Origin of the sequence: Clostridium sp. HBUAS56017 (genome assembly GCF_007115085.1) — a bacterium.
In the GTDB taxonomy this organism is placed as follows: Bacteria; Bacillota; Clostridia; order Clostridiales; family Clostridiaceae; genus Clostridium; species Clostridium cibarium.
This window is the reverse complement of the sequence record NZ_SULK01000005.1, coordinates 61,760-119,430: the sequence shown is the minus strand read 5'-3', so window position 1 is coordinate 119,430 and position 57,671 is coordinate 61,760. Positions and strand designations below refer to the sequence as shown.

52 protein-coding genes and 1 riboswitch (1 of these 53 cut by a window edge) are annotated in these 57,671 nt (G+C 30.5%); of the genes, 41 read left to right on the top strand and 11 right to left on the bottom strand.

Going from position 1 to position 57,671, the window contains the following annotated elements:
* From FAY47_RS06735 to FAY47_RS06640, 20 genes are all read left to right on the top strand, one after another.
* Positions 1-318, top strand: partial view of a P-II family nitrogen regulator gene (locus FAY47_RS06735; RefSeq protein ID WP_143315929.1) — the 3' portion only. The gene continues 39 nt to the left of window position 1, outside the view; only the last 318 of its 357 coding nucleotides appear in the window; its start codon lies off the left edge, out of view; the stop codon is at positions 316-318.
* A gap of 27 nt (positions 319-345) precedes the next feature.
* Positions 346-1,476, top strand: a complete 1,131-nt coding sequence (locus FAY47_RS06730; RefSeq protein ID WP_143315928.1) for an iron-containing alcohol dehydrogenase — start codon at positions 346-348, stop codon at positions 1,474-1,476.
* A gap of 183 nt (positions 1,477-1,659) precedes the next feature.
* Complete coding sequence (locus FAY47_RS06725; protein WP_143315927.1) at positions 1,660-2,385, top strand: amino acid ABC transporter ATP-binding protein; 726 nt, start codon at positions 1,660-1,662, stop codon at positions 2,383-2,385.
* A 57-nt stretch (positions 2,386-2,442) separates the two neighbouring features.
* A complete protein-coding gene (locus FAY47_RS06720; protein ID WP_143315926.1) occupies positions 2,443-3,309 on the top strand; it encodes an ABC transporter substrate-binding protein in 867 nt (288 codons plus the stop codon).
* A 23-nt stretch (positions 3,310-3,332) separates the two neighbouring features.
* On the top strand, positions 3,333-4,040 hold the full coding sequence (locus FAY47_RS06715; protein WP_143315925.1) for an amino acid ABC transporter permease: 708 nt from the start codon (positions 3,333-3,335) through the stop codon (positions 4,038-4,040).
* A gap of 94 nt (positions 4,041-4,134) precedes the next feature.
* Entirely contained in the window at positions 4,135-5,346 is a 1,212-nt protein-coding gene (locus tag FAY47_RS06710) for a PucR family transcriptional regulator (RefSeq protein WP_143315924.1), read from the top strand.
* A 221-nt stretch (positions 5,347-5,567) separates the two neighbouring features.
* The gene (locus tag FAY47_RS06705) at positions 5,568-6,830 is read left to right on the top strand and encodes a CapA family protein (RefSeq protein WP_143315923.1); all 1,263 of its coding nucleotides are present in this window, start codon (positions 5,568-5,570) and stop codon (positions 6,828-6,830) included.
* A gap of 192 nt (positions 6,831-7,022) precedes the next feature.
* A complete protein-coding gene (gene gabT / locus FAY47_RS06700) occupies positions 7,023-8,363 on the top strand; it encodes a 4-aminobutyrate--2-oxoglutarate transaminase (RefSeq protein ID WP_143315922.1) in 1,341 nt (446 codons plus the stop codon).
* Positions 8,364-8,514: 151 nt separating this feature from the next.
* Positions 8,515-10,305, top strand: coding sequence for a WG repeat-containing protein (locus tag FAY47_RS06695; RefSeq protein ID WP_143315921.1), 1,791 nt, complete (start codon positions 8,515-8,517; stop codon positions 10,303-10,305).
* Positions 10,306-10,385: 80 nt separating this feature from the next.
* Entirely contained in the window at positions 10,386-11,408 is a 1,023-nt protein-coding gene (gene splB / locus FAY47_RS06690) for a spore photoproduct lyase (protein ID WP_143315920.1), read from the top strand.
* Between the two features lie 105 nt (positions 11,409-11,513).
* A complete protein-coding gene (locus FAY47_RS06685; RefSeq protein WP_143315919.1) occupies positions 11,514-12,077 on the top strand; it encodes a DUF6143 family protein in 564 nt (187 codons plus the stop codon).
* Between the two features lie 193 nt (positions 12,078-12,270).
* Positions 12,271-13,074: a TrmB family transcriptional regulator gene (locus FAY47_RS06680; protein ID WP_143315918.1), complete on the top strand. Its 804-nt coding sequence runs from the start codon at positions 12,271-12,273 to the stop codon at positions 13,072-13,074.
* Positions 13,075-13,157: 83 nt separating this feature from the next.
* Positions 13,158-14,036, top strand: coding sequence for an ABC-2 family transporter protein (locus FAY47_RS06675; protein WP_143315917.1), 879 nt, complete (start codon positions 13,158-13,160; stop codon positions 14,034-14,036).
* Positions 14,037-14,043: 7 nt separating this feature from the next.
* Complete coding sequence (locus FAY47_RS06670; RefSeq protein WP_143315916.1) at positions 14,044-14,871, top strand: ABC-2 family transporter protein; 828 nt, start codon at positions 14,044-14,046, stop codon at positions 14,869-14,871.
* Between the two features lie 29 nt (positions 14,872-14,900).
* Complete coding sequence (locus tag FAY47_RS06665; RefSeq protein ID WP_143315915.1) at positions 14,901-15,908, top strand: ATP-binding cassette domain-containing protein; 1,008 nt, start codon at positions 14,901-14,903, stop codon at positions 15,906-15,908.
* On the top strand, positions 15,905-18,106 hold the full coding sequence (locus FAY47_RS06660; RefSeq protein WP_143315914.1) for a hypothetical protein: 2,202 nt from the start codon (positions 15,905-15,907) through the stop codon (positions 18,104-18,106). Before FAY47_RS06665 ends, FAY47_RS06660 begins: the two co-directional genes overlap by 4 nt.
* Positions 18,107-18,190: 84 nt before the next feature.
* Positions 18,191-19,090: a carbohydrate kinase family protein gene (locus tag FAY47_RS06655; RefSeq protein ID WP_143315913.1), complete on the top strand. Its 900-nt coding sequence runs from the start codon at positions 18,191-18,193 to the stop codon at positions 19,088-19,090.
* A 103-nt stretch (positions 19,091-19,193) separates the two neighbouring features.
* Positions 19,194-20,324 carry an extracellular solute-binding protein gene (locus tag FAY47_RS06650; RefSeq protein WP_185966752.1) on the top strand — a complete coding sequence of 377 codons (1,131 nt, stop codon included), beginning with the start codon at positions 19,194-19,196 and terminating at the stop codon, positions 20,322-20,324.
* A gap of 17 nt (positions 20,325-20,341) precedes the next feature.
* The gene (locus tag FAY47_RS06645; protein ID WP_143315911.1) at positions 20,342-21,301 is read left to right on the top strand and encodes an NAD-dependent epimerase/dehydratase family protein; all 960 of its coding nucleotides are present in this window, start codon (positions 20,342-20,344) and stop codon (positions 21,299-21,301) included.
* A 23-nt stretch (positions 21,302-21,324) separates the two neighbouring features.
* Positions 21,325-22,311 (top strand): radical SAM protein, encoded by a 987-nt coding sequence (locus tag FAY47_RS06640; RefSeq protein ID WP_143315910.1) that lies wholly within the window; start codon positions 21,325-21,327, stop codon positions 22,309-22,311.
* 96 nt (positions 22,312-22,407) lie between these two features.
* Here FAY47_RS06640 and FAY47_RS06635 read toward each other — a convergent pair whose 3' ends face one another.
* Positions 22,408-22,845 carry a GNAT family N-acetyltransferase gene (locus FAY47_RS06635; protein ID WP_143315909.1) on the bottom strand — a complete coding sequence of 146 codons (438 nt, stop codon included), beginning with the start codon at positions 22,843-22,845 and terminating at the stop codon, positions 22,408-22,410.
* 20 nt (positions 22,846-22,865) lie between these two features.
* Positions 22,866-23,723: a diaminopimelate epimerase gene (dapF, locus tag FAY47_RS06630; RefSeq protein ID WP_143315908.1), complete on the bottom strand. Its 858-nt coding sequence runs from the start codon at positions 23,721-23,723 to the stop codon at positions 22,866-22,868.
* Between the two features lie 278 nt (positions 23,724-24,001).
* Between dapF and FAY47_RS06625 the strand changes: the two genes are divergently transcribed.
* Positions 24,002-25,753 carry a methyl-accepting chemotaxis protein gene (locus tag FAY47_RS06625; protein WP_143315907.1) on the top strand — a complete coding sequence of 584 codons (1,752 nt, stop codon included), beginning with the start codon at positions 24,002-24,004 and terminating at the stop codon, positions 25,751-25,753.
* A 62-nt stretch (positions 25,754-25,815) separates the two neighbouring features.
* On the opposite strand, the gene FAY47_RS06620 is transcribed toward FAY47_RS06625, so the two are convergent.
* The 6 genes from FAY47_RS06620 to FAY47_RS06595 are packed head-to-tail and all read right to left on the bottom strand — an operon-like array spanning position 25,816 to position 28,993.
* Positions 25,816-26,022, bottom strand: coding sequence for a DUF1657 domain-containing protein (locus FAY47_RS06620; protein WP_143315906.1), 207 nt, complete (start codon positions 26,020-26,022; stop codon positions 25,816-25,818).
* A 22-nt stretch (positions 26,023-26,044) separates the two neighbouring features.
* The gene (gene spoVAE, locus FAY47_RS06615; RefSeq protein WP_143315905.1) at positions 26,045-26,398 is read right to left on the bottom strand and encodes a stage V sporulation protein AE; all 354 of its coding nucleotides are present in this window, start codon (positions 26,396-26,398) and stop codon (positions 26,045-26,047) included.
* Between the two features lie 19 nt (positions 26,399-26,417).
* Positions 26,418-27,419, bottom strand: coding sequence for a stage V sporulation protein AD (gene spoVAD, locus FAY47_RS06610; RefSeq protein ID WP_143315904.1), 1,002 nt, complete (start codon positions 27,417-27,419; stop codon positions 26,418-26,420).
* Positions 27,420-27,899: a stage V sporulation protein AC gene (spoVAC, locus tag FAY47_RS06605; protein WP_143315903.1), complete on the bottom strand. Its 480-nt coding sequence runs from the start codon at positions 27,897-27,899 to the stop codon at positions 27,420-27,422.
* A gap of 12 nt (positions 27,900-27,911) precedes the next feature.
* Entirely contained in the window at positions 27,912-28,772 is an 861-nt protein-coding gene (locus FAY47_RS06600; protein WP_143315902.1) for a DUF421 domain-containing protein, read from the bottom strand.
* A 14-nt stretch (positions 28,773-28,786) separates the two neighbouring features.
* Positions 28,787-28,993 (bottom strand): DUF1657 domain-containing protein, encoded by a 207-nt coding sequence (locus FAY47_RS06595; protein ID WP_143315898.1) that lies wholly within the window; start codon positions 28,991-28,993, stop codon positions 28,787-28,789.
* 267 nt (positions 28,994-29,260) lie between these two features.
* On the opposite strand from FAY47_RS06595, the gene FAY47_RS06590 reads away from it, so the two are divergent.
* Entirely contained in the window at positions 29,261-29,980 is a 720-nt protein-coding gene (locus tag FAY47_RS06590) for a DUF421 domain-containing protein (protein ID WP_143315890.1), read from the top strand.
* Between the two features lie 44 nt (positions 29,981-30,024).
* On the opposite strand, the gene FAY47_RS06585 is transcribed toward FAY47_RS06590, so the two are convergent.
* The 3 genes from FAY47_RS06585 to FAY47_RS06575 all read right to left on the bottom strand — a co-directional run bounded on the left by FAY47_RS06585 (position 30,025) and on the right by FAY47_RS06575 (position 34,812).
* On the bottom strand, positions 30,025-31,662 hold the full coding sequence (locus FAY47_RS06585) for an MFS transporter (protein WP_143315888.1): 1,638 nt from the start codon (positions 31,660-31,662) through the stop codon (positions 30,025-30,027).
* Between the two features lie 128 nt (positions 31,663-31,790).
* The gene (locus FAY47_RS06580; protein WP_143315887.1) at positions 31,791-32,342 is read right to left on the bottom strand and encodes a TetR/AcrR family transcriptional regulator; all 552 of its coding nucleotides are present in this window, start codon (positions 32,340-32,342) and stop codon (positions 31,791-31,793) included.
* Positions 32,343-32,559: 217 nt separating this feature from the next.
* Positions 32,560-34,812, bottom strand: coding sequence for an Ig-like domain-containing protein (locus FAY47_RS06575; RefSeq protein ID WP_143315885.1), 2,253 nt, complete (start codon positions 34,810-34,812; stop codon positions 32,560-32,562).
* A 319-nt stretch (positions 34,813-35,131) separates the two neighbouring features.
* Here FAY47_RS06575 and FAY47_RS06570 point away from each other — a divergent pair, with 319 nt between their 5' ends.
* The 19 genes from FAY47_RS06570 to FAY47_RS06480 form a co-directional block, all read left to right on the top strand.
* Entirely contained in the window at positions 35,132-35,866 is a 735-nt protein-coding gene (locus FAY47_RS06570; protein ID WP_143315883.1) for a YoaK family protein, read from the top strand.
* A gap of 136 nt (positions 35,867-36,002) precedes the next feature.
* On the top strand, positions 36,003-36,398 hold the full coding sequence (locus tag FAY47_RS06565) for a hemerythrin family protein (protein WP_143315882.1): 396 nt from the start codon (positions 36,003-36,005) through the stop codon (positions 36,396-36,398).
* 83 nt (positions 36,399-36,481) lie between these two features.
* Positions 36,482-36,973 (top strand): HD domain-containing protein, encoded by a 492-nt coding sequence (locus FAY47_RS06560; RefSeq protein ID WP_143315880.1) that lies wholly within the window; start codon positions 36,482-36,484, stop codon positions 36,971-36,973.
* Between the two features lie 158 nt (positions 36,974-37,131).
* A complete protein-coding gene (locus FAY47_RS06555) occupies positions 37,132-38,415 on the top strand; it encodes a homocysteine synthase (protein ID WP_143315878.1) in 1,284 nt (427 codons plus the stop codon).
* 89 nt (positions 38,416-38,504) lie between these two features.
* Positions 38,505-38,619: riboswitch (FMN riboswitch) on the top strand.
* A 189-nt stretch (positions 38,620-38,808) separates the two neighbouring features.
* Complete coding sequence (ribD, locus tag FAY47_RS06550) at positions 38,809-39,903, top strand: bifunctional diaminohydroxyphosphoribosylaminopyrimidine deaminase/5-amino-6-(5-phosphoribosylamino)uracil reductase RibD (RefSeq protein ID WP_143315876.1); 1,095 nt, start codon at positions 38,809-38,811, stop codon at positions 39,901-39,903.
* Between the two features lie 2 nt (positions 39,904-39,905).
* Positions 39,906-40,553 (top strand): riboflavin synthase, encoded by a 648-nt coding sequence (locus tag FAY47_RS06545; RefSeq protein ID WP_143315874.1) that lies wholly within the window; start codon positions 39,906-39,908, stop codon positions 40,551-40,553.
* 12 nt (positions 40,554-40,565) lie between these two features.
* On the top strand, positions 40,566-41,765 hold the full coding sequence (locus tag FAY47_RS06540; protein WP_143315872.1) for a bifunctional 3,4-dihydroxy-2-butanone-4-phosphate synthase/GTP cyclohydrolase II: 1,200 nt from the start codon (positions 40,566-40,568) through the stop codon (positions 41,763-41,765).
* A gap of 18 nt (positions 41,766-41,783) precedes the next feature.
* A complete protein-coding gene (gene ribE, locus FAY47_RS06535; RefSeq protein ID WP_143315870.1) occupies positions 41,784-42,248 on the top strand; it encodes a 6,7-dimethyl-8-ribityllumazine synthase in 465 nt (154 codons plus the stop codon).
* 177 nt (positions 42,249-42,425) lie between these two features.
* Complete coding sequence (malQ, locus tag FAY47_RS06530) at positions 42,426-43,922, top strand: 4-alpha-glucanotransferase (protein ID WP_143315868.1); 1,497 nt, start codon at positions 42,426-42,428, stop codon at positions 43,920-43,922.
* A gap of 130 nt (positions 43,923-44,052) precedes the next feature.
* Positions 44,053-45,162: a sn-glycerol-3-phosphate ABC transporter ATP-binding protein UgpC gene (gene ugpC / locus FAY47_RS06525; RefSeq protein ID WP_143315867.1), complete on the top strand. Its 1,110-nt coding sequence runs from the start codon at positions 44,053-44,055 to the stop codon at positions 45,160-45,162.
* A 23-nt stretch (positions 45,163-45,185) separates the two neighbouring features.
* A complete protein-coding gene (locus FAY47_RS06520) occupies positions 45,186-46,136 on the top strand; it encodes a helix-turn-helix domain-containing protein (RefSeq protein ID WP_143315865.1) in 951 nt (316 codons plus the stop codon).
* Between the two features lie 208 nt (positions 46,137-46,344).
* A complete protein-coding gene (locus tag FAY47_RS06515) occupies positions 46,345-47,547 on the top strand; it encodes a maltose ABC transporter substrate-binding protein (RefSeq protein ID WP_143315863.1) in 1,203 nt (400 codons plus the stop codon).
* Between the two features lie 61 nt (positions 47,548-47,608).
* Positions 47,609-48,538, top strand: a complete 930-nt coding sequence (locus FAY47_RS06510) for a sugar ABC transporter permease (protein ID WP_143315861.1) — start codon at positions 47,609-47,611, stop codon at positions 48,536-48,538.
* The gene (locus tag FAY47_RS06505; RefSeq protein WP_143315859.1) at positions 48,539-49,423 is read left to right on the top strand and encodes an ABC transporter permease subunit; all 885 of its coding nucleotides are present in this window, start codon (positions 48,539-48,541) and stop codon (positions 49,421-49,423) included. It begins immediately after the preceding gene.
* Positions 49,424-49,580: 157 nt separating this feature from the next.
* Positions 49,581-50,594 (top strand): LacI family DNA-binding transcriptional regulator, encoded by a 1,014-nt coding sequence (locus FAY47_RS06500; RefSeq protein ID WP_143315857.1) that lies wholly within the window; start codon positions 49,581-49,583, stop codon positions 50,592-50,594.
* 7 nt (positions 50,595-50,601) lie between these two features.
* A complete protein-coding gene (locus tag FAY47_RS06495; protein WP_143315855.1) occupies positions 50,602-52,755 on the top strand; it encodes a TIM-barrel domain-containing protein in 2,154 nt (717 codons plus the stop codon).
* A gap of 18 nt (positions 52,756-52,773) precedes the next feature.
* On the top strand, positions 52,774-54,282 hold the full coding sequence (gene malQ / locus FAY47_RS06490; RefSeq protein ID WP_143315853.1) for a 4-alpha-glucanotransferase: 1,509 nt from the start codon (positions 52,774-52,776) through the stop codon (positions 54,280-54,282).
* Entirely contained in the window at positions 54,275-56,632 is a 2,358-nt protein-coding gene (locus FAY47_RS06485) for a glycogen/starch/alpha-glucan phosphorylase (RefSeq protein WP_143315851.1), read from the top strand. The genes malQ (FAY47_RS06490) and FAY47_RS06485 overlap by 8 nt, the downstream gene beginning before the upstream one ends.
* Before the next feature lie 316 nt (positions 56,633-56,948).
* Positions 56,949-57,671 (top strand): cation transporter (locus tag FAY47_RS06480; protein WP_243129563.1); only part of this gene is annotated, 723 nt, incomplete at its 3' end.

Genomic DNA, 57,671 nt, shown 5'->3' with positions numbered 1-57,671 from the left:
ACTAATTTTGAAGAATTAAAAACTGCACTTGCTGAAATAGGAGTTATGGGAATGACAGTAACTCAAGTAGTAGGTTGTGGAACTCAACAAGGTGACATAAAATATTATAGAGGAGTTCCCATGGAAGTGAAGTTGCTACCTAAAATTAAAATTGAAATAGTAGTTTATGAAGTACCTGTAGAGAAAGTAGTAGAGACAGCAATAAAGGTTTTAAGAACTGGTGAAATTGGAGATGGGAAAATTTTTGTTTATGATGTGCAGCAAGTAATTAAAGTTAGAACGGGTGCAACTGGAAGAGAAGCACTGATTAATGAATAAAATAAGAATATTTTGGAGGAATTATTTATGAATTTTAATTATTGTTTACCTGTGAATCTTTTGTTTGGAAGAGGAGAAATAAGCAAAGTAGGAAAAGAAGTCGCTAGATATGGAAAAAAGGTTCTTATAGTAACTGGTAAAAATAGTACAAAGAAAACAGGCTTACTTGATAGAACTGTAAACTTATTAGAAGAAGAAAAAGTAAAATATGAAGTTTTTGATAAGGTAGAACAAAATCCTCTTACTACAACAGTATATGAAGGTGTTCACATTATTAAAGAAACAGGATGTGATGTAGTTTTAGGACTTGGAGGAGGAAGTATTATGGATGCTGCTAAGAGCATAGCTTTCTCTGCAAAAAATGATGGAGATATATCTGAATATATATTTGGAATAAAGCAAGGAAATGAAGCGCTTCCAATAGTTTTAGTTCCAACAACTTGCGGAACAGGTAGTGAAGGAAATTGCTTTTCAGTACTCACTAATCCTGAGACTAAGGATAAGAAATCTTTAAGAACTAATGTGATTATTGCCAAGACATCTATCATAGATCCAGAGCTTATGACTACGATGCCTAGAAATATACTTGCATCTGTTGGTTTTGATGCTCTAGCACATAATATGGAGGCGTATGTTTCTAAAATAGGACAGCCATTAAGCGATATGCAAGCACTTTATGGAATAAAGTTATTGGCTGAACATTTACCTAAAATATATAATAATCCAGAGAATTTAGAATCATGGGAAAAAGTAAGTCTTGCTAGTACCCTTGGAGGAATGGTGATAGGAGTAGCAGGAGTAACAGCACCTCATGGTATGGAGCACCCTGCAAGTGGATTATATGATATTGTTCATGGAAAAGGACTCGCAGCACTAACTCCTATAATAGTAGAAGATTCATGGAGGTTTTCTAGTGAGAAATATAAGGATATATCAAAAATACTTGGAGGTAGTGGCGCTGAAGATTGTTCAGAAGCTATAATTGAATTTCTTAAAAAGATTGATTTGAAGGTAACTTTAGGTGAACTTGGAGTTAAAGAAAAGGATGTTGAATGGATGGCAGAAAATTGTATGAAAGTCTCAAGGCCAAGTATTATAAATCATCCAAGAAAATTTAATTTTGAAGAAGTTAAGGAAATTTATTATAGAGCATTATAGTTATCTGAGTTTTAAGATTATAAAATATGCATGATGCACAAAAAAAATGTTCTTAATGGGTATAGGATTTATGAGAATATTATGATAATATAAATCAATAGAATAATTTAAAATTGGATGCAAAGGCGCACTGAAATAAAAACAGTGCGTCTTTTTGTATTAAAAAAATGGGGGGCTAATAGGATGTATAAGGTATATGAGTTATCTAAAAAATTTGGGGATTTAGAAGTTTTAAAGAATATAAGTTTAGATGTTCAAGAAGGGGAAGTTGTATGTATTATTGGACCTTCAGGTTCAGGCAAAAGTACTTTTTTGAGGTGTCTAAATTTATTTGAAATCCCCACAGGTGGAAAGATGTATTATAGTGGCACCAATATTCTTGATAAGACGGTGGATAGTAGATGGCTTAGAGAAGAAGTAGGGATGGTATTTCAAAAGTATAATCTATTTCCTTTATATACAGTGTTAGAAAATGTCATGCTTGCACCGGTACTTACAAAAAAGAAGAATAAAAAAGAAGCAAAGGAGATAGCGCTTGAACTACTTGATAAAGTAGGGCTAAAAGATAAGGCAGCTGTTTATCCAAGAACTTTATCTGGTGGGCAGCAACAGAGAGTTGCTATAGCAAGAGCATTAGCGATGGAACCTAGAATGCTTTTATTTGATGAGCCAACTTCTGCTTTGGATCCAGAACTTGTTGGAGATGTACTAGACGTTATGAAGCAACTAGCAAAGGATGGAATGACTATGGTAGTTGTTACTCATGAGATGGGTTTTGCTAGAGATGTATCAGATCGAGTTATATTTATGGATAAAGGATACATAGTTGAAGAGGGAAGGCCAGAAGATATTTTTACCAATCCCCAAAATGGAAGAACAAAGGAGTTTTTATCAAGGGTACTAAATTAATTGCTGTACTAAAGTGAAGTTATGTAAAAATAATTGTGAAAAGGAGAAAATTAAATTATGAAAAAAATATATAGAAGACTATTATTATTTATTGTTATTGTTGTAAATTGTGTTGGATTAATGGCTGGATGTGGTTCTTCCACGTCAACGACGGGAAGCAAAGGAAAAGGTACATTAGAGACAATAAAGGAAAAGGGTGTGTTAACAGTTGCTTCATCAAATGATGCTCCATTTGCTTTTGTTGATTCTAAGACAAATGAATTTACTGGAATTGATGCAGAAATTATAAAAGAAGTAGCAAAGAGACTTGGTATAGAAAAGGTTGAAATGAAGCAAGTTCCTTTTGAAAACTTATTAGTAGAGTTAAATAACAACAGTGTTGATATGGTAACTGATGGAATGTACATTAAAGACGAGCGCAAGAAAAAAGCACTATTCACAAATATATGGTACAAGGAAGGGGAAGCAATTGTTATACCTAAAAGTTCAAATATTACAAAAAAAGAGGATTTGAAAAATGCATCATTAGGAGGACAAAAGGGGACTGCATTTTTAGAAATAGCTCAAAAATGGGAAAATGATGGGGCAATAAAAGAAGTTAAGGTATTTGGAAGTCAATCAGAATTAATGCTAGCTGCCAATACGGGAAAGATAGATGCATGTATAACAGATGGTATGGTAGCAGGTTATACATTATCTCAAGACAGTAGTCTTAACCTTAAAATGCTATCACCATATAAGGTTGAAGCCTCAGGCATGGTAGCAGCAGCTGTTAGAAAAGATGATAGAGAATTGGCAGATGCAGTAAATGGAAAAATTGATGAGATGAAAAATGATGGAACAATTCTAAATATACTAAAAAAATATGGGATGAATGAGGATTATTTTGTTTCAGCTGAAGAGGGACATACTTCGGACAAATAAACATTAAAAAGGAGACAGACAATATGGAGATTTTATCTAATTTAGATTTTAAAACAGCAATTCAATATTTGTTACCTTCATTAATTCAAGGGTTATGGATTGTATTAGAGGCAACAGTATTTGGATTTTTATTAGCAATTGTATTAGGACTTTTAATAGCAATTGGTCGTATCAGCAAAGTTAAAATATTAAGAGGAGTTTTAGTAGTTTTTTTGGAATTTATCAGGGGAACTCCATTATTAGTTCAACTAGTATATATGTATTATGTAGTTCCTCTTTTAATATCAATAATTATTCAAATTTGGAGTCCAGGGTATCAACTTAAGATTAGTTCCTTAGTTGCAGGTACGCTGGGCCTTGGAATAAATTATGGATGTTACATTTCAGAAGTTATACGTTCTTCAATAGTGTCAATAGATAGTGGACAAACAGAAGCAGCACTAGCACTTGGATTAACAAATAAACAAGTTTTATCAAGAATTATAATACCTCAAGCATTACGCAATGTTGTACCTGTTTTTGGGAATTACCTTGTAATGATGTTAAAGGATACTTCACTTTTGGCATATGTTTCAGTTAGTGAATTGTTATTACGGACACAAAGTTATGCATCACAATCTTTCCTAACAATTGAGTCATATACACTTTTAGCAGTGTTTTATTTAATATTAAGTTTACCACTTGCACAAGTAATTAAATTAGTTGAAAAGAGGATGCAAAAATTTAGTTAATTTATATTTAGAATAAATCTCTCTTTATTTATGAGAAAATATATGGTAAAAATATAATTAATAAAATAGATTTTCATAAATAAGGATGGATGCTATGTCAATTTCGGTGAGAGATATATTTAAATTAGATTCATTAAAAAAAATTAATCTTGTTGCAGGTGAGACAGGATTAGAAAAGAGCATAGAGTGGATATATGTAGCTGAATGTTTTGAGAACCCATTAGATGGTATCAAGTGGCTACAAGGTGGAGAAATTATAATTATTACTGGTGTTGGAATTAAAGATAATGTAGAAATACTATTGAATCTTATTAAGGGTATCAGTGAAAAAAATGGAGCAGGACTAATTATAAATATAGGACCATATATAAAGAATGTATCAGAAGAAGTAATTAAGCTTGCAGATAGTCTTGAGCTACCATTATTTACATTACCTTGGGAAGTAAAGCTTGTTGAAGTATCTAGAGAGTTAAGTAATGCTATTGTGCTATCACGTATTGAAGAGAATTCTCTTACTCATTTTTTAAGCAATATTCTTTTTGGAGATAGGGAATTAGAGGGGAATGCTATAGAGAAAGCAGCGTATTTTGGATATAATTTATCTGGAGAATGTTTTATATGTGTCATAGATATCGATGGGTTTGAGAGGTTTTTAAAATTGAAAAATTTAGATGATGAGGTAAGTATATCTAAGATAAAAATAACATTTAGAAAAATAGTGCAAGATATATTAGAGAAACATGCATTAAAAGTTCCTATTATTGATAAAGATGATTCTGTTATCATTTTTAATAGAGCAGAAAAAAATTGTATGAGTAGATTGTTAAAATCAATAAATGAGATACAAGATGTATTAAAAAAGCGTATGGATGGACTTTCGGTAAGTGTAGGAATAGGAAATTCCTATAAAGATTTAAAAATGATGAAACAATCATTAAGTGAAGCAGAACTTGCTATTAATTGTGCGAAGTGTAAAGGGCTAGATGGGACCATTACAGAGTATAAAGATATAGGAATTTATGGGCTACTTTTCAGCATTAAGAATATTAGTATATTAGAAAATTACTTTATTAATACTTTAGGGCCAATTAGTAATGGTGATGATAATTTACTACAAATATTAGAGACTTATTTAAATGAGAATTGTAATATTACAATTACAGCAGAAAAATTATTTTTACATAGGAATACACTTAAATATAAAATAAAAAAAATAGAAGAACTTTTAAATTGTGATTTACACAACTTTGATGATTGTATGAAGGTGAAAATTGCATTATATATAAATAAAATTTTAAAAAAATAATATATATAGAAACTAGCTTATCATAAAATGTGATGGGCTTTTTTATTTGTTCAATTAGAAAATTCAATAATGTTCTAACTAAAATTACGAAGATAAAAAGTTCAACTTTATTATACACTTGCATAGTATTTAAATAAATAAAGAAATGGATATATAATCAAAATGATTAGATTTTAATTTGGATTATTAAAGAGAAATTGAATTTATGGGGGAACATAGAAATGGATAAAGTTAAAAGTGTAAAGATAGTAACTATTCTTGTTTTGGTAGGTATTGCTAGCGTTTTATTATTTGTGAATGTTGGGAAAAAGGATGTTGCTGAATTTAAATCTGCTCAGGAGAGCAATGTAGATGAGACAGAAAATAAAGTTGAAGTTAAGGAAACTATAAAAATAACATCTTTAGGGAATATACTTTTTCATGAGAAACAATTATTAGGTGCTAAAACAAGGGATGGATATGATTTTAATCCAAGCTTTGATTATATAAAAGATACGATTTCTGGTTCAGATATAACTATAGGTACTCTAGAAACTACACTTGGTGGTGATGATTTTTCAGGATATCCAACATTTAATAGTCCTGATGAAGTTTTGTCTAGTCTTAAAAATGTGGGAGTTAATGTAATTAACTATGCAGATAATCATATTTTAGATGATGGTGCTAATGGTTTTTTACGTACTTTAAGTGTTACAAAAAATAATAATATAGATATGATAGGGGTAAGGAGCAATACTAATGAAAAAGGATATTTAGTGAAAGAGGTTAGTGGACAAAAATTTGGAGTAATAGCATATACCTATGAAACTGAGAAAGAAAATGGGCAAAGAACTATAAATAGTATTACTATACCAAAACAGATTTATGGACTTATAAACACTTTTAATTATGATGAGTTAGACGCATTTTATAGTAGCATCGCTTCAAATATTGAAGAAATGAAAAAGGATGGTGTGAGCTTTATAATAGTAGATCTCCACTGGGGAGATGAGTATTCAATAAGGGAAAATACTACTCAAGAAAGTATGGCGAAAAAGTTAAGCGAGTTGGGGGTAGACATTATTTTAGGAAGCCATCCACATGTAATAGAGCCATACAGCATTATTACTAATAGTAAAGGTAAAAAGACTTTTGTAGTATATTCACAAGGCAATTTTATATCCAATCAATGTGCTGATGAAAGAGTTACACAGGATGAAAATGTTAATTCTGATATGGAGGATGGAACTATAATAAAATTTACACTATGTGTAAGTGATGGGGACGTAAGATTGAAAGAGTATAATGTAATTCCAACATGGGTATACAGAGAGCCCAAAAGTGATGGGTTGCTTATTCATAGGGTGATACCTGTAAGTGAAGCGTTGAATGATAGAGGAAAATTCAATATACCAGATTCAGATTACAATAGGATCCAACATGCTTTAAATAATACGGAAAAAATATTAGCTCCAAATGGGATAGGCCCTCATGAATTTGCATAAATAAGGCTTTAATATGTACTTTGGTCAAAGGGGACAAAAATATTATGATGTTTGTACATAGAAAAGAAAAATAGAAAGTATTATTATAAAAGCATGTTAAGAAGTAAAGAAATTCTAGACGATGGAGTCATTCATGTAAATAAGCATGAGGACTCTATTTTTATGAATTTTAATTGATAGGAGGCTTAAATAATGATAGAAGAAACAAATGTAAAATTGGTAACTTCAATACCAGGACCAAAGTCAAAGGCAATTTTCGAAGAAAGAAAAAAATATGTGGCTAGTGGGGTGTCTGTATCAACTGAAATTGCTATTGCAGAAGCAAAGGGTGCATTAATAAAAGATGTTGATGGAAATGTATTTTTAGATTTTGCAGCAGCAATTGGAGTTCAAAATGTAGGACACTGTGATGAAGAAATAGTAAAAGCAATAAAAGATCAAACAGAGAAATATATTCATCCAGGATATAACATAGTAACATATGAATCTTATGGAACTTTAGCTAAGAAGCTAACAGAGATAACAACTGGAGATTTTGAAAAGAAAGTTATGTTTGCCAATAGTGGAGCAGAAGCTTTAGAGAATGCAATAAAGATAGCAAGAACTTATACTAAAAAGACAGGTATCCTTTCAGCAACGGGTTCTTTCCATGGACGTACAAATATGACTATGTCAATTACAAGTAAATATAAACCTTATAAGAATGGATTTGGGCCATTTGCACCAGAAACTTATAAGTTTGATTATCCATATGCATATAGAGCACCTCTTGGAGTCTCTTCTGAAGAATATGCAGAGGAATGTATTAAAAAATTGAGAACTATGTTAAAAACAACAATTTCACCAGATATGATAGCTTGCTTAATAGTTGAGCCATTACAAGGAGAAGGTGGATTTGTAGTTCCAACAACTAAGTATATGCAAGAATTGCAAAAGATTTGTAATGAAAATAATATAGTATTTATAGTAGATGAAGTACAAGCTGGCTTTGCTAGAACTGGTAAGATGTTTGCCTATGAATATTATGGCATAGAGCCAGATGTTGTTACATTATCAAAGTCAATAGCAGCAGGGGTTCCGCTAAGTGCAGTAGTTGCTAAAAAAGAAATAATTGATTCTGCATGTGTTGGAGGAATTGGCGGTACATACTGTGGAAGTCCAATTGGGTGTGTTGCTGCACTTAAGGTAATTGAAAAAATTGAAAAAGAAAACTTATGTGAAAAATCACTTAAACTTGGAGAATATATTGCTGGCAGACTTAATAGTATGAAAGAAAAGTTTGACGTTATAGGTGAAGTTAGAGGTCTTGGTTCTATGATTGGAATAGAATTTGTAAAAGACAGAACAACAAAAGAACCAGCAGCAGATATTGTGAAAGCAGTAATTAAAAGATGTTATAAGAATGGAGTTATATTTTTAAATGCAGGGCTGTTTGGTAATGTAATTAGATTTTTACCACCATTAGTTATGACTGAAGAACAAGTTAAGTATGGAATGGATGTACTAGAAGAATCAATTAAAGAATGTATATAAATAGAAATATTTATATACCATTTAAGCTAGAATAGTATATATAAAAAACTGCTATAAAAATTAGCGGTTTTTTACATATGCTAAAAACACTATTAACAATAATCAAAGAACTATAATATTATAATAATCATAAATAAAATAGGGGTATTCTATGAATTTAGGAGATGAAAGTAATGGGATTATGGATGCAAGTAGAGTAGGTTTAATTAGGCTATATCCAGCTTTAAAAAATATTATATCAGGAAAAGTTTATGGTTATATTGATGAAAATGGGACGTTTATTATAGAGCCTAAATATGAAGAGGCAAGTGATTTTAATGAGTTAGGTATAGCAATAGTTCGGGAAAATGATTTAACAGGAGTAATAGATTCTAATGGGGAATATGTAATTAAACCTATTTATGAGAGTATTAGTCTTTTTAAGGAAGGTCGTGCTGTATATGTGTTAGATAGCAATGTAGGCGTTATGGATGAAAGAGGAAATAGAATTACTAAGAAAAATTATAATTATATTGGGAATTTTAATGAGGGAAGAGCAGTTGTAAGTGTAACTGAGAAAGATGAATCTTATTATGGTTATATTGATAGAGATGGGAATGAGGTAGTACCTAATAAGTATTTAATGGCAGATGAGTTTAAGGGTGGAGTAGCCTTAGTTAGAGTTAAGAATGGTGAGTATGCATTAATAGATAGTGCTGGGAAAATTATCAACACCTATAATTATGAATATGTTAGCCAGTATGGTGATGGACTAATGGTTTTTTCTAAATCTTTTGGTGGACCTTATGGGTATTTAGATAAGGCGGGTAATGTGGTTATTAAGCCAGTTTATAAGTTAGCTACAGGTTTTGAAGGCGGAATTGCAGTAGTAAGTACTGAAGAAGTATATAATTTCAAATATGGAGCAATTGATTTAAGTGGAAAGTATGTGTTTACCCCCGTGTATAGTGAAATAAAGTATTTAAAAGAAGGTAAAGTTGCACTAGGTATGCCTTTAGGTGATGAAATTAATATTGGTTCTAGTATTTACGCTATAGGAGAGGTTACTGGTAACACATTGACAAGTTTTAAGTATTTAGCGGTAGGGAATTATGAAAATGGATTAGCTTATGCATCTGATAGTTTGTTTACATTTTTTATAGATGATAGTGGCAGTATAGTTAAAAATTTGCCTAGGGTTGAAGGTAGTGGAGAATTGAAGATAAAAGATAACATAGTACTAGCTGATATAGATTATTTACCATACTATTTAAGTAAAAATGGAGAAATTATTTATAAGCCTAATGAGACTATAGAACTTAGTGATAAGTATTCAGTAACAAGAATTAAAGATAAGCCCAATATAAATTACTTAATATATTATCCACAAGTTAATGAAGTATCCAATAAAAAAGTAGAAAAAGAAATAAATATAAAGTTAAAGAAAATGTCATATTTTAAGCCTATTGATGGTGAAGGTACCACAGATAATGTAGATATTGAACCAGATGATGTTTTAAAGTACAACTATTATGGAGATTTTTCAGTGAATTTTTTTAAGAAGGACTTACTAGTTATTGATATTTCAGGATATTACTATTTCTTTTATGCAGCTCATGGAATGCCAAATAAGAAGACTCCTAGTATAGATTTAGTTACAGGACAGTTTTACAGTCTAGGAGATTTATTTGAAGGGGGAGTAGATTGGATTCAGGAAATAAATAAGATTATTGACAATATGATAAAAACAGATAAACAGTATGATTATGTTTTTAAAGACGCTTTTAAAGGTATAAAAATAGATGAAGGTTTTTATATTGATGAAAATAATTTGTATATATATTTTCCACCATATGAAATAGGTCCATATGCAGCAGGAGTTGTGACCTTCAAAATACCATTCAATGAAATTGAAAATATTATAAATAAAGAAGGGAATTTTTATAAAGCATTTAATCAATAACTAGAGTCTAGTATATATTGTATAAGCTTTAGTAAATAATAATTCTATAGGAAAAACTAAAAGGATAAAAAGGAGAAATTATGTTTAAACCTAAGAGAATTATTTTTGAAAAAGGATCATTAGATTATCAAATATCTAAGGAAATTTTTGAAAAATTTAAAGATAAGCCAAATGTTGAAATTATAAATTTAAGTACAAATAGACTAAAAGAGAATATTCCAGGAGATGATTTATTCTCTCAATATAGAGAAGGTAAAAAGACTTTAGTTGTTGGTACAAAGAAGAGTTTAAAATTTCAATCATGTAAGCCATCAGCTCATTATCAGTTGCCACTAGTATCAGGTTGTATGGGTCAATGCGAATATTGTTATTTAAATACACAATTAGGAGATAAACCTTATGTAAAGGTTCATGTTAATATAGATGATATATTAAATCAGGCTGAAAAATATATAAATGAGAGATTGCCGGAAATAACTATATTTGAAGGGGCAGCTACATCTGACCCTATACCAGTTGAAGTATTCACTCATTCGTTAGAAAAAGCTATTTTGTTCTTTGGTAAAAATGAAAATTCTAGATTTAGATTTGTAACAAAATATAATGATGTAGATTCACTACTTAAGTTAGAACATAATGGACATACAGAAATAAGATTTAGTATTAATACTTCTTATGTTATAGATGAATATGAGAATTTTACTGCTTCTCGGGATAAGAGAATAGAAGCAAGCATAAAGGCAGCTAAGGCAGGATATCCAATGGGATATTTAATTGCACCAGTATTTATTTATCCTAACTGGAAAGAAGAGTATCATAGATTATTGTTAAAATTAAAGGAGAAACTTCCAAGTGATTTAGACTATCCAGTGACTTTTGAAGTTATATCTCATAGATATACTACAATAGCTAAAAAACGAATACTTGAAGTATTTCCAGAGAGCAGTTTGCCCATGAATGATGAAGAACGCAAATTTAAATTTGGGCAATTTGGATATGGGAAATATATATATGGAGAAGAAAGTTTAGGCGAAATAAAACAATTCTTTAAAAGAGAGATAGAAGAGTTATTTATTAATAAAGAAATAAAATATATCATATAACTATAGTAGACTAAGAGGTGTCCTTCTTAGTCTTATCTATTTTCAAAAATATATTATCACCATATGTTAATGATAAAAATATCATAATATAGAGGGGGATTTTTGATGAGCAATATAATTTTTTCCAATATATATGAGCCACTTTTAGAAAATGTTAGCACTCCTATTGAGCTATATGAATCTATACTTGGTAAATACTTTATTGGATATGCTGATAATTTAACTTTTGGGGAAAATACAAGTGCTTGGGCTAGATTATATAATCCAATTGGATCAGGAGTTCTTTTGCATGTAAATGTGTGGACTGTAACAGCTGTTTCAAATTCAGCTTTTCGTGCACAGTTTTGGTTTAATGCAACTCCGCCAGTGTCTGATGTTAAAGAGGCGCCTGTAACTCCTACAAACTTAGTTATTAAACCAACACCAAAATCAAAGATAAAGTTAGAGTATGCATCTGATGTTGTTGGAAATCCTACTGGAGGAATAAAAGCTTTTGTTAGGAGAGCTCTACCAGAAACAACATTAGTAGAAAGTGAAAATGGAAAGATAATTATTGGAGAAGGAGGTAACTTCTTAGTATTTTTATCAACTCCAGAAACACAAGAAGCAGCTGAAGGTAGAATAGCTTTTGGATACTGGCAAGAGAAAATTTGTAATAGATGTAGATAAAATAACAATACCACTAGAAATATCTGAGAAGATTATTCTAGTGGTATTTTTTATTGAGAGTATATTTAATCAATATATAGGATTAAAGGTTTTATTGTTTTGAAAAAAAATACATTTTATGAAAAAGCTTGAAATATAATATGGATAGTAATACAATAGTTGTATAAAATAAACAACTAGGAGAAGAACGATAATGGAAATAGATAATTTGGTAACTAATTTAGAGAAAATAGGTTTTTCTAAGCTTGAATCGCAAATATATCTTGCATTACTTGAAGGTGGGAATAGGTCTGCATATCAGATAGCAAAGAAAATAAATATTTCAAGGCCATCAATTTACAATGCATTAGAGCATATGGTTATGAAGGGTATGGTTGAAGTTATACCTAATAGTACAGCTTTATATATAGCAGAGAAGCCAGAAGTACTAATTAAAAAAGTCCAATATGAATTTGATTCCAATGCGAAAAAAGTTTCAGAAGGACTGAATGAATTTAAAGAAACAAGATATGAAGAACATTTTGCCAATATAAGTGGATTTGAAGCCATTTTATATAAGGCGAAAGATATAATTGCTAATGCACAAAGAGAAGTTTATTTAAATTCAGATTTTGACCTTGAATATCTAACTGAGGATATTAGAAAGCTTACGGATAGAGGAATACGTGTTGTTACCTTCTCATTCTATGATATAGGTATGACTATAAAAAAAGTTGAATTTTATAGTCATATGAGGAAAATGAGGGAGGGGCATGTTCCATCTAGATTAATGGTGGTAGTGGATCAGACAATAGTTCTTGTAGCTGATGCAAGCAAAAATCAAGAAAAATGGATTGGAACAGTTACAAATAACCCTCTTATGATAAAAATAATGTCAGAACACATTCATAATGATATTTATCTTTTGAAATTAAGAGAGAAATATGGTAAAGAAATAGACGATTTGTTCCATATTGGAACGGACTATGAAACTAGGGAAAGTGAGGCAGAAATTTGAGTTTGAAAGTTATTAGAATAAAGTTAAAACTCGACAATTAGAACTCGATAGAAAAATGAATTGATAAATTGGAGGGTAATATAATGTTAAACACTGTATCTAAATATAGTGCATTCACAACCAATGCAATAAAAGAGAAATATGCATATCGTTTCAAAGCATTAATGTGGTCGATGTCAACATTATTCAATATGTTAATACAGTATTTTCTTTGGCAATCAATTTATAAAGAAGTAAATGGAGAATTTATGGGAATTGATAAAGAAAGTTATTTATTATATATAACTTTTGGTGTTGTATTCTATAATTTAACCTCTTGCATGGAAAATATGAATATTGCAGAAGATATTAAATCAGGAAATATATCAATGAATTTATTAAAACCAATTAATTATAAAATCATGGTATTATTTCGGCATATTGGTTCAAAGATTGGAGAAGTTATAGGGCTTATACCCTTATTTATTATTGCTATTTTATTAGCTGGAAATATTAATTTTAACTTTGAGAGAATATGTTTGTTTTTGATGTCAATGATATTAGCCTTTTTTATTGTGTTTCTATTTTCATACATTATGGGAATGCTAACTTTTTGGACAACAAATTATTGGGGAATTCAATTTTTAACAAATGCATTAACAGGATTGTTTTCAGGACAGTTAGTTGCTATAAATTTTTATATAGAGCTTGGAAAAGGTTCAAGTATATTAAATTCTACATTGACTTTTTTACATACAAAAGGTTTTATAAGTTTTTTTCAAGTGCTAGGAATAATGGCTTATTGTTTGCCTTTTCAAAGTATGTATTATACGCCAATGTCAATTCTTTCGGGTATTATTTCAGGACCAAAAAGTATTTTTTTTCATATTATGTTACAAGTATTTTGGATATTTATACTTAGTATTATTGTGAATATTATGTGGAAGGCTGCTCAGAAGAAAATAACTATACTAGGGGGTTAATAAAAGAATGAAATATATAAAGTTATATCTCCAATTCCTTATATTACAATTGAAAACCATTATGGAGTACAAAACTGATTTCATAATTGGACTTCTATCAGTAATACTTGGTCAAATAAATACTTTTTTACTAACAGTTATGGTTTTTACACAGTTAGATTCATTGGTTGGATTTTCTATTTACGAAATATTTTTAATGTATGGATTTTATACATTAGTTAGAGGAATAGATCATTTTTATAATGATAATATTTGGAGTTTTGCATGGAATAAGATTAGGGATGGTCGGTTCATGACTATTCTACTTCGTCCGATAAATCCAATTTTTTACATAGTAATGGAACGTATTGAAGTTAGTGGCTTAAGTGAATCAGTAATCGGAATACTAATAATCATATATTCTTTGAGAAAGCTTATGATATCAATTGGAGTGTTAGAGTTCTTGGTGTTATTCCTGTTGGTGCTTTGCGGATTGGCAGTATACTTTAGTATTAAACTATTGTGTTCTACTCCTGCATTTTGGACAACTTGTTGTGGGGAGTTTATGACTGCAGGGGTTGAAATCGGGAATACAGCAAAGTATCCTATTGAGTTGTATAAAAATAAATTAATAAAAAATATATTATTATTTGTTTTACCCTTTCCAATTGCAGCATACTTTCCTAGTATATACTGTCTAAAAAAAATTGAGAATATTAGATGTTTATTTGGGGTAAGTTGGATGAATGTAAATCATATTGTTTTATATTCTGTCTTTATGGCAATTGTTCTATTATTCGTATCTATCAAGGTTTGGTATATAGGGTTGAAGCATTTTGAGCCTACAGGGACTTAATTAAAATTGATGTATAAAGGGGGGATATTATGATAGAAGTAAATAATTTATCAAAAGAATTTAAGATAAATAAGAAATATGAAGGATTAGGTGGTACATTTAAGTCATTTTTTTCAAGAGAATATACAATAAAAAAGGCTGTTGATAATCTTAGTTTTTATGTAGAGAAAGGAGAAATTCTTGGATATATTGGCTTAAATGGAGCAGGAAAATCTACAACGATTAAAATGTTATCTGGACTTCTAGTTCCTACATCAGGTGAATGTAAGGTAAATGGAATAATTCCATATAATGAAAGAAAAACATATACGAAAAATATTGGGGTTGTATTTGGAAATAGGTCGCAACTATGGTGGGATCTCCCGGTTTCGGAGTCTTTTTCAGTGTTAAAAAAGATTTATGAAACGCCTGAAAAAGAGTTTTGGAAGAGACTAGAATATTTAAAGGAAGTACTAGATCTTAATGAATTTTATTTAACACCTGTAAGAAATTTAAGTTTAGGACAAAAAATGAGAGCTGATCTCGCTGCAGCTATATTACACAATCCAGAAGTATTATTTTTAGATGAACCTACTATTGGTCTTGATATTTTTGTGAAAGAAAAAATTAGACAAGCAATAAAGCAGATTAATAGGGAAACTAATACAACTGTTTTGTTAACTACTCACGATTTAGATGATATCGAAAAAATTTGTAATAAAATTATTGTCATTGATAAAGGGAAAAAAATATTTGATGGAAACATTGATGAATTAAAGAAGAAGTATGGAAAAACTAGAACTGTATATGTTGATTTAGATGGCACTGTTGATAACGATACCGAATTTGAATTGGATATGGACAAGAAATATATAACTATATCAAAAGATGACAATGGTAAAGTAAAGATCAGTTTTGATAAAGATCATGTTAACTTATTAGATTTAATTCACCATGTAGGTTCTCATAACACTGTAAAAGATTTTACAGTTATGGAGCCTCAGCTAGAGGAAATCGTGAAAATGATTTACGGAAATCGTGATGGAGGGAAAATATGATTATTATAGATGATCTATTAGATAGGAATTATTCCATAAGTACGTTGCCTATATATTGGAGAAAAGTTGTTTATGCTGCAGCAAAAAAAACTGAATGTACAGAGAGATCAATGGATGATTATCTCAAAATAGTTGAGGCATTTGTGCAGGAATATCAAAGCAGAGATTGTATTCGTAGCAAGATCTTAACTGAAATGTTAGACTTGCCGGATATTGTTATAATTCTGTTTTATGTTTCTATGTACAATAAGCTGAAGTTAGAAAATAGAGAATTATTTCATATAGCTAAAATGAGAAAAAACATAAAATGGATGATGGAATCTGATTTTTGTTTTGTAAATATTAGAGCTCTTGGAAAAGATGTTGCAGAAACAGGAAATATTATTGATGCAGTAAAGGTAATACCTTCATTACGTGTAAATGGAATACATTTAGCACCATTTTTTGAATGTAGCCATGGGATTGTTTATTGTCAGGATTCATTTTATCGTATAAATGAAGAAATAGTAAATTTATATTATTTAAGAGAAAATGTAGAGCCAATTGAACAAATGAAATTTTTAATAGATTGTATCCATATATTAAATAAATCAGTTGGTTTTGATGTTACTCCTCATACAAGTTGGAATTCAAAGTTACGTCTAGATAGACCAGAGTTATTTAGATGGGTACGGCTTAATAAGAGTAAAAATGATTTGTATGATAATATGACCATAGATTCACAATATGAAGATAAATGTCAGAAAGTATTTAAAGAAGATATTTCGAAAATTGTAAATGAAATTAAAGATAAATATAGTGTTAAAAGATTAGATGAAGTAGATAGCAACTTGGAATTATGTAAAGAAGCTACACAAAAAATTAATAAAGAACTCCAAAATGAAGGCTATTTTACTGTACCACCACATACTTGGAATGGGGTTGGTGTACCTGATTTTAAGAAATATGCAGAAAATATACATATGCCTATTTGGAGTTATCTTGATATTAATGGAGATGACCAAGGACAACATGCTATTTGGTTACATTCGAGCTTATATATTCATAAAGGAATGTATGGGAATCAATTGCCTGCGCAAATTAGTGGTGACACGAAAAAGGATGAAGTACAAAGAAACGAAGAAGTAATATTATTTTTCAACCAATACCTGACAGAAGTAGTAGAAAGATATAATTTTGACTTCATTAGAATGGATTATATCGATCACATTTTTGATAATATTATCAAAGTAAAAGGAGAGGAAATCCCGCTAAGTGAGATGTTTACTCCTGCTGAAATAAAAGAAGTTATTACTAATTTGAGAAAAGAATATCCAGGGCTGGGGTTACAAGCAGATCATCTAGGATATGATGCTAAAATATTTGAAACTGTAGGTTTCAATTTAATTACAGGTAGTGAAGTAGGACTTAGCATTGACCGTTGGCACTTAAATGAAATATTTGAAAATTTAATTAAGCAAGAGAAGATTCAAGGAGACATATGCAGAGCAACTTTTGCTATTGATACACATGATATGGCTCATCCACTATTTTTAGGGAAAGAGATTGCGCATAGAGAAGGAAAAATAGGTATAATTGCAAGGTTATTTATTAGTCGGTTTGGGAATGTTGGATTATATAGAAGGCCCAAATATGAGGTTATTGGAAATCAAGATTTATCATATGGCATACATAGTGCCAATAATAAAGCAGAAAGTTTGGTATGGGGGAGTAATAAAGTTGTTTATAATGCTTATCATGATATAGAAGATATTTATGCAGATCTAAAAGAAGTGTTAAAAGAAAGTTCTATGACAGAATATTATATTTCTAATAAGCATGTTGGTTGGCAAATTTATAATAAAAAGAAAAGAAAAAGGTTTATAGCAGTGATTCCAGTTGTATTACAAGATGGGATACCTTGTGATTCGGATTTAATAAGGAAACAAAAAGATAAAGGAGAAAAAGATAGGATAGAATTTGAATTTGATTTTCCAAAAGGTGGTGGTATGGAAGATGTGTTGAAAATGGATCATGAAAATATAAAAAGAAATTATAATTTTGATTGTAAAGTTTGTACATCAGTAGAGGAGCTGAAATTTAATAGAGTGAAAACTATAAATTGTGATAAACTTTTTTCGCTTTATGTCAGAAATAATAGATTAGTAGTAGAGATGAAAACATATGGGTTTGTATTATTAGAAGCTTTAAATATATAGAAAAGAAAAAGAGATTGAATTAGTGCATTATTATCAAATATTTATTAAGGAGGATTACGATAAAGGTTATCGTAGAAAGATAGGATGAAAAATATATTAGTTGCAGGATTAATTAACATTGAAACGACTATTGGAATTAATCAATTTCCAATAGAGTATACTCCAATTGATTATAAGTTTTTTGGATTAGAAAGTACAGTATCGGGGGTTGGATATAATGTGGCAAAAGCATTAAAAACTCTTGGAGCTGAAACGCAATTGCTTTCTTTGATAGGTAGAGATATGTATGAAGGGGTAATAAAGGGTGAACTAAAAAAAGAAGGTATTGGTAGTAGTTTTGTAAAGGCTACATTATCACAAATTCCACAATCAGTAGTGCTTTATGATGATGCTGGTACAAGAAAAATTTATTTGGATTTAAAAGATATACAAGATAAATCTTATCCTTTTAATGATGAAGAGAACATGTTGGATGAAGTAGATTTAGTAGTGGCATGCAATATTAACTTTTCAAGAGATCTATTAGAAAAAGCGAAGAGGTTAGGAAAGTTAATTGCATCTGACGTTCATGTGATTAGTAATATTGAAGATGAGTACAATAAAGATTATATGGCTTATGCAGATATTTTATTTTTAAGTAATGAAAATATACTTGGAAAAGAGGAAGAATTTATTAAAGAAATTGCAGAGAAATATGAAAATGAAATTATTGTAATTGGCATGGGAAGTCAAGGAACATTGTTATATGTTAAGGCAGACGCTAAAGTCACCTACATGCCAGCTGTAAATACAAGAAAAATTGTGAGTACAATAGGTGCAGGAGATGCATTATTTTCTTCATTTATATATTTTTATTGTAAAGATAAAGATCCATATGATTCCTTAAAAAAGGCAATATATTTCGCTTCTTATAAAATAGGAGAAAAAGGAGCAGCAAGTGGTTTTTTAAGTGAAAAGGAATTAATAAATTTAATTGGCCAGTAAGATAAAAAGATTTTTAGATGTGTAATAAATATAATAAGCAACTTCATTAGAAGGTGATGATAAAAAATAAAGTTGATTAATAAGTATGGGGGGATTGAATATTATGGATAAAATAGAAGTTTATTTACTGAATTCTACATTGGAGCGTTTGCCAGAAAAGTGGAAAGTTAATGAGCTCATGCATTTTAACTATAGTGATGTTATGAAATCATTGTATTTAGATGATTTTCCTAATGCATGGAAACAGAAAGATTTAAGAAAGAAAATGGCAACAATAGGTGCAAATGATTATTTCAATAAGTGGACAGGCAAAGAGTTTATGAACATTGATGACACAGTATTAAAAAGTATTTATAACAATGTTAGAGTTGAATTGGCTGATGGGTCAATTATTAATGGGAAACGGACTGGTATACCGTTAGCTGGCGGGAATCATCAACTTTTATTTTATAATAAAAATTATGTTACTGAAGAACCAAAAACTTTTAATGGATTAATTGAGATGTCACAAAAAGTGAAAAGTAAATACAATCTTGATTATGGTTTTGTTTTTCCTACAGGAGCTTGTTATTTCATTTTGCCAATATTATATGGTTTCGGAGCAGATTTATGGTCCACAGATGCAAAAGATCCAATACCATTTGATAGTTTATGCAAAACTATTGAATATTTAAAAAAATTAATTTACGATAAGAAAATTTTACCTATAAAGTGGGAGCAAGAGCAAAGTATGCCATGCTTTATGAATGGTAAAGCAGCTTTTTGCATAGGTGGAGATTGGAATATTCGTGAATTTGATGAAGCATTAGAACATAAATTAGGGGTATGTGAAATTCCTTGTCTTGAGAGAGAATGTCGCACAACTGCTAATGCAAGTTATCTGTTCTTATCGAAAGAATTAGAACCAGAATTATATAAAAAAGTAGAAACTTTTTGTACAAAAGTTTTATCTTACGAAATTCAAACAATGATTATTAAAGAACTATATCGTATGCCAGCTTCCAAGAATTTTGATTTCAATGAAGGTGAATTTGATGAATTAACAGTTAAGAGTTATGAAATTTATAAAAAATCATTTATTATGCCACCTCTCAAAGAGGTAACAAATATGTATCATGTTTTGGCAGACTTACTTGAGCCTAATGTATTAATTAGTGATACAACTGAGAATTTAGCGCAATCAGTATTAAAACAGCTAGAAGATGTAGATAGTTATTATAAAATAGTTAAATAGAGAGAGGAGGTATATTGATGAGGGTAGTTATACTGGGGGGGACTGGAGTATTATCCACTGGAATTACAAAAGCGTGCCTAGAAAAAGGTTATGAGATAATTCATTTCAATAGAGGAATGAAATCTACTAAGTATCCAGTTCAAACAATAGTAGGGAATCGTTACAATTCAGAAGATCTAAAAAAGGTTTTACAGATAAAACCAGATGTTATTATTGATATGTTATGTTTTGATAGCAAAGCAGCAAATATGGCTGTAGAAGCATTTAAAGGAAAAGTTAATCAATATATTTTTTGCTCAACTTCCTGTGTTTATACGCCTATATTAGGGAAAATGGAAATTACAGAAGATAGAGAGACTAATCCATATACTGAATATGGGAAAAATAAGCTGGCAGCTGAAAAGGTGTTTCTTGAATCAAATAAGAGCGGATATTTCCATATAACTATTTTTAGGCCAAGCCATGTTTTTGATGATAATTTTACGGTAAATAATTTAACAATGGATGGTTTCTATGTTTTTGGGAGAATGATAAGAGGACAGGACGTTATATTGACTGAAGATGGCAAAAGATATTTTCAATTGTGTCATTCAGATAATGTAGGGTTAGCTTTTGCAGAGGGTTGTGAAAATGCTTCATGTTATGGAGAAATATATAATATAGCTGGTGAAGAACGTTTGACATGGAATGAAATTTATAGAACAGAATGCAGCTTGCTTAACAGCAAAAGCAAAATTATATACCTTGATGCAGATAAAGTTGTAGAGAATGATAAAGAACGGTTAAACTTTTTAGATACTTATACACGATATGATTGGATTCAGGCTGTGAATAAGTTGAAAGTAGATATGCCAGGTTATGAATATAAAACTAGTTTTTATGATGGAATAAAAAAGGCTATTGAAAGTAATTATGAAAATATTATAACGAATTATAATGAAGATGATTTATATGAAAAGATATTAGAAAAAAAATAAACATGTGAGGAGGCAAAAGAGATATGTTTAATTCAACGGTATTAGTAGAACCCACTAATATATGTAATCTAAAGTGTGTTATGTGTGAAGCAAGATGTACTGTAGAGGCAGGAAATGAAAAAGTTCAGTATTTGATGCCTGATCAATTAGATATTATGCTAAGTAAATTGAATGGTTATATAAGCAATGTAGTATTTCAAGGAGATTGTGAACCAACGTTAAATCCATATTTGGAAGGGCTAGTAGATGTTGCAAGAAAATATACTGAACAAGTTGCAATAGTAACAAATGGAATAATGCTTACTCCAGAACGTATTGACTCACTTATAGCAAATGGAGTTACATGGTTTGCACTATCTATTGATGATCATAGAGAACAAATTTATAATGGCATCAGAAAATACAGCGACTTTAAGAAAGTTGAACAGAACTTAGATTATTTAATAAAAGTTCGAAATGAAAGAAATAATTCGATTTTTATTGTTACACATAAAATTGTATTTGAAAATGATACAATTGATTCTTTGAAAGAATATGTAAAATATTTTTATATTGACAAAGGTGTAAATAAAATCACTTTTGCACCACTTGTATGTGAAGGAAGTATTAAAAAAAAGAATTGGATAATTATTAGGAATAAACTAGAAAACTCATTGATTCAGGAAAATATTCATATTAATTTAAGCGATTTTGCAAATTATCCATATGCTACACTTCATAAGTATTGTGGAACAAATTTATTTTTCATTAGTCATGAGGGCAATTTTGCACCATGTGGTTTACATACACGAGATGGGAATAATTTTGGAAATCTGTTAGTAGAAAGTCTAGAAGATATTAAAGAAAAAGATGTTTTTAAGGAATACCACAGCTTTTGGAAAAATCGAAAATATGATTGCAAAAAACCAAGAGTTTGTGAAAATTGTTATTTGCTACGAAGCCCATATTTTAAATATTGCTTAAATGAGGGATATGAGGCTGGAAAATGTTTTGATTTAGAAAAAGTATAAAAAATTATGGATTTATAATGAAAATTTGGTTGCACTCAGAATGATTAAAAAACATTTTGAGTGCAATATTTTTTATTTTTTGTGGAAATATAGTCATTATATATACTTTTTAAAACCTTGGACAGAATCTATGTCGTATCCTGATGCTTGATAAAATTTATAAGCACTTTTCCTATATGAAGATGATACAAGCATAGTATAGGAACAGTTTAGTTCGCTAGCATAATTCTCAAGATAATCTATTAGACTCTTTCCAATTCCAAGTCTTCTGTAATTATTCTTTACAATTAAATTTTCTATAACCATAAATGGACGACAACTACCTATAATATCTTGGCATATAACACCTAAAACAGAACCTACTAGGTTATTATCATCATCTTTTGCACCTAGCAAAATATAATTATTATTAGAATCTATCCAGTGAAAAGTCTTTTTCATTTTTTCTAGATTTGCTTCTACATATAGAAGTTCTTTATATAAATCTGCTAATTCAGTAATATCCTTAGTGCATATTTTGTTTATGTTAATCATTATAAGCTACTCTCCCTCACCTAAATTTTAAGTAATTCATCTATAAATTGTTCTGACAGATTTATAGAACCAATAGCATTTACTGTGCCTGTCATAAATACGGTGCTATCATTTTGTATTTCGATTTTTAGATTTCCTCCAGGCATATGAACAGTAACTTTGTTGTTAATAAGTCCTAATTTATAAGCGGCAGTAGCAGCAGCTGAACTGCTGCTTCCAGATGCTAGAGTGTAGCCAGCACCTCTCTCATAAATTTCAATTTGTATATTATCCCTATCCATGACTTTCAATAGTTGCATATTTATTCTGTTTGGAAAGTTTCTGGATGATTCGACATACTTACCTAATTCAGAGGCTTTTTCTTTTGAGATATTTTCCATAGGAATTATGCAGTGAGGATTTCCTATAGACAAGCATGTTACTCTATATTCTTTGTTATTAAAAGTCATTAGTTCATCAATAACTTCTCGAGAAGGACCTGTTACAGGGATTTTATCGCTCAAGAAAGTTGTTTTCCCCATTGAAACTTTTAATAAGTCTCCATTTTTATTAAGGTACTCTACATTAACATTTCCACCTAAAGTATTTAGGACAAATGACTTATCTTTGATATAACCTGAATCTTTTAGATATTTTGAAAATATTCTAACTCCATTTCCGCTTTTTTCAGCTTCACTACCATCAGGGTTAAATATGCGTAGTTTTATTTGTCCTCCTTCCCAAATTGGACCGAATAAAATTCCGTCAGAACCAACTCCAAAGTGTCTGTCACAAATTAGTCTCACTCTTTTAGTGTTTAAATCTAATTTATTTCTATTTGGATCATAAATAATATAATCATTACCTAGTCCATGATATTTTTTCAATATAATTTCCATTTTTCGCACTCCTTAATATTTATATAATAAATTATATTTAGCATTTTTGGTTTTTAATATAGTGTTTATTGTTAATAATATTGCAAAAAGTGCTGTGTGATGATACTGTGGCTTTTTAAGTGTTTATAAATAGTGAAATTATAAACCTTAGAAAGGTGAATTTAACAAGATTAAAGTGTTATTAAAATAATTGTTAAGTGTGGCAATATAAACACGATAAATATATTAGGGTTGACAAAATTCGAGAAAAAATGATGAAAGTACACAAGGAGGAAGTAATGGTTAAGTTGATGGGAAATTTAAAGATGTGGGCAAAATTGGCTGTTTTGATTGTTTTTGTTTCTATATTTATAATAGTTGTAGGTATTATTGGGTTACAAAATATGAAGAAAATTAATTCTAATGCCGCACTTCTTCATGATTATAATTTAAAAACTATAGAAGAGGTTAACTTATTAAGACAGAGTTATTCAGATATAAGAACAGCATTAATTAAAATGGCATATAAAGAAAGAAAAGATCCTGGTGAAAATGAGGAGATTGTTAAAGAAGTACAGGATTTAACTAAACAAGCTGGAGAATTATTTGCCAAGATTAAAGCAACAAATGAGTCGGAAAGACAATATATGGGGCAAGATGAAAAGGAGAATGATGGGAAAGTTTTTGAGAAGATAGAAACTTCATCAAAGATATATCTAGATATGTCCCAAAAGGTGTGTGATTTCGGAACATCAGGGGATTATAAATCAGCTATAAAGGAGATATCAGGAGCCTCAAATGCTAGAGCATCCCTATTTGAAGGATTAGGAGAACTAATTGATATGGCTGTGAAAGAAGCAGATGTAATGTCTCAGTCAAATAATTTAACATATGAGAGTTCTAAAATTATGATTATATCTATCACAATAATAGGGTTTGTTTTAGCTATAATACTAGGAACAAGTATGGCTATAGCGATATCAAAGAAGCTTAAGAAGGTTGTTAAGTTTGCTGATGATTTAGGAGAAGGAGATTTAACTAAAGGGATAGATATTGATTCAAAGGATGAAATAGGAGAACTATCTATAGCATTAAATAAAGCAAAAGATAATATGAAGCTTTTGTTGACAGAAATAATTAGTAGTACTGGAGAGATTAATGCTTCAAGTCAAGAATTGTCTGCTACAGCAGAAGAAGTCTCATCAAGTATGGAAATGGCGAATGAATCTACAGGACAAATTACAAGAGGAATTCAAGATTTAAGTGCTACAACAGAAGAAGTTACTGCATCAACAGAAGAGATAGGAAATGCAACAGAGCAATTAAATATTAAAGCAAATGATAGTTTTAAATCAGCAAATAAAATTAAGGAAAGAGCTGTTGAAGTTAGAGAAAAAGCTGCTAGGAATATAGAACAAGGTAATGAAATATATGAAAAAAATAAAATAAATATATTAAAGGCCATTGATGAAGGAAAGGTTGTTAAAGATATTACAGTAATGGCAGATTCTATTGGAAATATTGCAGAACAAACCAATTTACTTGCATTAAATGCTGCAATTGAGGCTGCAAGAGCAGGAGAGATGGGAAAAGGATTTGCTGTGGTAGCTGATGAAGTAAGAAGTTTAGCGGAGCAATCTTCAGAAGCAGTATCTAGCATTCAAGCTATGGTAAGTAGGATTGAACAAGCGTTTGAAAATTTATCTAATAGTGGAAAAGAAGTTTTAGAATATCTTGAAACAGGGGTAAAACCAAGTTATGAGTTACTTATAAGTGTGGGTATTCAATATGAAAAGGATGCAGATTTTGTTAATAGTATGGCTAGTGACATAGCTAGTTCATCAAAACAAATGAAGGAAGTTATAGATCAAGTATCCTCTGCAATGGAAAGCTTATCTGCAACTTCTGTTGAGTCAGCAACAAGTTCTGAAGATGTATTAAATAACATAAATGAAATAACACATGCTATAGATGAAGTGGCAAAAGCTTCTCAAAATCAAGCTAAAACATCTCAAAGTTTGACAGAACTAGCTAACAAGTTTAATGTTTAGATATAGAATAGAATTAAAATAGAGAGGAAGAAATTCCTCTCTATTTTGCATTAAAACTACAATTATTGTTGTTTATATTGAGGCTCTTGATTTTCTATGTATTGTTGCCTTTGTTTTAATGTTTGAAGTGATGAGTCAAGTTGGTCAGCTATTTGTTGAAATTGTTGTTTAGCTTGCTTATCTTGAGTTTCTAAAGCAAAAGTTTTCATTGTAGCAGATGCACTTTGAATACCTGCAATTGCTTGTTGCATTTGAGTTCCTACTGTCATAACTTTCACCTCCTTTCAAATATTAGCCTTTAGGTTTAAAAATTAATGAAGCTATAAATGCAAAAATTATTGCAGAGGAGATTCCGGAACTAGTTACTTCAAATAAACCAGTAAGTACTCCAAAAATGCCAGTTTCTTCAGCTTCCATTAATGCTCCTTTTACCAATGAATTGCCAAAACTGCATATTGGAACAAAAGCTCCTGCACCAGCAAATTTAACTAATGGAGCATATAAACCTAAACCTCCTAAAATAGCACCAATTACAACTAAGGTACTCATAGTATGAGCGGGTGTAAGTTTAAAGATATCCATCATTATCTGTCCGATTACACATATTATTCCACCTACAATAAATGCCCAAATAAATGTCATCAATTTAAATCAACACCTCTCTTTACATTTCTATAGATACTGCATGAGCTATACAAGGTATACTTTCTTTTTGTTGGTATGATAGAGGAGATAGTAATGCACCTGTAGCAATTACTAAGATTTTCTTTAACTCACCTTTTTTCATACGATTAAGTAGATGACCATATGTTACAGTAGCAGAGCACCCGCAACCACTTGCACCAGCCATTACAGGTTGATCATCTTTATAAATTAAAAGTCCACAATCAGTAAAAATATTTGAAGGAATTTTATGCCCATGTTTGGTCAATAAATCGGAAGCGATCTTATGGCCAATTCTGCCTAAATCTCCTGTAGCAATTAGATCATAATAGGAAGGGTCGATGTTTAGATCTCTAAAATGAGCCTCGATAGTATCAACTGCAGCTGGAGCCATGGCTGCGCCCATATTATATGGATCAGTTAAGCCCATATCTACTACACGGCCGATAGTTGCACAGGTTACTTTTGGTCCGGAACCTTTTTCAGCTACTAAACCAGCACCAGCACCAGTTACTGTCCATTGAGCAGTAGGTGGTTTTTGAGAACCATATTCTGTAGGATATCTATATAGTTTCTCTGCTGCTACATTGTGGCTAGAAGCTGCAGCTATCACATATTTAGCTGCTTTGCTGTCTACAAGTAGGGAGGCTAACGCAAGGCTTTCCATTGCGCTTGAGCAAGCACCATAAATACCTAAGAAAGGTATACCTAAAGTACGAGCGGTAAATGTACTTGAAATAATTTGATTCATTAAATCACCGCTAATAAAGAATTGAATATCTTCTTTTTTCATATTAGCTTTTGTAATTGCTGTTTCACAAGCCTGTTCAAGTAACTTCTTTTCTGCTTTTTCAAAGCTATCTTGACCTAACCACACATCTTGATGAAGAAAATCAAAGTCGTCAGTTAATGCACCTTTGGCTTCAAAAGGGCCACCGACTGCAGCAGAAGAAATTATTATTGGTTTAGAATCGAAAATCCATGTTTGATGACCTTTAAGCATTTACATCCCACCTAACCATTTGATTAATAGTTTAATTATTGTAACAACAAATGCAGAAAAAGCACCGAAGACAATTACTGAGCCGGATAACTTAAACATATTTCCACCTACACCCAGTACATATCCTTCAGTTCTATGTTCTATAGCAGCAGAAGCCATGGTGTTTGCAAATCCAGTAATAGGAACTGCAGTGCCAGCCCCACCCCATTGAGCAATATGATCAAATACACCAAAACCAGTTAATAAAATTGAAAGGATTATTAGAATTGCTGACGCAGGACCTGAGGCATTTTCTTCTGTAAGCCCAAACCAGTTAACAAATATATATTGAAAGACTTGGCCTATAGTGCAAATAATACCTCCAACTAAAAATGCTCTCATACAATTTTTTAGAACTGGACGTTTAGGTTCAATATCTTTAGCAAAATCTTGATATTCTTGTTGAGTAGGAGTTAGTTTTTTCTTCTTTTTGTTGGACAATTTTATCACCTTCTAACGTAACAAGTATGGCTCTAGTTTGTTCATCATTTTTTCTAATTTTTTAGAATCAGATGAATACATTCCTTTAACTTTTGGGTTATTTGTTTCTAAGGAAAAAGAAAGACAATCAGCCTGAGCTTTAGAAATATTGGCATAAAGCAATTCTTTGACTTGAGGCTTAGGTAACTCTATTGAATCATCAAATAAATCCACATATAAATCTCCTGAAGAATCTATTTGAGCCAAGAATACATTGTCTAAAGATACTCCTAAATTAGAGAGCTGAGATTTTAGCCATTCTTCATTTAATCCTCTGTTTGAAAGTGATTCATCTAATATGTTTCCATCTAGTATTACTGTTTGAGGTTCAGATATAGGAGCTACCTTTTGTTTCAAATCGTGAGCTGTCACAGGTTTTTTGTCGGATTTTAACAATGCATTTATTTCACCTGTTGTTTCCATAACTGCAAATTCTACATCAGCTAGATTAAATACATTCTTTGAACGTAATGATTTAAGCAATTCTTCTCCTGTGAGTTTCACGTCAAGTAAGTTTTCTTCCATTATTTTTCCGTTCTTTATCAAAACTGTTTCTCTTCCATTTATAAAGTCATGAACCCATTTGCTTTTTATGGATAGGTAATCTAGGGCTATAGAAAATGCTACCCAAATAAATAAGGATAACAGACCAAAAATAAGGTTACCTATTAAACCTAGGGATATCAATGATGCAATAATTGCAATTACAATATAACTTACTAGTTTAAATGGCGTCATTTTCGATAAACTTCCTTTTCCCATAAATCTAATCATGACTAATGTTAAAAAGAAAATAATTGAAGTTCTAATTAGAACTATAATCCAATTTTGCATAATCTCTTCCTCTCTTAATTCCCCTTATATTGTGGTTCTTCAAATTCTAAAACTCGTATTCTTTTTTCAAAATCATTAATTACTGACTCAGTAGTTTGAAGGGCTTTTTTATAAGCCATTACTTCTTCTCTGTTATTACTTTGAACTGAGTAAATCCTTAACGTGCTTTCAATTCCTTTTAAATTAGCCAAGGTTTGTTTTACATTTGAACCTACTGTCATTACAATCAACTCCATAAATAAATTCACAAAGTTATTATTATCAGAGTTTTATATTAATATACTATAATTTGATTTATATCTTTTTTTTTCTATGTAGAAAATATAAAGAAAACATAACGAGAATTATAAATAATAAAGTTAATAAAGCTTTTGTTCCTAAAGACATAAAAATTCCTCCTGTATAAATTTCATTAATTTGTTCAAACCTATTAGTGTTTAATATTAGTATCTAATAGAAATAAAAATATATACGAAAGAGTGATATAAATGATAGAGATTATTGATATAATTTTACAGACATTAATAGCTTTTTTTGCAATATTATTAATTACAAGAATCTTAGGACGTCAACAGGTAGCGCAACTTACAGTATATGAATATATTAATGGAATTACTTTTGGATCTATAGCTGCAACGGTAGCTACAGATCTAGGTCAATCATCTTTGGGACATATTATAGGATTATTTTTGTTTGGAGGATTAACTTTTTTTATGTCATATATTGCTCGAAGAAATAGAAGTATTTCAAAGATACTTGATGGAGAACCAGTGCTGGTAATTCAAGATGGGCATATTTTTGAAAAAAATTTATCTAAGTTTCAATATACAATAGATGATTTAAATCATCTATTGAGAAAAAAGGATATATTTAATATACAAGATGTTAAATATGCTATTCTAGAAACTACAGGAGAAATAAATGTTGTAAAAGTAGCTAATAAGGAAAATGTGAAGGTTGAAGATATGAAATTGCAAGTGGAACAAGAAGAGTTAATTACGGATATTGTAGTTACAGGTAGGATAATATATGAGAATTTGAAAAAGAGAGGAATTTCTGTTAAGTGGCTAACTAGTCAGTTAAAGATGATGGGAGTAAAGAATATTGAAGATGTATATTATGCAACTCTTGATAAAGATAAAAAGATATACATAGATTACTTTAGTGATAAATTGCCAAATCCTGTTGATATCACAGAAAATAAATAATAAATAAAGCAGGCTTATACTTTTTAATAAACCTGCTTTATTTATTAAGAGACTTTAGGTTTTTCACATTTTCTATTTAAAAATAAGGTTGCTATTAAGCCAGCTAAAGCAATAATAGCAGCTGCAATAAACATATTTCTATATCCATAATTAATTACACTTTGGAATGTATCAATAATTGTATTACTAACGGAATCAATTGCATTAATTATCATAGGTTTTATTTGAGATGGCAAAATGCTTTCAAGTGCTGCTTTTAACATATCTACAATGGTAGTTATATCTGCATTTTGCAATGACTTGAAAACATCAGTATTAGTGTTAGTTGGATTTATTGGCATACCACTTGTAGTAGCTCCTAAGCTAGATTGAACGGCATCCATTAGCTTTGTTTGCAAGGTTTTAGAAGCTTCTACAATGAATCCTATCATTACACTTGGCGATATAGCAAGGCCAATTGAACGCATAAGTGACATAGTAGCAAGTCCAGAGGCACTTTCTTCTTTTGATACAGTTTTTAATACTAAATAGTTAAGAGGAGCACCCATAGTGAATCCTACCCCAAGTCCCATTAGTGCTAGACCTATAAAGATACTTATAAAAGTAAGAGATTCTGTAGCAATAAGTCCAAGAAATAAGGTTCCACATATAGTAAAAGTAAAACCTAATAATAAGACAAAACGAGCACTTTTTTTATCGATAAGCTTACCACTTATAGGAGCAGAGATACCGGAGAAAAGTGCAAGTAGAGTTATTAAGTATCCGCCACTTCCTGATTTTAATCTAAGAACATTTTCTGAAAATTGAGGAACAAATATCATTCCCATCATTCCAATACCAACGATAAAAGATATAATTAAGATAACTAGCATTTCTTTGTTCTTGAAGTATTTAACATTCAAAACTGGGTCCTTTGCTCTATTCTCTATAGATATTAATAATGGTGTGAGTAGTACAAATATGATTAGATAAGGGTAGACATCAGTTGATTTTATGCTTTCGGTAAAATTAAAGAAATCGAGATTAGTTAAAGCATACATAAGGCTTCCTATAACTCCGCCAAGTACGATTGCCCCTAAAATGTCCATTGGTCTTTCAGTTGAGGCTTTTGTATTCTTTAACGAAGTACTTAATATCAAAATAATTAAGCTTATTGGTACATTAATAAAGAATACCCATCCCCAGTTTGAGGAACCAGCCATATCAATTATGCTACTACCTAGAGTAGGGCCAAGTATATTACCAACTCCATAAATCATGCCAACTAGTCCTAGGGCGCTTCCTCTTTTTTCTTCAGGGAAACTATTCCCAATTACAGCGTTGGCGATAGGCATTATTCCCCCAGCACCAAGTGCTTGAATAGCACGAGCAGTCAAGAAAAATCCAAATGTTCCATAAAAATTTGAAATACCGCATAGGAGAGATCCAATTCCAAAGGTAGCAATTCCAAATACATACGCTTTCTTATATCCATATTTATCACCTAATTTGCTTACTATAGGCATAGATATAGCATAAATTAATGTATATAGTGTTATCATCCAAGTTCCGATATTTTGGTCAACTTTAAAACTATTTTGAATAAGCCCTCTAACAGGAGAGACAATACCTGTATCTATTGCGCCCATAAATATTCCTAGCATAAAGAGTATAAGAATTAGTGTTTGATTTTTCTTAATCATAATTTTCCTCCTTAATATATTTTTTTTGTGAACAATGTTCATAAAAGTTCATAAAAATTATTCATACCATACAAGTTTATAAGGAAACTATCTAATATGAATAATAAATGAATCAAGGTATATTGATATTATTTAGATAAATAATCTTTGATTATCTTATCGAAATCTTCGTATTCAAATTGATTCATTTGAGCCATCATCATAAAATTTAAAATTAAAAATTTAGCAATTATATAAGGGTCGATAGATAAATGAATAGTTTTTTTGTCTTGCTCCTTAATAAGTATTTTTTCAAGTTTTTTATATAGCTTATCTAGGAAAACATTTTTTCTATTTAGTCCATCATCAGTATATTCTGAGGAATAATTTTTTATCCATATTTCTTTAAAGGTATCAACAAAAAAATTCATTTGCTTGAAAATTTCTTGTAGCTTAATAAATAAGTCATCAAAGTTTTTATCAATGTCGTCAACTATATTTAAATATTCATACCAATAGTTTTCTATTAACTCGATAGTTAAAATGCTTTTGGTTGGAAAATAATTGTATATAGTACCAACTGCTATACCTGATTTTTTAGATACCTCTCTCATAGTTAAATTTTCAATACCTTGGGTTAAAACAATTTCTTTTGCATATGATAGTATAGATTCTTTAGGATTTTCTAAAATTTTTGGCATAATTTCACCTCTTTATGAACTATGTTCATTATATATCTGGAAGTTTTCTTTGTCAAAGAGCTTGTTTTAAAAAGTAAAGATTATTTTATCGAGAATATATATGGTAATATTCTTATATTCTTAAGAATATGCTGGTAAAATGCCAGTTGGAGGTGGTTGAGACAAAAAATAAGCTGTCTAAAATTCTTATTTTAGATAGCTTATTTAATAACTGAAATTATTTATGAAGGTGAGCTCCCATTGTGTTGTACGTGCTATTAGGGGTAATCTTTAGGAAGTTACCCATGTTAATTGAACCATCGGCATTTCTCCATAATGTATGAACATCTGTACCTAATGCTGGAGCGTCAATACTAACAAAATCATTTGCAGTTACAGCATCAGTAGGAGTACCTCTTAATTCTCCAACGTTACTATCTGCAGTAGCTTTAGTTGTAAACATGTAAGTTTTATTGCTAGTTGAGAAAACACAATTTTCAGCTGTTCCTCTATACTTATCACTACTTACTTTCTTGTTGCTAAATGATATTAAGTTTCTAAATATATTATTAGAATTAGTTTTATCTCTTGCAAAGTCAAAGTTACTCTTTCCGCCATCAGCTAAGGAATTGTTAAAACTTGTACAACTATCTACAGTTATTGTTCCAGGGTTACTATTATCTGTGAATCCATGATTTTTGTTTTCAAAAGATATACAGTTATAAAGAACGTGATTTCCATGCATTTTAGATCCACCCATTTTAAATCCATTACCATCACTATTTTTAGTAAGTTGTCCAGTTGTAGTAGATCCGTTTCTAAATGCAACACAATTTCTTATTGTAACCGCACCAATTTCGCCTGTAGCAGCCTTTGTGTATAGGTCCCAACCATCATCTACATTGTTATAAGAAATACATCCATCAAATATGTTTCCATCTCCGCAAGTCAACTTTGCAGCAAATCCATCTGCATTTTCGCCAGTTGCAGGATCACTATTATTAAATGAAGTACAGTTAAGTATTAAATTATCACTTGGCCAATCAGCTTTGTTTGAAAGAGTAGATGAACGACGACTTATTTGAATACCAGTATCTCTATTTGCCCTAGCTACACATAATTCAATCTTATTATGTTTACCAGTTACATATAAGCCATTGTCAGCTGCGTTGAAGAATTCAATACCTTTTACATACCAATAACTTCCTTCTAATTGAAGACCTCTTGAATTATTTGCTGGATTTTTCATGTCATAAGGCTGATCTGAAAAATCAAGTGTAACCTTTTCCCCGTTTAAAGCAACTATGGATTTCATATCATTTTCTGAACCATTATTAGTATATGGTATTGTAAATTGCTTGCTGAATTTGTAGGTGCCTCCCTTTACATATATTGTTCCGCCAGCAGTAACGTTACTTACAGCTGAAGTAAGAGACATGGGATCATTTATAGTACCAGTTCCGCTATCAGAAGCTTCTGGAGAAACATATATGCTGTTTTGAGTAACAACGGGGATATCTTTTATAGTTACATTTATTGATATACCATTGGAGAATTCTTCAACAGTACCATTAACTTTTTGAATTCCTAATAAATTAGTGTTAACAGTATCCCAAGTTACAGGAACTTCTGCTTTACTTCCATCGCTATAGTTAGCTGTAACCTTCGTAGGTAAAACAATAGGTTGTCCTTTAGTAAATGTTACATCATTTAACTTATCTATAGATGCAATTGTAGCTTTTGCAGGCTTATCTGGATTAGTATTAGAAGCGTCAGCTAAATTATAAAGTAGGTTACCAGATCCATCAGTAACGGTGAAATAGTCAAAGACTGCATTACAATCAGCTACAGCTAAGCCAACATTTAATGTAGAACCTGCATTACCTAGTATACTAGAATCCTTTGAAGAACCATCAGCTTTGAAAGTCTTTATAAGTGTTGCATTAGCAAAGGACTTTTCAGATGAAGTAGATAATGTATAGGTAGTACCTTCTCTAGAAATTCTAAAATATGTATTTGCGTCTATGGTTTTAGCATTACCGTTTGATCTTTTAGATAATCTTGCTTCATATGCTCCAGTTCCTAATTTTTTAGCTCCTAAGGATATATGTGGAGAAGTTGAATCAGAACCATTTCTAACCATTAAGAAAGCTTTTGATTTCGAAGTGATATTTGTTAGCGAAGATAGTTTAGCAGTAGCGGTAAAATCTCCAGTTACAGGGATAGAAGAATAATTGAAGCTATCTCCGGAAGTTTCAAATTTACCACCTTTAGCAGATAAACTAATATTGCTATCTGAAGTTGTAAAGTTTTCGTTTTTTATAGATTTTTTTGCATCAACAATTTGGTTATGAAGAGTTGATGCTAATGTTTGTTCACTGCTTACAACTGAAGTTTCAGAAGCTAGAGCAGAAGATTGAGATAAGATTCCTGTTGATCCGAAAGTTAAAGAACATGCAAGAACAATTGATAATATTTTTTTTGATTTCATGTAAATTCCTCCTAAATTATAATAAATGAAAATTGAAATAATAAATTATATAAAGCAATAACAAATGTATACAAGTGTAATATTAAGATATCATTTTAAAAAGTTATTGCGAATAAGTAAATCGTGAAAAGAAAAAATAGTAGCACAAGTTATTAGTAAGTACGAATTGAGATTAAGATTTATAAAATTACGAAAAAATAATAGTAATGAGCAAAAAATTTGAATACAAGAGGATATATTAAGATTATTTAAACTTTAAATAAATAGAATAACTGATAAAATAATATTAGGTGAACTAAAATTTAAAGGAGAAATTAAATTGGCTAAAAAAGATAATTATAATAACAAGAAGATAAAAATACATACAGTTACATCTCAGTCGCTTAGATTGGGTATACTCTTAGCACTAGTAGGAGGATTCTTGGATTCATATACATTCATAACTAGAAATGGAGTCTTTGCAAATGCGCAGACTGGCAATATAGTAATGGTGGGGGTAGAGGCATCTCAAGGAAATTGGGGACAAGCAGTACTTCATATACCTCCTATAATAGCTTTTATATTAGGAGTAGTTGTAGTAGAAAAAATAAAAGGAATTTCTTTGCCTAGAGGAATACAAGACACAGAAAGAAGCATATTGGTTCTTGAAATATTAACTCTATTTTTAGTTGGATTCATTCCAACATCTGTTCCAGATATAATAATTACAGTAATAATTTCATTTGTAGCATCACTTCAGGTTCAATCTTTTAGAAAACTAGTAGGATCGCCATATAATACAGCTATGTGTACAGGAAATTTACGTACTGCATCACAAACTGCATATGAGGCACTTAAAAGTAGAGATAGAAAAGCTGCAATTAAGGCAATTAGATATAGTATTATTATAGGTTCATTTTTGATAGGTGCAATTGTAGGAGGAGTTGTAACTTTACGCGTTGGAGTAAAAGGTGTTTGGGGTGCTGATATAATATTAGTACTAGCATTTATCTTATTCAATTTTGATGACTATAGATTGAAAACTGGGACAATGGTAGCAAGAACTTCTGATTAATAATTGTTATACTTATAATGAATAAAATGGTAGAAACAAAGAATATACAAAAAAGATTTAATAATGTATAATGTAGAAAACGAAAATGGTTTGGGTATAATAAGTGAAATATTAGAATTATAAGGGGTGTTGGAATATGTATGAAATGAAGGATGAATACAGAACAGGGGTTAAGTTCATAGATGAACAGCATGAGAAAATTTTTGATATAGCAGATAGAACATATATGTTATTAAAAAATGATCTTACAATTGATAAATATGATAAAGTAGTAGAGTTAATGGATGAACTAAGAGAATATACTAAGTTTCACTTTAAAGAAGAGGAAGCTTATATGGATAAGATTGGATTTAAAAGGATGTTTACTCAAAAGGTAGAGCATGCAGAATTTATTAAAAAGTTAGATGATATGGATTTGAGCACTATTGATGAGAATCAAGATCAATATATTATGAATATATTACAATTTTTAAGCGATTGGTTAGTTGAACATATTCTTGAGAAAGACATGCTTATTGGAAAACAAGAATAATAGAGAATGTGTAGTTTAAAATAGATACGATTAAAGTTATTTAACTAACTAGTAATCATTGAACAATTTAAGGGGCTGGCGTTATGATTGGAAAGACTAGTGAAGTAATAGAAAAAATGATAAGTTATTATAATTCAGATGTAAGAAGAATTAATCACTTTTTAAAGGTGCATTCTTTTGCAAAATCTATTGGGGAGTTAGAAAAGTTGAATGAAGAAATTCAATATATTTTAGAAATAGCAGCTATAGTTCATGATATCGGTATAAAAGTTAGTGAACAAAAATATAACTCATCAGCAGGTAATTATCAAGAAATTGAAGGGCCTCCTATTGCTAAAAATATGCTATTACAGTTAGATATTGATGAAGATATTATAGAGAGAGTTTGTTACTTGGTTGGACATCATCATACTTATAGTACTATAGATGGAATGGATTATCAGATACTTATTGAAAGTGATTTTTTAGTTAATATTTATGAAGATAATATTAAAAGTGAGCAGATTAAATTAATTAAAGACAAGTATTTTAGAACTGAAACGGGAATTAAATTTTTAAATAATATGTACTTATAAGAAATAGAGGTTAATGCCTCTATTTTTTTGTGTTTAATAAGTAATTATTGACATAGGAAGTTAATGTTGGTACAATCTTACTAAACTTATAAAAATACTAAGTATTTATTTTAAAACATAAAAGTCTATAATGGCTTTTAAAATTGGGGAGGTTTAAAATGAGTAAAAATTACAGGTTTGAAACAAATCAATTACATGCAGGTCAGGTGCCTGATCCGACAACAAAATCGAGAGCGGTACCAATTTATCAAACAACATCATATGTCTTTGATAATACAGATCAAGGAGAAAATCTTTTTGGGCTAAAAGAAAATGGAAACATATATTCAAGGATAATGAATCCAACTAGTGATGTATTTGAAAAAAGAATGGCTACTCTTGAGGGGGGAATTGGAGCATTAGCAACAGCGAGTGGAGCAGCTGCAATTACCTATTCAATACTTAATATTGCTGGGGTTGGTGATGAAATAGTTGCGGCATCAACTCTTTATGGTGGAACTTATAATTTGTTCTCCTTAACTCTACCTAGGCTTGGAATTAAAACTACTTTTGTAGATCCAGATGAACCAGAAAATTTCGAAAAGGCTATTAATGAAAACACAAAAGCACTATATGTTGAATCAATAGGAAATCCAGGGATTAATGTTGTTGATATAGAAGCTGTAGCTAATATAGCTCACAAACATGGAATACCATTAATAGTGGATAATACTTTTGGAACACCTTATTTAATTAGACCAATAGAATATGGAGCTGATATAGTAGTACATTCAGCTACTAAGTTTATTGGAGGACATGGTAATTCAATAGGTGGAGTAATAGTGGATGGTGGTAATTTTGACTGGGCACAGAACGATAAGTTCCCAGGATTTACTCAGCCAGATACAAGTTATCATGGATTGAGATATGCTCATGATATTGGAGCTGCTGCTTTTATTACTAAGGCACGTGTTCAATTACTAAGAGATACTGGAGCTTGCATAAGTCCATTTAATGCATTTTTATTGTTGCAAGGACTTGAAACTCTTTCATTAAGGGTAGATCGTCATCTCGAAAATAGCAAGAAAATAGCAGAATATTTGAATTTTCATGAACAAGTAGCTTGGGTGAATTATCCTTCATTAGAAGGTAATAAATACTATGACTTAGCTAAAAAGTATTTACCAAAAGGAGCCGGATCAATATTTACATTTGGAGTAAAGGGTGGAGAAGAAAAAGCACGTAAGTTCATAGATAGCTTAGAGATATTCTCACAATTAGCAAATGTTGCAGATTCTAAATCCTTAGTTATACATCCTGCATCAACTACTCATCAGCAATTATCTGATGAAGAGCAAAAAGATGCTGGTGTTACAAAGGATATGATTAGATTATCTATAGGAACAGAACATGTTGACGATCTTATTGAGGATTTAGAGAATGCTTTTAAAAAGATAAAATAAAGTTGTAGTAAATATAAGATTATATTATTTTTTATAGTAAGATATTGACAGAATAGAAAAATAAGAATAATATGGGTATGTAAAATTAAATAATTCTTCGGGGCAAGGTGTAATTCCTTACCGGCGGTATAGCCCGCAAGCCATTGTGCATGATTCGGTGAAATTCCGAGGCCGACAGTAAAGTCTGGATGTGAGAAGATAGTGATAGATATAATAGAATTATATCAATTTTGTATACATTGCTCTGAAATATTTATATTTCAGAGCTTTTTTATACAATTGGTTTTTATATACCTAATTAAAGCCTCGAGTTATATACTCGAGTTTTTTTATTTTAAAGATTAAAGTTAAAGGCCTTGAAGGATAATAAGTAATAAAGAAAGGAGAGTATAAATGGATGAAAAGTATATGGAAATGGCATTGAGCTTAGCTAAGGAAGGAAGTGGCTTAGTGAGTCCAAACCCAATGGTAGGAGCTGTCATTGTAAAGGAAGGAAGAGTTATTAGCAAGGGATATCACAAAATGTATGGAGGAAATCATGCAGAAGTGGAAGCTTTCAATAGTACTGATGAAGATGTTGAAGGAGCAACTATGTATGTGACTTTGGAACCCTGTTCACATTATGGAAAAACACCGCCTTGCGCAGATTTGATAATCAAGAAGAAAATAGCAAAAGTTATTATAGGTACTTTAGATCCAAATCCTTTGGTATCAGGTAATGGAGTGAAAAAACTTAAAGATGCTGGAATTGAAGTGCGAGTTGGGGTATTAGAAGATGAATGCAAAAAAGTTAATGAAATATTTATGAAATATATTTCAGAAAAGACACCATTTGTTTTGATGAAAACAGCTATGTCTCTAGATGGAAAGATTTCAACTTATACAGGAGAATCAAGATGGATTTCAGGAGAGGAATCAAGGAAACAAGTTCATAGATTAAGAGGAAAGTATTCAGCTATAATGGTTGGCGTAAATACAGTTATTCAAGATGATCCAGAACTTACTTGTAGAATTGAAGGAGGCAAAAATCCAATTAGAATAATCCTAGATAGCAATTTAAAAATTCCAGTAAATTCTAAGGTGGTTCAAAGTGCAAAGGATGTGAAAACCATAGTTGTAGCAACTAAAAAAGCACGTATACAAGATGGAATAATATTAGAAAAGAAGGGGATAAATATATTATTAACCAATGAAGTGAATGGGAGAGTAGACTTGAGGGAACTGGTAAAAAAGCTAGGAGAGCAGAATATTGATAGTATACTTCTTGAAGGAGGAGCAACTTTAAACTTTTCAGCACTTCAAGAAGGAATAGTAGACAAAGTTCAGATATATGTAGCTCCTATGTTATTAGGTGGAGAAATGTCTAAGTCTATAGTAGGAGGAAAGGGAGTAGAGCATTTAAAAGATGCTTTTAGATTAAAAAATTTAACTTCTAAGTCAATAGGTAAAGATATTTTAATAGAAGGATATGTAAAAAAGGGAGATTAGATATGTTTACAGGGATTGTTGAAGAAATAGGAGAGATCGAGTCTATAAAAAGTGGAGAAAAGTCTTCTACTTTGGTGATAAAAGCTAATAAGGTTATTCAGAATACTAGAGTAGGAGATAGTATTTGCACAAATGGAGTATGTCTTACTGTAACCAGTATGGGAAAAGATATATTTGAGGCAGATGTAATGGCAGAAACCTTAAGAAGAAGCACTTTAGGAGAGCTTAAAAAGTCAAGTAAGGTAAATCTTGAAAGAGCATTAACTTTGCAAGACAGACTAGGGGGACATTTAGTAAGCGGACACATCGATGGGATAGGAGAAATAATCTCTATTAAAAAGGAAGATACTGCTACATGGTTCCATATAAAAGTAGAAGATAATTTGCTCAAATATATAGTAGAAAAAGGTTCCATAACTATAGATGGAATAAGCTTAACAGTAGCATATGTAGATAGTAAAAGTTTTAAGGTATCAATAATACCTCATACATCTAAAGAGACTATTTTACTAAATAGGAATGTTAGAGATATGGTAAATATTGAGTGTGACATTCTTGGGAAATATATTGAGAAGCTATTTGGGTATAGGAAAGAAGATAAAAAGAACAATATAGATGAAGAGTTTTTAAAAATAAATGGGTTTATGTAAGGAGAGAGTAATATGTATAAATTTAATACTATAGAGGAAGCTATAGAAGATATTAAAGAAGGTAAAATGTTAATTGTTATAGATGACGAAGATAGAGAAAATGAAGGCGATCTTGTAGTAGCTGCTGAAAAAGCTACGCCAGAAATAATAAATTTTATGGCAAAGCATGCTAGAGGATTAATCTGCATGCCTATGGAAGAAGAGAGATTAAAGGAATTAGATATCAATCAGATGGTAGAGAAGAATACAGAGAGCCATGAAACAGCATTTACTGTGTCTATAGACCATATGGATACAACAACAGGAATTTCTGCTTTTGAAAGAAGTCTTACAGTAACTAAAGCTATCTCAGATGATGCAAAAAAAGAGGATTTTAGAAGACCTGGACATATATTTCCTTTAGCAGCCAGAAAAGGTGGAGTGTTAAAAAGAACTGGGCATACTGAAGCATCTGTAGACTTAGCAAAGCTTGCAGGACTTAAAGGTGCAGGAGTAATATGTGAAATTATGAATGAAGATGGAACTATGGCTAGAACTCCTGAGCTTATAGAATTTTCTAAAGAATACAATATAAAAATAATTACTGTTGCAGATTTAGTAACCTATAGAAGAAAGAAAGAAGAGTTAATAGAAAGAGTTGCAAAGGCAAAAATGCCTACAAGATATGGTGACTTTACTATATATGGGTTTATTAATAAATTAAATGGTGAACATCATGTAGCCTTAGTAAAAGGTGAAATAAAAGAAGATACTCCTGTTTTAGTAAGGGTACATTCAGAATGTTTAACAGGGGATGCATTAGGTTCAAAAAGATGCGATTGTGGTGAGCAATATGATTTAGCTATGAAGATGATAGCTAAGGAGGAAACAGGAGTATTGTTGTACATGAGACAGGAAGGTAGAGGAATAGGTTTAATAAATAAACTTAAAGCTTACGAATTACAAGATCAAGGATATGATACAGTAGAAGCTAATTTAAAGTTAGGATTTAAGGCGGATATGAGAGATTACGGAATAGGAGCACAAATTTTAAAAAATTTAGGTGTAAAGAAAATAAAACTTATTACCAATAATCCTAGAAAGATAAAAGGATTGGGTGGCTATGAGTTGGAAATCGTAGAAAGAGTTCCTATACAGATAGAGGCTAATGAAAATAATGAATTTTATCTAAAAACAAAGCAAGACAAATTAAGTCATATGTTAAATTATTAAAAGTAAGGGGAGATAGAAATGAAAACATTTGAAGGAAATTTAGTAGCAGAAGGATTAAAGTTTGGTATAGTAGTAGGAAGATTTAATGAGTTTATAGTATCAAAGTTATTAGGCGGAGCTTTAGATGGATTAAAGAGACATGGAGTGAGGGAAGAAGATATAGAAGTTGCTTGGGTTCCAGGTGCGTTTGAAATTCCATTAGTGGCAAAAAAGTTAGTAAAAACAAACAAATATGATGCAATAATTTGCTTAGGTGCAGTTATAAAAGGATCAACACCACACTTTGATTATGTATGTGCAGAAGCATCTAAAGGAATAGCATCAGTATCATTATCAGAAGAGAAGCCTGTTATTTTTGGAATATTGACAACTGATTCTATTGAGCAAGCTATTGAAAGGGCAGGAACAAAAGCTGGTAATAAAGGCTATGATGCAGCAGTAACAGCTATAGAAATGTCAAATTTATTAAAAGGAATAAATTAAAGTAGTAATAAATTTTATAAGTGAATAATAAAATAGATTATAGTTTAAAGGGATAGAAAAACTATAGGATAAAAGATGAAGAAAAGCCAATATATCTATTTAGGATATGGGCTTTTTTTTATGGATATGAACAAGAAAAGTAAATTAATAAAATTATAGAAATAGGAGGTAAAATGTATGATAAGAGGTGCTGGGGTTTTAATGCATATAGCTTCACTTCCGGGAGAATTTGGAATAGGCACATTTGGAAAGGAAGCTTATAAATTTGTAGATTCTATAAAAAAAGCTGGATTTAGGTACTGGCAGATACTACCTTTAGGGCACACTGGATATGGAGATTCCCCCTATCAATGTTTCACGGCATTTGCTGGCAACCCATATTTTATTGACTTTGATAAATTGAGGGACAGCGGATTATTAAGAGAAGAAGACTACAAATCAGAAAATTATTATGATAATAAAGAGAGGATTAATTATGGATTAGTATATACTTCAAAATACAAAGTATTAAAAGTTGCATATGAAAATTATAAAAAAATGAATACTCTTCAAGAGAAAGTAGAGAAATTTAAAGAGGATAACAAATTATGGTTAGATGATTATTCAACATATATGGCATTAAAGCAAAAGTTTAATTATAGCAGCTGGTACAATTGGGATAAGGATATTAAAGAGAGAAAAACAGAAGCATTAGATAAATATAAAAATGAATTAAAAGATGAAATAGAATATTGGTCATTTATACAATATTTATTTTTTAATCAATGGGAGAACTTAAAAAAATATGCCAATTCACTAGGAATAAAAATCATTGGAGATATACCTATATATGTAGCAGAGGATAGTGTTGATACATGGAGTGTTCCAGAAAACTTCATGTTAGACAGTAAAACATTTAAACCTAAATTTGTTGCAGGATGTCCACCAGATGATTTTTCTCCAACTGGACAGTTGTGGGGAAATTTAACTTATAATTGGGAATATATGAAGAGTACAGAATATGAATGGTGGATTTCTAGGATAAAACAAAGCTTAAGACTTTATGACATATTGAGAATAGATCATTTTAGAGGATTTAAATCCTATTGGCAAGTTTCTTATGGGGAAAAAACAGCAAAAGATGGATCGTGGAAGAAAGGGCCTGGAAAAGATTTATTTAATGTTATAAGAAAAAAGCTAGGAGATATTGAGGTGATAGCTGAAGACTTAGGATATCTTGAGAAAGATACCATTAAGTTTATTAAAGAAACAGGATTCCCAGGAATGAGGATACTACAATTTGCATTTGGTGGAGCAAGTGATAATAATTATTTACCCCATAGGTATATTAATAAATGTGTTGCATATACAGGAACCCATGATAATGATACCTGCTTAGGATGGTATGAGAAAACAGGGTCTAGGTACGAAGTGAAAAATGCAGAAGAATATTTAGGACTAAATGCAGAAGAAGGCTATAATTGGGGGCTTATTAGAGGAATATGGTCTAGTGTAGCAGATATAGCTATAGCTCAGATGCAAGACTTTTTAAATATAGGGAATGAAGGAAGAATGAATTTGCCATCAAGTTTAGGGGGGAATTGGAGCTGGAGAATGAAGGATGAAAGTTTCGATGAGGAACTAGTTAATAAAATTGCTAGGTTTAATTATAGATATGAACGAATAAACGAATAAAATATAATTTCGATACAGACTCTTTAGAAGTTTTTACAAAAAACTTTTAGAGAGTTTGTATGTATTGTCAATAGATGTAAACGTTATTTTGAGTTATACTATAAGCAATAAAAGTTAAGGGGGTAAAATTATGGCAAATCTTTCTTTGAAAAATATATACAAAATATATCCTGGGGATGTAACAGCAGTAAAGGATTTTAACCTTGAAATTAAAGATAAAGAGTTCATAGTTTTTGTTGGGCCTTCCGGATGTGGTAAATCTACTACATTAAGGATGATAGCAGGTCTAGAGTCTATATCAAAAGGAGAATTATATATTGGAGATAAATTAGTAAATGATATTGAACCTAAAGAAAGAGATATATCTATGGTGTTCCAAAATTATGCTTTATATCCTCACATGTCTGTATATGACAATATGGCATTTGGGCTTAAGATAAAAAAAGTACCAAAGACAGAAATTGATGAAAAAGTAAAAGAAGCAGCGAGGATATTAGATATTGAGAATCTATTAAGCAGAAAGCCTAAGGCTTTATCTGGAGGTCAAAGACAAAGAGTTGCTTTAGGAAGAGCTATAGTCAGAAATCCAAAAGTGTTTTTAATGGACGAGCCATTATCTAACTTAGATGCGAAGTTAAGAGTTCAAATGAGGACAGAGATTGCAAAACTTCATAATAGTTTGGAGACAACGTTTATTTACGTAACTCATGACCAAACAGAAGCAATGACTATGGGATCAAGAATCGTAGTTATGAAAGATGGTGTAATTCAACAAGTAGATACACCTCAGAATATATATAATTATCCATCTAATATGTTTGTAGCAAGTTTTATTGGTAGTCCTCAAATGAATTTTTTAAATGGGGAAGTGGTATTTGAAGAAAATAATGCATATGCTATTTTTGAAGAACAGAAAATACTTTTACCAGAGAAGACTGCTAAAATATTAAATGACAGTAAGGTAGATGGCAAAAAAGTAGTTTTTGGAATAAGACCAGAAGCACTAACTGATGATATAGATATGATAAAAGAGAATCCAGAAGAAGTAATAGAAGTCAATGTAGAAGTGATTGAATTAATGGGGGCAGAGAGTTATATTTATACTAGAGATGGAAGAAGTAGTTTAACTATTAGGGTGGAAGGAACAACAGAACTGAAAGTAGGGGAAAAAGCTAGATTACATATGAATACAGAAAAGATTCATGTGTTTGATAAGGAAACAGAATTGAGAATAATATAAAATACGGGGTTTGAGGTGTATAAATGAAGAATATAAATAAACTTTTGCAAGAGATTAGCGATATTGCACAGATTTCTTATAAATTAAAAAATGAAAAAGGTGACATTTATACATCACCAAACTTTTATATCAAAACAGCTTATATAGAAAAAAAGTTTAAAGTATATGAAGAAAATCTAATTTTAAGAATATGTAGAGAAGATGAAAAGGCATTGCCTCTTTTGGAGAACTGTATAATTAATGCTATAAAAAGAGAGAATAAGAAAAAAAGTAATGTCATTGAAAATATTATAGAAAATAAGGGAATATCAAAGAAGGAAGTGGAAGAAGCATATCCATTTTTAATAGATAAATTTACATTAATTATGATAAGTGTTAATAATAATATAGATGAAAGCATATCATTAATACAGGATGGATATAAAGAAGAAAACATAGCAATTGTTGTTTATAAGGAGAATATACTGATCTTAGGAAAGTTAGAGGATGAATATGAGCATGCATCTAGTATTAAAGAGACTATAGAATACAATTTTAGAGAAAACTGCATAATAAGTTACTGTAATGTAAATAATTATGAAAATTTAAGTAGAGCAGTAGATGGGTGTATTAAAAAAATATCATTAGCTAGTAAGTTCAATGTGAAAAAAGAAATACTTGGAGAGACTTCCCTTGTTTTTGAGGATATAGTCGATAGCATAAATAAAGAGAAAAAAAGTATGTTAGTAGATCAATTTGATAGTGGACTTAGTAAATTAGATGAAGAGATGATAAGAACTATTGATGTGTTTTTTAATTGTGGTCTTAATATAAGTGAAAGTGCTAAACTTTTATACATTCATAGGAATACATTAATTTATAGAATAGAGAAAGTTCATAAATATACGGGTTTTGATATAAAAGATTTCAATATGGCAACAGTGTTTAAAATATTGCTATTTTTATGGAAAGAACAAAAAATCGAAAAAATGTAAAAAAATACTTGAAAAGTATAAATGAAAAGGTGTACAATATAACTGGAAACGGTACCAAGGATGTTCTTAAAGAAATGTACAAGTTATTGCATGAGAAGAAGACATCCTAAACATTCATTTTCAAAATTGGAAACGGTTCCGAAATTAATTGGTTTAAATACCTTAAAAGGGTTTTAATTTAATAAAATTATCAAGGAGGAAATTAATAATGAGTAAACGTACAAAAATTGTTGCGATTATTATGGCTACTATGATGACTATTGGGCTAGCAGGATGTGGTGGAAGCAAGAGCAGTGGTAAAGAAAAATTAACAGTTTGGTCCCACCTAAAACCAGGAGAAAATGATGAAATTCAAAAATTAGCTAGTGATTGGGGAGAAAAAAATAATTTTGAGGTTAAGGTCGTTGAGGATTCAGGTAAGATGCAAGATTATAAAGAAGCAGCTAATAGTCCATCTGGACCTGATGTCTATTATGGATCACCTCATGACAATTTAGGCGCATTCCAAAAAGCTGATCTTTTAGAAGAAGTTCCAAGTGGAATGATAAATGAAAGTGATTATACTGCAAAAAATGTTATTGATGCAGTAACTATAAATGGTAAGAAATATGGAATACCAATTGCTCAAGAAGCTATAGGGTTATTTTATAATAAGAAGTTAGTTAAAGAGGCTCCAAAGACAATGGAGGAAGTTGTAAGTATAGGAAAAGAAAAGGGCTTTAAATTTAATGTTACTGATTTCTATTTAACATATGGATTGATAACTTCCGATGGAGGATATATATTCAAAAATAATAACGGTACATTAGATACTAAAGATATCGGATTAAATACTCCTGGAACAGTAGCAGGATATCAGTTCATCAGGGATTTAGTAACTAAAGAAAAACTAATGACTGCAGACATAAATGACGATATAGCTAAGGATGAATTTAAACAAGGTAAAACAGCTTTCTATATTTCGGGTCCTTGGAATGTAAAAGAAGTAAAGGATGCGGGTATTGACCTAGGTGTTTGTGCAATTCCTACATTAAAAGGAAAGACAGTAACACCATTTTTAGGAGTTCAAACTGCTTTTGTAAATAAGAACTCAACTAAGCAAGAAAAAGCTTGGGATTTAATAAAATATTTAAATGAAAATAATACTGAAATATTAGTAGATAAGGGTAATAGAATTCCTGTAACAAAGAGTGGACAAGATTCAGATGTATTTAAAAATAATACTAATATAAGTGTTTTTGCAGAATCTGCTAAGAATGCTATTCCAATGCCTAATATTCCAGAAGTACAAGCAATTTGGGATCCAGCTAAGAATAACATAAAATCAATGATAGCTGGAGACTTAGATGCTCAAACTACAGCTAAAAATATCTATGACCAAGTTGTAGAAGGAATTAAACAAATGAAATAGAAAATAGGAGGGATTAACTCCCTCCGTACTTATAAGTTAGTATTTTGAGAGGAGAATTGTTATGATTGCTAAAGGAAAAGCAAAACAAAGTATTAAGGCTGCTCCATACTTAGTAGCAGGGCTTATATATATCGTAGTATTTACAGTTCTTCCTATATTATATACGGTTTGGATTTCATTCACTAATAAGACTGTATATACAAAGGATGGGGAAAGCTCTTTTGTTGGATTAGCAAATTTCAAAGAAGTATTTAATGGACCGTTTAAAGATGTGTTTTTTCCAGTGTTTGGATGGACACTATTGTTTGCGGTAATATCTACTTTAGGATGTTTTTTAGTGGGATTAATTCTTGCAATGTTGTTAAATAACCCTAACATAAAGGAGAAAGGAATATATAAAGCTATATTAATTCTTCCATGGGCATTGCCAGTTACGGTTGCAGTTCTTTCATGGCAAGGTTTGTTTAACGGTACTTATGGTGCAATTAATAATATTTTAATTAATATGCATATTATATCTAACCCAATTCCGTGGCTCACAGATCCATTTTGGGCAAAGGCAGCTATAATAATAGCTAATATTTGGCTTGGATTTCCTTATATGATGAATGTTTGCATAGGAGGACTTTCAGCTATACCAGATTCGTATTATGAAGCAGCAGATGTTGATGGGGCTAGTACTTGGATTAAGTTTACCAGGATAACTTTACCTTCACTAACTAGGACTGCATACCCACTTTTAATAACAAGCTTTGCATTTAATTTTAATAACTTTAATTCAGCATTCTTAATTACAGAAGGTGGGCCAGCTAGACTGTCTACACAATTTGCCGGATATACAGATATATTAGCATCTGTAAATTACAAGTTATCAACACAGTTTGGAAGAATTGATATTGCTTCAACAATAAGTATTATAATATTTGTAATACTTGCTGTCTTATCTTACTTCCAGATGAGAGTATCAGGACAATTTAAGGAGGTAGATTAGATGCAAGCGCAAATTAGTATTGAAAACACCAATGTTTCCATGAAATATAAAAAGAAAATGACTAAGTCAGATAAAAAATCAGCTTGGGTATCAAGAATAGTGTTATGGTTAACACTTATAATAGTATTATTTCCAATATTGGCTGTAGTTTTTGCATCTCTTAGCAAAGGAAGTTCATTTACTCAAACTACGCTACTTCCAAAGAGTTGGACACTTGAAAACTATACAAAAGTTATTAAAGATACTCAATTTTTAAAATGGCTTTTAAATTCAATGATAACATGTATTGCAGCAGCGTTTATACAATTAGCATTAGTAGTACCAGCAGCCTTTGCATTTTCAAAATTAAGGTTTGCATTTAGGAGTAAAGGATTAATGGCTTTATTAATACTTCAAATGTTTCCAACAGCAATGGCATTGCCAGCAATACTAAGAATTGCGTATAATCATAATGGTATGGATAATCTTTTTGTAATAACTATATTATTATGTACAGGAATAGCGTACAATATTTGGTTAATGAAAGGGTATATGGATGGTATACCAACAGAGCTTATAGAAGCAGCCTATGTGGATGGAGCCACAACATTTCAAGTGTTTATAAAAATTATTTTACCTTTAATAAAGAATATGGCACTAGTAATTTTCCTATTTGCATTTATTTCAGCATATAGTGAATTTATGATAAGTTCTGCATTATTAAAGGATAAGGCAACTCAAACTATTGCAGTAGGAATGCAACAGTTTATAAGAGATAAGTTCTCAGCTAACTGGACTCAATATTCAGCTGCAGCTATTATGGCTTCAACACCTGTAGTAATTTTATTCTTGTCGCTTCAAAAGTTTATTGCAAAGGGATTAACAGCTGGTGCAGTAAAAGGTTAAAAATAAACATTAAAATATATAAGATTCCTCAAGTAACTTATAAGTAAATTGAATGAATATAGAGATTCCTATTATAAAAATAGGAATTTCTATATCACAAGATACGGTAACGTTACCGGGATAAGTCCCGAAAATAGGGAAGGTAAGGAGAATTTCAATGAATATAAAAGATATAGCTAGATTGTCAGGTGTAGGTGTAAGTACAGTATCCAGAGTACTTAATAATCATACGGATGTTAAGGAGAGTACTAGAAAAAAGGTGCTAGAAGTAATTAAAGAAAGTAATTATATTCCTAATAATAGTGCAAGGATACTTAAACAAAATAATACAAATAATATAGGGGTTTTAGTAAAAGGTGTATTTAATCCATTCTTTTCAGAAATGGTAAATGTAATAGGGAAAAATATTTCAAAATCAAGATATACAATGGTGCTTCAACAAAATGATTTTACTTTTGGTGATGATTTTGAAACATTACAATCATTTATTAAAGAAAAGAGATTACAAGGGGTTATTTGCCTTGGAGTAAATTTTGAGTCTGTGAGTAAAGATAGTGTAAATTCTCTAGAAGTCCCAGTTGTACTTACATCAGCAAATTTTAAATTAGGCGAAAGTGGCTATTCTTCTGTAGGAATTGATAATATAGAGTCTGCATATAAGGCTACAAAATACTTAATAGAACTTGGACATAAGAATATTGCTGTTATGATAGGTGAAGAAAATGATATTGGAATAAGTTGGAATAGACTTAAAGGCTATAAAAAGGCATTAGAGGAGTCTGGCATTCCATTTAATGCAGATAATATGCTTGTAGGAGATTATAAATCTGAAGAAGCATATAAGGTAATGATGGAATTTATTAAAAATAATAAGGATATAACAGCTGTATTTTCTATTTCAGATATTATGGCCATTGGGATAGCAAAGGCTATAGTTGATTCTGGATTAAAGATAGGAGAAGATATATCACTGGTAGGATTTGATGGACTTGATATAAGTAAATTTTATAATCCAGGAATAACTACCATGAAACAACCTAAAGTATTGATGGCTGAAAAAAGTACGAATCTCTTACTTGAACTACTTAATGGAAAATTAGAACATGAACATATTGTTCTTAATACAGAGCTTGTTAAGAGAGCGTCTTGTAAATATATAAAGAGAGGATAGGTGTAGAGTGAATGGATTAAAAATAGATGAAAATGTAATAAGATATATTATTGGAAACCCAATAAATACTGATGCGGTAATTTTAGATACTAATAAGATTAAAACTGATAGAAGTTATAGCTTAAAGTATTTAGATATAGATGAAGATGGAAATTTAAACTACTACATGTCTGATAATGATATAATATACGGCTTAGGGGAAAATGTAAGAGGCCTTAACAAAAGAGGTTGGATATATGAGAGCTTTTGTACTGACGAATATAGCCATACACCAAATAAAAGAAGTTTATATGGAGCTCATAATTTTTTTGTAGTCCATGGAAAAGAAAACTTTGGGATATTTATAGATAGTCCTTCAAAAGTCATATTCGATATAGGATATACAGATCACAATAAAATAAAGATTACTTGTGAAAATCAAAATTATGGGTTATATATCATTGAAGGTAATAGTTTGAATGATATAGTAAAGGAATTTAGAATGCTAATTGGGGAAAGCTATATTCCACCAAAATGGGCATTAGGTTATGGACAAAGTAGATGGGGATATGGAACTGAAACTGAAGCTAGGGAAGTAATTAGGAAGTTTAAGGAAAATGATATTCCTCTAGAAATGTTGTATTTAGATATAGATTACATGGAAAGATTTAAAGATTTTACTGTAGATAGAACCGCCTTTCCAAGTTTTGAGGGCTTAGTAGATGATTGCATGGATGAAGGAGTTAAAGTTATTCCTATAATTGATGCAGGGATAAAGGTAGAAGAAGGATATCCTATTTATGAAGAAGGAGTAGAGGGAGGATATTTTTGTACTGATAAGGATGGTGATCCATTTGTAACTGCAGTATGGCCTGGAAAGGTGCATTTACCAGACTTTTTAAACTCAAGAGCCAGAAAATGGTTTGGAGAAAAATACAAGATACTAACTGATAAAGGAATCGAAGGCTTTTGGAATGATATGAATGAACCAGCATTGTTTTATTCTGATAAGGGTTTAGAAAGCGCTTTTAAAAGAGCAGAAGAGATAAAGAAGGAGAATATAGACGTATATTCATATTTTGAACTTAAAGATAATTTTAATAAACTAGCTAATTCTATAGATGATTACAAAAGTATATATCATAACGTGGATGGAGAGCTAATAAATCATTATGATGTCCATAACTTATATGGATTAAATATGACTAAGGCAACCTATGAAGGTTTGGAAAATATAGATGAAAATAAAAGGTTCTTATTATTTTCGAGAGCATCTTCTGTAGGAATGCATAGATATGGTGGAATGTGGACAGGAGATTCATTTTCTTGGTGGGAACACATAGAATTAACTATGAAAATGTTGCCAGCTTTAAATATGTGTGGATTTATGTTTATAGGTTCTGATACTGGAGGATTTGCTGGAGATACTACAAGTGATTTGCTAATTAGATGGAATCAATTAAGTCTATTTACTCCTTTATATAGGAATCATACATCAAGATGGTCAAGGTCACAAGAACCATATGCATTTGATGAAGGAACAACAAAAATAATTAAAAATATAATACGCTTTAGATATTCACTAATTCCATATTTGTATAGTGAACTTATGAAGTGTATAAAAAATAATGATTTATATTTTAAACCATTAACTTTTGAATATGAAGATGAATTTTCTAAAGAGGTAGAAGATCAACTAATTTTAGGAAATTCACTTATGATAGCGCCTATGTATAAGCAAAATTCAAAGGGACGGTATATTTATCTGCCAGAAAAAATGCTTCTTTGCAAATTAAATCATGAAGGAAAGTTATTATTCGAAGTTTGCAATGAAGGAAGTAAATTTTTTCACTGTTTGTTGGAAGAAACTATATTTTTTGTAAGAAAAAACAGGATATTACCGTTGGTTGAGAGTGAAAATAAAGTTAAAGATTTATCTTTAAAAGAATTGAATTTAATTGCATTTGTAGATAAAAAAGCAGAATATACTCTTTATGACGATGATGGAATTACAAAAGAATGCAAAAAGAATAAATTCAATTTAGTTAAAGTAGTTATAGAAAAGATAAGTAATAAATATGAGTTGAAAATAGAAAAAGCAGAAAATACTGCTTTGAAGAAAATTAATGTAGTTATTTATGACTTAGAAGGAAGAAAAGAAACCATTTTAAGAGAATTATAGTATAGGAGGATAGGCGATATGGACAGAGGTGCAGGGATTTTAATGCATGTTGCTTCACTTCCAAATGATTATGGAATAGGGTCTTTTGGAAAAGAAGCATATAAATTTGTAGATTTCATAAAAAAGGCAGGATTTAAATATTGGCAGATGCTTCCGCTAGGTCATACAGGATATGGAGATTCACCATATCAATGCTTCTCTGCTTTTGCAGGAAATCCTTATTTTATTGATTGTTGTATTTTAGAGGAAGAAGGACTGTTAAAAGAAGAAGAATATAAAAATGAGAGTTATGGATTAGATAGAGATTCTATTGATTATGGGGAAATATTTATATCAAAGTTTAATGTATTAAGAAAAGCATATAACAATTATAAAAAATTAGGATTTCCTGAAATTCAAAAGAAGTTTGAAGAATTTAAGAAAGAAAAATCCTTTTGGCTTGAAGATTACTCTTTATATATGGCATTAAAATACCATTTTGAATTAAAGGGATGGTATAAATGGAATGAGGATATTAAGAGGAGAACACCTAAAGCGGTTAATGCGTATAAGGAAAGATTAAAAGATGATATAGACTATTGGTCATTTATACAATATTTATTTTATGAGCAATGGGAGAAATTAAAGAATTATGCTAATAAGTTTGGAATTAAGATAATAGGAGATATACCAATTTATGTTGCAGAAGATAGTGTAGATACATGGAGTCACCCTGAGAATTTTAAGATTGATAAGGATGCATTGGAACCTTTAGTTGTGGCAGGATGTCCTCCAGATGCTTTTTCTAGTACAGGACAATTATGGGGGAACTTAATTTATGACTGGAATCATATGAAAGAGGATGATTACAGTTGGTGGATAATGAGGATAAAAGAAAGTTTAAAACTGTATGATATTTTAAGAATTGATCATTTTAGAGGGTTTGAATCTTATTGGGAGATTCCTTATGGAGAAAGAACTGCTATAAATGGAGAATGGGTAAAAGGCCCTGGAATTGATCTTTTTAATACAATAGAGAAGAAACTTGGAAAATTGAATATAATAGCTGAAGATTTAGGATATTTAACTGATGATGTAGTAGAATTTTTAAAGGAGAGTAAGTTCCCAGGAATGAGGGTATTACAGTTCGCTTTTGATGGGAAACCTGACAATAATTTCTTACCACATAGATATATTAAAAATTGTATTGCATATACTGGTACCCATGATAATGACACTTTCTTGGGGTGGTATGAAAAAACAGGTAGCAAGATGGAAACAAAAAGAGCAAAAAAATATTTGGGCTTAAACGGAAAAGAAGGATGCAACTGGGGCTTCATAAGAGGAATTTGGGCAAGTATTGCTGACGTGGCAATAGCACCTATGCAGGATTTTCTAAATTTAGGAAATGAAGCAAGAACAAATTTACCTTCGACTCTTGGGATAAATTGGAAGTGGAGAATCGGTAAAAATAGTTTAAGTGATGAGTTAGCTAAAAAGATATATAAATTTACAAGAATGTATGGAAGGTGTGAAGAAAATGAATAAAGAAGAACTAAAATTAAGTATTGAAAGAACGATAAAAGTTAAATATGGCAAGACTTTAGACAAGGCTTTAGATTATGAAATATTCAATGCACTCTCTTTAAGTTTATTAGAAAATATAGTAGACGATTGGAATGAAACTACAGAATTATATGCAAAAGGTAAACAAGCTTATTATTTTTCAGCTGAATATCTAATGGGTAGAGCTCTTGGTAATAACTTAATAAGCATGGGAGTATATGATGAAGTAAGGGAGTTATTAGAAGAACTAAATATAAATATAAATAAGATTGAGGAAATAGAAGAGGATGCAGGACTTGGAAATGGTGGACTAGGCAGATTGTCAGCTTGTTTTATGGATTCTGCTGCTACTATGGAAATTCCATTAATAGGATATGGACTTAGATATAATAATGGATTATTTAATCAATATGTAGAAGATGGTTTTCAAGTTGAAGATGGGGATTATTGGCTTAAGTATGGAGATCCATGGAGTATAAGAAAAGAATCAGAAACTCAGGTTATTCATTTTGAGGATATGGATGTTAAAGCAGTACCTTATGATATGCCAATAATAGGATATGGCACAAGAAATGTTAATACCTTAAGGTTATGGAAAGCAGAACCACTAAAAGAGTTTGATTTTAAGTTATTCAACGATCAAAAATATGATGAAGCGATAAGACTTAAGAATAGAGCAGAAGATATTACAAGGGTATTATATCCAAATGATTCTACTGAAGAAGGAAAGCTATTAAGATTAAAGCAACAATATCTTTTAGTAAGTGCATCAATAAAGGATATAATTAAAAAACACAAAGAAAAATTCGGAACCGTTACCAAAAGGTTAGGTGAATTAAATGCTGTTCAATTAAATGATACTCATCCAACTTTAGGTATTCCAGAGTTAATAAGAATATTAGTGGATGAAGAAGGATTAACTTTTGATGAGAGTTTAAGTATAGCAAAGTGTATGTTTAGTTATACAAATCATACAATTTTAGCAGAAGCTTTAGAAAAGTGGGATATAACTTTAATAAAAGAATTATTCCCTAGAATATTAGAAGTAATACAAGAAATTGATAAGAGATTTATAGCTGAATTGAAGGCAGCAGGATATAGTGGAAATGCAATTAAGGATTATAGAATAATATATAAGAAGCAAGCTAGAATGGCAAATTTAGCTATCCATGTTGGATCAGCAGTAAATGGAGTAGCTAAACTTCATACAGATATATTAAAGGAAACTGAACTTAAAAATTGGTATGAGCTTTATCCAGAAAAATTCCAGAACAAGACTAATGGAATTACACCAAGAAGATGGCTTAGACTTTGCAATCCCGAGTTATCTTCATTAATAACAGAAGTTTTAGGTAATGAAGATTGGGTAAGAGATCTTTCATTATTAAAGAATTTAGAAAAGTATGTTAATGATAAGTCAGTATTAAATAAGTTTATGAGTATCAAGCATAAAAAGAAAGAGCAGTTAGCTGAATATGTTAAAGAAAATGAAGGTGTTACTATAGATCCAGATTCACTATTTGATATTCAAATTAAGAGACTACATGAATATAAGAGACAATTGTTAAATGCTTTTTATATACTAGACCTTTATTATAGAGTTAAAGAAGATTCTAATATGGATATACCAAAAATAACATTTTTGTTTGGAGCAAAGGCATTCCCTGGTTATAAGAGAGCAAAGGCAATAGTTAAATTTATTAATGAAATAGCAAACTTAGTTAATAATGATAAAACCATTAATGGAAAGATTAAGGTTGTGTTTGTGCAAAATTATAGAGTATCCTATGCAGAAAAATTATGTCCAGCAGCAGATATTTCAAAGCAAATCTCAACTGCTGGTAAGGAAGCTTCAGGTACTGGAAATATGAAGCTTATGCTAAACGGAGCACCTACATTTGGTACTTTGGATGGAGCTAATGTTGAAATAGTGAATGAAAGTGGAAGAGAAAATAACTTTATATTTGGATTAGAGGTAGAAGATATAGAAGAGCTTGGTAAGAATTATAATCCAAAAGATTATTATGAAAAGAATCCAAGTTTAAAGAGAGTAGTAGATGCTTTAGTAGATGGAACTTTTGATGATGGAGGCAGTGGAGATTTCGAAGATTTATTCGATTCTCTATTAGAAGAAGGGGATCAGTATTATTTATTAGCTGATTTCCAAAGTTTTAAGGAAACTGAAGATAAGGTATTTGAGGCTTATAAGGATAAAGAAGAGTGGGCAAAGAAATGTTTCTTAAATACATGCAATGCAGGAATTTTTTCTAGCGATAGGACAATATTAGAGTACGCTAGGGAGATTTGGATGGTAGAAAGAAAGTCATTATAATAAAGCTTCCCCTTAATTTGTTGTTAATATATATAAAGGAGCTCCCTAATAATTATGGGAGCTTCTTTAGTTAATTAGATTTTAGAACTTTGAAATTAAAAATGAGTTAACTTAAAATTTAAAACGGAAAAAAGAGAATGAAATATTATTAAATTGTACTAATAAGTAACAATTTAAGTACTAATGTGCTTTATGAAAAAAGTTCCACAATAAAGAATAACCGTTATTAGTATAAAAAACACCATATATTAGTCAGTTGTCCCTTGAATTTTTAAATAATATAATTATATTAGAAGAATTTGATAGAGGTGAAAAAATGAAAAGGGAAAAAAACATACTAAAACTTTCAGCATTAGGTGGATTGTTTTTTGCTGTACTTGGGATAGTATGGGGGACAATAATTAACTCAAGCATGATTATGTTTGATGGCTTATATGCATTAATAAGTTTATTATTATCTATGTTATCAATAGGTATAACTAATTATATAGAAAAAACAGACTTTGATAAATTTCCTTTTGGTAAGGGAATGTTGGAACCTATCATGGTAGCTTTTCATTCAATTGTATTAGCTGTCATGTGTAGTTTGACTTTTATTAATGGAATTAAAGAATTTATTGAAGGTGGAAATTCTGTGGATGCAGATTTAGCATTAGGATATTCATTAATATCATCAGTTGGATGTGCATTGGTATATGTTATTATGTATAGAATGCGAAAAAATGTACCATCTGATATAGTGAAGGCAGAAAATAATCAATGGTTAATGGATACTTTTTTAAGTATTGGAGTACTTTGTGGATTTATAGTTTCTATAGTTTTAGAAATGAATTCACTATCTCATCTTACTAAATACGTTGATCCTTTAATGGTTATAATTTCATCAATACTATTTATAAGAGTTCCTATAATTATGCTTCATAAAAGTTTTAAGGAAATCATTAATAGTTCTGCAGATGAAGAGATCAATGATAGAATTTATACTATAGTTAAAAATATAGAGGAAGAATATAACTTTGAAGATTCTATAACTAGAGTA

Coding starts and splice junctions, on each gene's coding strand:
- spoVAD (WP_143315904.1), bottom strand. CDS start 27,419: ATGCTTAAAGGTCATCAAACATGGATTTTCGATTCTAAACCAATAATA.
- FAY47_RS06725 (WP_143315927.1), top strand. CDS start 1,660: ATGTATAAGGTATATGAGTTATCTAAAAAATTTGGGGATTTAGAAGTT.
- FAY47_RS06680 (WP_143315918.1), top strand. CDS start 12,271: ATGGAAATAGATAATTTGGTAACTAATTTAGAGAAAATAGGTTTTTCT.
- dapF (WP_143315908.1), bottom strand. CDS start 23,723: ATGGAAATTATATTGAAAAAATATCATGGACTAGGTAATGATTATATT.
- FAY47_RS06620 (WP_143315906.1), bottom strand. CDS start 26,022: ATGACAGTAGGAACTCAAATGCAACAAGCAATTGCAGGTATTCAAAGT.
- FAY47_RS06660 (WP_143315914.1), top strand. CDS start 15,905: ATGATTATTATAGATGATCTATTAGATAGGAATTATTCCATAAGTACG.
- FAY47_RS06715 (WP_143315925.1), top strand. CDS start 3,333: ATGGAGATTTTATCTAATTTAGATTTTAAAACAGCAATTCAATATTTG.
- FAY47_RS06500 (WP_143315857.1), top strand. CDS start 49,581: ATGAATATAAAAGATATAGCTAGATTGTCAGGTGTAGGTGTAAGTACA.
- FAY47_RS06670 (WP_143315916.1), top strand. CDS start 14,044: ATGAAATATATAAAGTTATATCTCCAATTCCTTATATTACAATTGAAA.
- FAY47_RS06555 (WP_143315878.1), top strand. CDS start 37,132: ATGAGTAAAAATTACAGGTTTGAAACAAATCAATTACATGCAGGTCAG.
- FAY47_RS06540 (WP_143315872.1), top strand. CDS start 40,566: ATGTATAAATTTAATACTATAGAGGAAGCTATAGAAGATATTAAAGAA.
- FAY47_RS06505 (WP_143315859.1), top strand. CDS start 48,539: ATGCAAGCGCAAATTAGTATTGAAAACACCAATGTTTCCATGAAATAT.
- FAY47_RS06655 (WP_143315913.1), top strand. CDS start 18,191: ATGAAAAATATATTAGTTGCAGGATTAATTAACATTGAAACGACTATT.
- malQ (WP_143315868.1), top strand. CDS start 42,426: ATGATAAGAGGTGCTGGGGTTTTAATGCATATAGCTTCACTTCCGGGA.
- FAY47_RS06730 (WP_143315928.1), top strand. CDS start 346: ATGAATTTTAATTATTGTTTACCTGTGAATCTTTTGTTTGGAAGAGGA.
- FAY47_RS06675 (WP_143315917.1), top strand. CDS start 13,158: ATGTTAAACACTGTATCTAAATATAGTGCATTCACAACCAATGCAATA.
- FAY47_RS06645 (WP_143315911.1), top strand. CDS start 20,342: ATGAGGGTAGTTATACTGGGGGGGACTGGAGTATTATCCACTGGAATT.
- FAY47_RS06485 (WP_143315851.1), top strand. CDS start 54,275: ATGAATAAAGAAGAACTAAAATTAAGTATTGAAAGAACGATAAAAGTT.
- FAY47_RS06710 (WP_143315924.1), top strand. CDS start 4,135: ATGTCAATTTCGGTGAGAGATATATTTAAATTAGATTCATTAAAAAAA.
- FAY47_RS06580 (WP_143315887.1), bottom strand. CDS start 32,342: ATGCCAAAAATTTTAGAAAATCCTAAAGAATCTATACTATCATATGCA.
- FAY47_RS06565 (WP_143315882.1), top strand. CDS start 36,003: ATGTATGAAATGAAGGATGAATACAGAACAGGGGTTAAGTTCATAGAT.
- FAY47_RS06595 (WP_143315898.1), bottom strand. CDS start 28,993: ATGACAGTAGGTTCAAATGTAAAACAAACCTTGGCTAATTTAAAAGGA.
- FAY47_RS06640 (WP_143315910.1), top strand. CDS start 21,325: ATGTTTAATTCAACGGTATTAGTAGAACCCACTAATATATGTAATCTA.
- malQ (WP_143315853.1), top strand. CDS start 52,774: ATGGACAGAGGTGCAGGGATTTTAATGCATGTTGCTTCACTTCCAAAT.
- FAY47_RS06685 (WP_143315919.1), top strand. CDS start 11,514: ATGAGCAATATAATTTTTTCCAATATATATGAGCCACTTTTAGAAAAT.
- FAY47_RS06600 (WP_143315902.1), bottom strand. CDS start 28,772: ATGCAAAATTGGATTATAGTTCTAATTAGAACTTCAATTATTTTCTTT.
- FAY47_RS06590 (WP_143315890.1), top strand. CDS start 29,261: ATGATAGAGATTATTGATATAATTTTACAGACATTAATAGCTTTTTTT.
- ribD (WP_143315876.1), top strand. CDS start 38,809: ATGGATGAAAAGTATATGGAAATGGCATTGAGCTTAGCTAAGGAAGGA.
- FAY47_RS06665 (WP_143315915.1), top strand. CDS start 14,901: ATGATAGAAGTAAATAATTTATCAAAAGAATTTAAGATAAATAAGAAA.
- FAY47_RS06650 (WP_185966752.1), top strand. CDS start 19,194: ATGGATAAAATAGAAGTTTATTTACTGAATTCTACATTGGAGCGTTTG.
- FAY47_RS06625 (WP_143315907.1), top strand. CDS start 24,002: ATGGTTAAGTTGATGGGAAATTTAAAGATGTGGGCAAAATTGGCTGTT.
- FAY47_RS06510 (WP_143315861.1), top strand. CDS start 47,609: ATGATTGCTAAAGGAAAAGCAAAACAAAGTATTAAGGCTGCTCCATAC.
- FAY47_RS06585 (WP_143315888.1), bottom strand. CDS start 31,662: ATGATTAAGAAAAATCAAACACTAATTCTTATACTCTTTATGCTAGGA.
- FAY47_RS06720 (WP_143315926.1), top strand. CDS start 2,443: ATGAAAAAAATATATAGAAGACTATTATTATTTATTGTTATTGTTGTA.
- ribE (WP_143315870.1), top strand. CDS start 41,784: ATGAAAACATTTGAAGGAAATTTAGTAGCAGAAGGATTAAAGTTTGGT.
- FAY47_RS06560 (WP_143315880.1), top strand. CDS start 36,482: ATGATTGGAAAGACTAGTGAAGTAATAGAAAAAATGATAAGTTATTAT.
- splB (WP_143315920.1), top strand. CDS start 10,386: ATGTTTAAACCTAAGAGAATTATTTTTGAAAAAGGATCATTAGATTAT.
- FAY47_RS06695 (WP_143315921.1), top strand. CDS start 8,515: ATGAATTTAGGAGATGAAAGTAATGGGATTATGGATGCAAGTAGAGTA.
- FAY47_RS06575 (WP_143315885.1), bottom strand. CDS start 34,812: ATGAAATCAAAAAAAATATTATCAATTGTTCTTGCATGTTCTTTAACT.
- FAY47_RS06545 (WP_143315874.1), top strand. CDS start 39,906: ATGTTTACAGGGATTGTTGAAGAAATAGGAGAGATCGAGTCTATAAAA.
- gabT (WP_143315922.1), top strand. CDS start 7,023: ATGATAGAAGAAACAAATGTAAAATTGGTAACTTCAATACCAGGACCA.
- ugpC (WP_143315867.1), top strand. CDS start 44,053: ATGGCAAATCTTTCTTTGAAAAATATATACAAAATATATCCTGGGGAT.
- FAY47_RS06515 (WP_143315863.1), top strand. CDS start 46,345: ATGAGTAAACGTACAAAAATTGTTGCGATTATTATGGCTACTATGATG.
- FAY47_RS06635 (WP_143315909.1), bottom strand. CDS start 22,845: ATGATTAACATAAACAAAATATGCACTAAGGATATTACTGAATTAGCA.
- FAY47_RS06705 (WP_143315923.1), top strand. CDS start 5,568: ATGGATAAAGTTAAAAGTGTAAAGATAGTAACTATTCTTGTTTTGGTA.
- FAY47_RS06520 (WP_143315865.1), top strand. CDS start 45,186: ATGAAGAATATAAATAAACTTTTGCAAGAGATTAGCGATATTGCACAG.